The sequence below is a fragment of the Crossiella sp. S99.2 genome, assembly GCF_023094165.1.
In the GTDB taxonomy this organism is placed as follows: domain Bacteria; phylum Actinomycetota; class Actinomycetes; order Mycobacteriales; family Pseudonocardiaceae; genus Crossiella.
This window is the reverse complement of the sequence record NZ_JALMDK010000014.1, coordinates 57,672-115,342: the sequence shown is the minus strand read 5'-3', so window position 1 is coordinate 115,342 and position 57,671 is coordinate 57,672. Positions and strand designations below refer to the sequence as shown.

The window sequence follows — 57,671 nt, the reverse complement described above, 5'->3', positions numbered from 1 at the left end:
CTGGAGTTGAAGGGTGACAAGCGGGCACGCAGGGCGACAAGTCACCTCCCACTGTCCGATGCGGACGATCTGGGTACCGGCAAGCGCGTGGACTGGTGGCAGTCCTGGCTTCGCACCGGCAGCGAGGGTGACCCGTACTGGGGGCCGGAACGTGAGCACCGCGCCAGGGCCGGTGAGATCACCGCACCGACGCATCTGTTCGGCGGCTGGCACGACGTGCTGCTTCCCGGCCAGCTCGCCGACTACGCGGCGATGCGCGCGGCCGGACGCTCGCCGTTCCTGACCATCGGGCCGTGGCTGCATGTGTCGACCGAGTTGTTCGGCGCCGCGATGCGCGAGGCGCTGGAGTGGTTCCCCGCGTACCTCACCGGGAAGAATCCGCGCACGCGGCCGGTGCGGTTGTTCGTGCAGGGCGCCGAAGAATGGCGGGACTACACCGAGTGGCCACCTGCCGGTGGCACCGAGCGGAACTGGCACCTGCGGCCGGGCGGCGGCCTGACCCGCGAGCCCACCGCGGACGCCGGACCGGACCGATTCCGCTACGACCCGGCCGATCCGACGCCGACCGTCGGCGGTCCGCTGCTGGACCCGCGCACCGGCGGCAGCAAGGACAACACCGCACTGGAAGCGCGGCCGGACGTGCTGACCTACACCGGCAACCCACTGGCCGGCCCGGTCGAGGCGATCGGCCCGGTGTCGGCCACGATCAAGGTGCGCACCAGTGGCCCGCACGCCGACCTGTTCGTCCGGCTGTGCGATGTCGACCGTGACGGCCGATCAGTCAATGTGTGCGAGGGGATCCAGCGGCTCTGCCCGGACAAGCACCCCGCCGACGTCGGAGGAGTACGCACAGTCGAGGTCGCACTGTGGCCGACCGCGTACCGATTCAAGCCCGGCCACCGGCTACGCGTGCAGGTCTCCGGCGGAAGCTTCCCCCGCTACGCCCGCAACACCGGCACCGGCCAGCCACTTGCCACCGCCGTCGAACTGCGTGCCGTCGACTACGAGATCCTGCCCGGTTCCACGATCACGATGCACACGATGGGAGTCGAATAGCGTTGTCGGTGGGCGAGCCGAGGAGCACGCGGGTACAGACGGTGTGGAGCGGCAGGGCGGAAGCGGGATCGCCGCGCAGGTGCGGGGTTCGGGCGGCGTCGTTGGCGACCGACAGCGCGGCGTGCACCCGAATCCGGGCCGTGGTGGGGTCGAGGTCCGGTTGCGCGGAGGTCAGCAGATGGACCCATTCGCTGACGTAGTCGTGCTGGATGTGCCGGGTGTCGTGTCGCTCGCTCTCGGGCAGGTTGCCGACTTCGGTGATCATCAAGTCCACGAGGTCGTGATGCCGGTGAGTGAAGCGCAGGTAGGAACGGACCAGGCGGTTGAGCGCTTCGGCCGGATCGCCGGTGGTGCTGTAGATGTGGGTGAGGTCGGTGAACAGGACGGCCGTGCCGCGCCGCAATGCGGCGACGAGCAGGTCGCTCTTGTTGGAGAAGTGGTTGTAGACGCTGGCTCCGGTGATACCGACCGCCGCACCGATGTCCTCGATGCCGACCCCGGTATAGCCCTGTCGGGCGAACATCCGGATGGCTTGGGCCAGCAGCGCTTCGCGGCGGGATCGTGGCACGAGGCCCGGTCCTCCGGCGACCTCCGTGGACCGCGGGGCGCTGTCCTCGGCCGGCGGGGTGTCCGGTGCCGGGGTGGTCACGACGAGTTCGACGAGGTGCGCCAAGAGGTGGTCGTAGTCCGGCCGGGGTAGTTCGAGACGGTGGAAGGACGTGCTGGTGAGCACCGCGATGGTCGACCAGGCCAGAAGATCGGCGGTGGCGGCCGACAGTTCGGGGCGGGCGGCGCGGAGCCGTTCGGCCAGAATGTGGCCGAAGTCGCGCAGTTCGGTCCGCAGGGCCGCGTGGTCGTCCGGGTTCATGTGGCGGGCTTCGCGTTGCCACAGCACGCCGAGCTCGCGGTGATCCAGGGCGAGCGCGGCCAGTCGCGGCAGGGCGGTGGGACGGTGCCTCAGGTCCAGGCCGGTGATCAGGTCGCGGATCGGCGTGATGCCCTCGGCGATGACCGCGCGCAGCATGTCCTGTTTGCCGGTGAAGTGCCGGTACAGGGCTGAGGGGCCGATCGCGACGGCGTCGGCGAGGTCGCCCATGCCGATCCGGTCGTATCCGACGCGGAAGAGCAGATCCGTCGCGGCCGCGATGAGCTGGGCGCGACGGTTACGGGGACGGGTGCCCCGTCGCGCGGCCTGGGGTGCGGCGCGGTCGAGGGTCATGGTCGGTCGGTCTCCTCTGTGCGGTGTCCGCTGCCGGGTCCGATCAGCCTAGATCGAAGAACCAAGAACGCGTTTCAGCCGTGCCTCGGATCGTCGGCGGGGGCGCGGTCGGCGGCGAAGTCCGGCTGCCGACGATCAAGGAACGCGGCGACGCCTTCGGCGCAGTCGGGCCGCGCGGCGAGGATCGTGATGGCCCTGCTCTCCGCGTCCGAGGCACTGATCAGGTCCGACGCCGGGGTACGCAGCAGCTGCCTGGTCACCGCGACCGCCTGTGGAGAGCAGCGGGCCGCCAGTGCGGTGGCGTAGTCCGTGGCGGTGGTGAGCACCTGGTCGGCAGGCAGGACCCTGGACACCAGGCCCGCCGCCCCTGCTTCGGCGGCATCGAAGGTCCGCCCGGACAGCAGCCAATCCGCCGCTCGCGAGGGCCCGACCAATCTCGGCAGCAGATGGGTCGACCCACCTTCCGGGCACACCCCGAGCCTGGTGAACGGAAACCCGAACCGGGCCGACTCCGCGGCGAACCGCACATCGGCGGCCAGGATGATGGTCGTGCCGCCGCCGACCGCGTCGCCGTTGACCGCCGCCACGATCGGCACCCGCATGGCGTTCATCGCCAGAGTGATCCGGCCGGCCGGCTCGCGGTAGTTCGGATCGGTGTAGCCGCCGTCTCGGACCATCAGGTCGTGAATGGCGCTGGGGCCGTCGGTCAGATCGGCGCCGACGGAGAACGACCGGCCGGGCGCCGGTGAGGATGACCGCGCGGACGCCGGGGTCGGCGTCGCAGGCTCGCAGTGCGCTCACGAGGTCGTCGGCGAAGGTGCGATCCAGCGCGTTGTACCTGCCGCGGTCCAGGGTCAGCGTGGCGACGCCTGCTTTGTCGACGCGGTGCACGATCCCGGCCTCAGTCATGGCGGTTCCTCTTCAGCATGGTGTTCCTCAGATCATGAATCCGCCGCCGCAGACCAGAGTCTGCGCGCTGACGTAGTCGGATTCGGGGATGCACAACAGATAGACGGCTCCGGCGGCTTCTTCGGGGGTGCCGCCGCGGCCGAGCGGGATCAGCTGTTCCATCGCGGCGAGCAGCTGCGGGTTCACCCCGACCTTGATCTCCTGGCCTGCGACGTCGATGGTGCCGTCCCCGTCGGCGGGGGCTTCGGTGAGCCGGGTTTTGATCATGCCAAACGCGACGGTGTTGACGGTGACGTTGTAGCGGCCCCACTCCTTGGCCAAGGTCTTGGTCAGGCCGGTGATGCCGGCTTTCGCGGCCGCGTAGTTGACCTGGCCCGCGTTACCGCCCAGGCCCGCGATCGAGGAGATGTTGACGACCTTGCGGCACGGCACCGGCTCCCCGGCTCGCGTGGCCTTCTTGACGGCGGCGGAGATGACCGGCTGGGCGGCGCGCAGAACCCGGAAAGGCGCTTTCAGATGGACGTCGAGGATGGCGTCCCACTGCTGGTCGGTCATCTTCTGGATGACGGTGTCCCAGGTGTAGCCTGCGTTGTTGACGACGATGTCCAACCCGCCGAAGGCGTCCACGGCGGTGGCGACGAACCGTTCGGCGAATCCGTCTTCCGTGACGCTGCCGGTGCACGCCACGGCGTGACCGCCGGCCGCCTCGATCGCGGCGACAGTGTCCTTCGCGGGAGTGTCATCGAGGTCGTTGACCACGATCGAGGCGCCGTCGGCGGCGAGTTTGCGGGCGATCTCCCGGCCGATTCCCCGGCCCGAACCGGACACGATCGCGACCTTGCCGTTCAGTTTTCCCATGTTTGTCAAGCCTTTCCGGTTGATGGATCGAGGGCGACGACGGCGTCGCCGGTCAGGGTGGTGGTGCCGTCGGCGAGGGTCACGGCCAGCTCGATGGTGGCCAGGCCGTCGTCGACGGCGGTGACGGTGCCGGTACAGCTCGGCCGGCCGTGGACCGGGGTGATCGCCGCGAACCGCACCCGGTAGGAGCGGATCTGGCGTTGCGGCACCCAGTTCGTCAGCAGCCGGCCGAGGTAGGCCATGGACAGCATCCCGTGGGCGAACACGTCGTCCAGCCCGGCGGAGCGGGCGACGTCGAGGTCGATGTGGATCGGATTGTGGTCGCCGGAGGCGCCCGCGAACAGGGCCAGTGTGGTTCGCGAGATCGGCGCGAGCCGCAGTGGCGGGAGTGCGGTGCCGACCGCGATATCGGGGGTGAAGGTCATGGCCGGGCCTCCGGGTCACGGACGATGATCACGGTGCTCGCCTCGGCGAGCAGGTCGCCGTCGCGGGTGATGTCGGTCTGTTTGATCAGAAACTGCAGGGCGCCGCCCTTCTTGCTGTACACGTCGACGATCCGCGGTCGCAGGGTCAGCGTGTCGCCGGCGCACGCCACGGCGTGATAAGTGAAGGACTGTTCGCCGTGCAGCACCTGCCGCAGGTCGACCCCGAGTTCGCTCAGGTAGCGCAGTGGCTCGGGCGTCTCGAGTTCCAGGCTGAACAGGAACGTCGGCGGAATCGGCAGGTCGGGGTAGCCCGCCCGGCGGGCGGAGTCCACAGCGGAGTAGATCGGGTCGTTCTCGCCGATGGCCTGTGCGAACAACCGAAGCCTGCCGCGTTCGACCGTCGTGGTGATCGGCGGGAATGCCCACGCCTTGGCCTTGTCCGGGTCGATCGGCATGCTCAGCCCACCTTTGCGTAGAGGGTCACGACCGCGGCGCCACCGAGGCCGATGTTGTGTTGCAAGGCGACGGTCACGTCGTCGACCTGGCGGGCTTGCGCCTGGCCACGCAACTGCCACACCAGTTCCGCGCACTGTGCGAGCCCGGTCGCCCCGAGTGGGTGTCCCTTGGACAGCAGCCCGCCGGAGGGATTGGTCACGACCCGTCCGCCGTAGGTGTTGTCGCCGTCGCGGATGAACTTCTCCGCCGTGCCCTCGGGGGTGAGCCCGAGCGCCTCGTAGGTCAGCAGTTCGTTGGTGGTGAAACAGTCGTGCAGCTCGACCACCCGGATGTCCTCCGGGCCGACCCCGGAGGATTCGTAGACCTGCGCGGCGGCGGCCTTGGACATGTCGTAGCCCACGACGGTGCGCATGTCGGCCTTGTCGAAGGTCGAGGGGAAGTCGGTGGTCATCGCCTGCGCGGTGATCGCGACATCGGTCCGCGCGCCGTGCCGTCGGGCGAAGTCCTCGCTGCACAGCACCGTCGCGGCCGCGCCGCAGGTCGGCGGACAGCATTGCAGCCGGGTCAGCGGACCGTAGATCGGCGGGGAAGCCAGCACCTCCTCCACGGTGACCGGGTCGCGGAACACCGCGTACGGGTTGTTGGCCGCGTGCCGTCGGGCCTTGACCGCGATCTGGGCGAAGGTGTCCTCGGCCAGGCCGTATTCCTGTGCGTACGCGGTGCCCGCGCCCCCGAAGTACTGCGCCGCGAACGGCGCGTCGGACACACCCTGGATGCCGTGCGCGACCGTGGTGAACCGGTCGAACGGGCTGGGCCGGTCTTGCCACCGCATCGTCAGCGCGCCGCGCTGCATCTGCTCGAAACCCAGTGCGAGGACGCAGTCGGCCGCGCCGCTCTCGATGGCCTGCCGCGCGAGGAACAGCGCCGTCGACCCGGTGGAGCAGTTGTTGTTGACGTTGATGATCGGGATACCCGACCGGCCCAGCCCGTAGAGGGTGGCCTGGCCGCAGGTGGAGTCGCCGTAGACGTAACCCGCGTACGCCTGCTGCACCCGGCCGTAGTCGATACCGGCGTCGGCCAGTGCCGCTCGTGCCGCTTTTTCGCCCATCACGTCGTAGGACTCGCTGTTGCGTGGCGTCGCGAACGGGACCATGCCCACGCCAGCCACGAGCACTCGTCGACTCATCATCGCCCCAGTGTGCACTATCGAGTATTCACTTAGAAGACTCTGACGCTTGACATCAGGGACTTTCAAGCCCATTGTGGCCCGCAACACGCTTCTGAAAGTTCACAACTGGCGATCGTTCGGTCCGTGGAGGAGCGGCAGAAGGGATGGAGTGACGTGTACCTGACCCAGAGCCTGCACAGGGCCGTGCAGCAGACACCGGACGCCGTGATGACGGTCTACGGCGACCGCCGGCGCACTACCACCGAGGTCGCCGAGCGGGTGGCCAGGTTGGCCGGAGCGCTGCGCGGCCTGGGCGTCGGTGACGGCGATCGGGTCGCGATGCTGTCGCTGAACTCCGACCGCTACCACGAGTACCTGCTCGCGGTGCCCTGGGCCAACGCCGTGGTCAACCCGGTGAACGTTCGGTGGAGCCCGGCCGAGATCGTCTACTCGCTACGGGATTCCCAGACGACGGTGCTGTTGGTCGACGACACGTTCGCGGCGATGCTGCCCGCGCTGCAGCAGGCTTACCCCGAGTTGACGACGGTGATCCACACCGGGGAGGGGCCCACCCCGGCGGGCCTGCTCGCCTACGAGGACCTCATCGCCGAAGCCGCGCCGATCGCGGATGCCCGCCGCGGCGGCGCGGAGCTGGCCGGAGTGTTCTACACCGGCGGCACGACCGGGTCACCCAAGGGCGTGATGCTCAGCCACACCAACCTGCTGACCTCCGCCCTCGGCGCGATCGCCAGTGGCCACATCTTCGCGGCCGGCGCCCGCTACCTGCACGCGGCTCCCATGTTCCACCTCGCCGACCTCGCCGGTTGGGCGGCCGCCTCCGCGGTGGGCGGCACCCACGTGATCATCCCGAATTTCTCCCCGATCGGAGTCATGCACGCCATCCAGCGGTACCAGGTCACCGACACCCTGCTGGTTCCGGTGATGATCCAGATGGTGATCGATCATCCCGAGCTCGCCGACTACGACCTGTCCAGCCTGCGTGCCGTGGCCTACGGCGCGTCACCGATCCCGCAGGCGGTGCTGGAGCGGGCGATGAAGGCGTTCCCGAACGCGTCGCTGACCCAGCTCTACGGCATGACCGAGCTGTCTCCGATCGCGACCGTGCTCAGCCCGGCGGAGCACCAGCAGACGCACCTGCTGCGCTCGGCCGGACGCGCCGCGCCGCACAGCGAGATCCGGATCGTCGACCCGGACGACAACGACGTCCCCTGCGGCGAAGTCGGGGAGATCGTCGTCCGCGGCGCGCACGTGATGCTTGGTTACTGGAACAAACCCGCCGAGACCGCGGCCGCCGTCCGCGATGGCTGGATGCACACCGGTGATGGCGGCTACCTGGACAAGGAGGGCTACCTGTTCGTGGTCGACCGGATCAAGGACATGATCGTCACCGGCGGGGAGAACGTCTACTCCGCCGAGGTCGAGAACGCCCTCGCGCATCACCCCACCGTCGCCGCCTGCGCCGTCATCGGTGTCCCGGACGAAGAATGGGGCGAACGGGTACACGCCGTCATCGTGCTCAAGCCTGGAGAGCAGGCCACGGCCGAAGAGATCCGCACCCATGTCAAGACGGTGATCGCCGGCTACAAAGCGCCCCGCAGCATCGAGTTCGTCACCGAACTCCCCGTCTCCGGCGCCGGCAAGATCCTCAAACGCGAGCTGCGCAAAACCTATTGGGGTACTCAGGATCGCCACGTGCACTGACCCCTGACCGCCGTCTGAATCCTTGATCACCCTCGTGATGGGAGTCGCCGCATGCCACCCCGGCAAGCCCAGGTGCTGACGGATCCCTCGCGGACTCGGTCCAGGAAGGTCCCCGCGCCACGACGCCGCTGGCCCGGGCCGCGCACGGCCGTGATCGCGACGCTGGCCTTGGCGGCCCTCGCGCCCGGCGCGGCGTCCGCCGCCGGACTGGTGCCACCCCCGCCCGCGCAAGATCCCTTCTACGCGGTGCCGGCGAACATCGGCGGCCTTGCCAACGGCACCGTGCTGGACTCTCGGCCGATCGTGGCCACCGCGCTCAGCGTGCCCATCGCGGCGCACGCCTGGCAGGTCAAGTACAAGACGATCGACCAGCGCGACCAGCCCAGCGCGTTCGTCACCACGATCCTGGTCCCGTATGCACCCTGGCACGGCGGCGGGGCGCGTCCGGTGCTGTCGTACCAGACCGCGGAGGACGCCGTCGGCTCGCAATGTGCCCCGTCCTACGCCCTGCGTGCCGGGCTCGCGGCCGGGGTCGCCAACGGCGCGGAGACCCCGATCATCGCCGAGGCCGTCGCGCGAGGCTTCACCGTGGCCGTGCCCGACTACGAAGGCCCGCGGTCGGACTTCCTGGGCGCGCACGGCGCGGCGCACGGCGTACTCGACGGCATCCGGGCGGCCCGGAACTTCGCGCCGGCCGGCATCAGCGCCGGCGCGCCGATCGGGCTGATGGGCTACTCCGGCGGGTCGATGGCCACCGACTGGGCCATCCAGGCGCAACCCACCTACGCACCCGACCTGACCTTGGCCGGCGCGGCCTCCGGCGGCACGGTCGCCGACACCAAAACCACGATGCTGCACTTCAGCGGCAAGGTCTACGGCGGCGCGCTGGCGGTCATCTTCGCCGGCCTGGACCGTTCCTACCCGCGGAACGATGTCCTGCGATACCTCAACGCGACCGGCCAACGTGCGGTCGCCGCCAGCCAGTCGGCCTGCCTGCTCGACGCCGTCGCGCGGTACCCGTTCGTCAGTGTCCAACGCTGGGGCGCGCACCCGGACATCCTGGCGGACCCCGGTCTGACCGCGGCGTTCGCCGAGGCCAGCCTGCTCGATTCTCCCGGCACACCCACGACCCCGGTGCTGTTCTACCACTCGCTTCTCGACGAACTCGCACCCATCGGGGCGATGCGTCAACTCGCGGCCCGCTACTGCGCCAAGGGAGTCACCGTGCACACCGTCGAATCCTTCGCGGGCGAGCACGCCGGCTACGCCGTCACCGGAGCACCCACCGCACTCGACTACTTGGCCGACCGCTTCGCCGGTAAACCCGCCCCCAACGACTGCTGAGGACACCCACGTCAGCACAAGGCAGAGTCTTCGACCGGATCTCGAACCGCCGGTGATCAGCAGGAAGTACCACTGCGGATACTCGCGCGAGAGCAGGGACCGAGTCGGCTGGCGATCGCGACGCAGGCGGCCCTGAATCAACACCTGAGGTGGGCCAGAACCCCCGAATATGCCGATGGCCTGGCGTCTTGTCTAACGCCAGGCCAACGACTCACAACTACGTAGCGTAAAAACCGCAGATAGAAAGCGACTAAAACTCCTATGTGGAGCTGAGAGGATTCGAACCCCTGCCCCCACACTGCCAGGTTGGCGGTCAGGACTCGGTCCCCTCAAACCACGCTGGAACGCATGGGGCACAAGGGGACACCGATGACGACTGCCCACACATCATCGACTCGGTGATCGAGCAGACACTGGGGAAGCCGTAGCACTGGAAACAAGGCGACGACTGGATCTGATGCAGTAGACCGTGCTCCCCAACCGCTCCCCGAAACGACAGATGGCCTACCGATGAAGATCATCGGTAGGCCATCTAGCCAGGTGTAACCCGTGGTGGGCGATACTGGGATCGAACCAGTGACCCCTTCGGTGTGAACCAAGGACGACATAGTGTGCCGACCTGCGGAAATGCAACTTCCGCAGGTCGGCGCAGGTCCGTTCAGGGTCGGTGGATGCAGTTCAGGACCGTTCAGCGCTTGTGTTTGCTCCCAATCTGCTCCCCATCGTGCTCCCCGACAGCACAAGACTCTGACCTGCGGCAACGTTCACCCTGACCCCCGCACTGCCAGCGTAGGTGGATCACGCCTCTGAACAGCCAAAACAGAGCGTCTGCTGGTGTAGCAGTTCCGGCAAGTGCCGTTGCATACCATTCGACGGCGTTTGACTCGTTCCCTGCGGAGCCACTGCTCCAGGTTTGCTCCAGGTTGGGCCGTAGCTCCAAGGGCCAGGCCAGCTGAACACCAAGTCCCGTTCACAGCACGTAGTTCGACCACTCGGTTTCGAGGACGCCGACCTCAGTTTCTCGCTCCTGGTAGAAGCCGTGCTTGTGCCCTGCCCGGTCCCAGTGGCGCGGAAGCCTGCGAACATCCGGTTGCTCGTACATGTCCGCGAACCCCCATGATCGGCGACCACGCAGGAGTTCCAGGCTCCGGTACGGGGTCGACGTGCTGTTGGGCATGGGCAGGAAGACGAGGTGCCGCACGTCCGGTCGACGGGAGTGGCGCGTGGGGTGCGTGACGACGATGCTCTCGAACGGGTGCTCCAGGACGAGAACCCAGTCACCATTCGGGATCAGGTGTGTCAATGAAAAACTGACGGAGATGCTTGACACCGGGGTCTCAAGATCACTAGGGAGACCCGGGTGAGTCAGCCCTCTCTGGACCGCCAGGTGCGTCGGCGCCTGGCGGTCCTGCGCCACGTCGAGGAAGTCACCGGCAATGTGGCCATGACCTGCCGCTACTTCGGGATCAGCCGCCCGACTTACTACACCTGGCTACGCCGCTACGAAGCCGAAGGCGTCGACGGGCTACGCGAGCGTTCCAAACGCCCCAGGACCAGCCCGAACGCCACCCAGGCCGGGGTTGTCGAGAAGATCGTCCACCTGCGGCAGAACTACCACTTCGGGCCCGGCAAGATCCAGATGTATCTCAAGCGCTACCACAACATCCAGCTCAGCAGGTCCGGTGTGTGGCGCATCCTCAACCGGCTCGACATGGGGCGCCTGCCAGCCTCCCAGCGCTATAAGCGGCGTGACCTGCGCTGGAAGCGCTACGAGAAGCAGCGCCCCGGCCACCGGGTCCAGATCGACGTCAAGTTCGTCGAACCCCTCACCTCGGCCGGCGCCCCCAAACCCGTTGGCAAGCGCGGCAAGTTCTACCAATACACCGCAATCGATGACTGCACCCGCCTGCGGGTGCTCAAGATCTATCCCCGCAACAACCAGAAGACCGCGGTGCAGTTCCTCGACCATGTCCTGGCCCAGTTGCCGTTCGCCGTCGAGGTCATCCAGACCGACAACGGTGCGGAGTTCCAGTCCGCCTTCCACTGGCACGTGCAGGACAAGGGCATCCAGCACGTCTACATCAAGCCCCGCACGCCGCGACTGAATGGGAAAGTCGAGCGGTCCCACCGCATTGACGCCGAGGAATTCTACCGCTTGCTCGATGGCGTGGTCATCGACGACACCAACATCTTCAACGCCCGTCTCCAGGAGTGGCAGGACTACTACAACTATCACCGACCGCATGGCGGCCTCGACGGCCAGACCCCTTATGAGAGACTTCTCCAGAAGACTCAGGCCCAGACCCCGGCGTAGTCGATCATCGTCAGCGGCACACCCTCACCGGCCAACCCGGAAACCGATCAGGCTAAACACATCACACGAGCTAGGTGACAGCCCTTAGACCCGCCGTTCGGGGTAGCGGCTCTGGCAACTAGCCTACTTGCGTGGACGAACCGCTGGCGATTTCGGCTGACCGGTACAAGTACTGGCAGATCGACTTTCAGACGGGAACGATCAAGATCGTTAGCCAGGACGACCAAGCCCTGGAAGAGGAACTGAATCCCAATTTCCGAGTACGACCCTCACAAGTCGCCGCTTCCATCTTCGACTGGGAGAAGTGGTGGATACTGTCGACTACCACTAGGGGCGACCTGATCATCACAGAAGGGTTCAATCCGAACTCTTCGCCGTCCCTGAACGGTCGACCATCCGTCTATCTGGATCAGAATCGATGGCGGACTGTCTCTGACGCGCTGCACGAACCGGATCGCGTGGATAACCCCAGCGAGCGCCGCGCTGCGCAAGATCTGATCCGACTGGCTACCGACGGTGGCATCATCCTGCCGTTGTCAATGGGGCACATGCTGGAGACAGCAGGCCTACACAGCGAGCGACGCTACGAAGTAGGCGTAGCCATGGCACGTCTAGCGGCTGGCTGGCAGATTCGGAACCCACTCGACATCTGGAAACACGAGGTCGAACTGGCAATTCGAGGTCACCTCGGACTCATGGAGGGTGCGCCCGTACTTCACCCCATCGTGACGGAGCCTGGCGCTCTCTTCGGCTCTGGTACGACCTTGGCCATCACTACCGAGACGTCTGACTTCGACAAATTCATGGCCATGCTGATCATGCCGAGTGTCGTGCTAGACACGCTTGTTGATCCCGAGCGTACTCCGAAGCACCCTCTTACGAAATGGGTCGACCATCATGCGCGCATCACGTCTCAGATTCGCGTTGAGAACGTCCCGAAGAATCAGCGTCGTCGGCTGGCTAGGCGCCGCTACTGGAACGAGAACATCGACTTCTACACGGCTGCTTACCAGCGACTGACGCGCTCAGCGGACTTCCCGTCGTTTAGCGATGGCCAGTTGGTCAGGTTGCTCTCGACTTCGCCTATGGTTGGACTGACATCCGAACTGTTTATTCGCCGATTCATAGACCACCAGGTCAAATGGCGTCGCAACGACCTTATCGACATGTTCCACCTCTCCAGCGCTGCCGCGTACGCCGACTACGTGTGCGCGGAGGCACACACCGGACGACAACTTCGCGATATCCAGCGAGCCCTAGGCCGGCGCGAAACTGTCTTCACGACACTCGACGACCTGGTTACGAAACTTCGCAGGGATGGCGCCAGGTCTCAGTCAGAGCGGTCCACGCACCCGCCGAGCCCTTGAAGGTCGAGGACACCCCCATCTCCGCATATGAGGACGTCGACTGAAGCCCGTCAAGGTATCTTCGCTCATTGCCGAGGGAATGTGGAGGATGGAGTCTCAGACGCAGAGCGTTCGGGAAACAACTCAACGAGCAGGAACGGACCACCCGAACTACTGGCTACGACCAAAAATTGATCTGGAGCCTACAAAGCAGAATTCAACTTGCTTACACTTTCAACAGACCAGTCCACAGGGGGCAGCTCAATTTCAGTTGACACCCCCGCAGCCACAAGTTCGTCAACACCATAAAGATTCAATCCGCAGACCACGCAAGCGAATTCGCCGACATAGAGGATATCCGGGTATCCGAGGTCGTCACTCTCGTCAAGCTCTCCGTACGAGTTAATCTCCTCAAAGCCGCTCATCCAGCCCCGACCATCGCATGCGACACAGGCGGCCGGCCATCCTCGGGAGCTTCCATACTTGCTTACAGCACTCAGACGCTCGATCAGAATCTCCCGCTCGAGTGCCGCCAAGCCCTTGATTCGCTGGGAATAGCTAGCCTTCGCCCGCGCCACCTTAACAACAACACGCACCTTGATCTCATTTACTCGCTCTTCATCAAGCTCATCTCGAAGACCAAGGTAATCCCCCCAGTATTCCCCCGGCTTGATATTCAGCTCAACAAGAATGGGGTCGACCACTTTAATGCAGGTCTTAAGAACGGCTCGCACTTCACTGAGGTCATGGTGAGCAGCATGCGCTACGCCGTTTCGTGCCGCAAGAACAAACTCGAACTCAGCCTCGGTGACCGCAACCTTTCCAGCTAGAGCCCTTTTTGCTCGCCCGAATGCCGCAGCTAGCCCTATGGTCTTAGCCCGAGTACTCGGCTTTTTGGCAAGGCTACCATATCCGGTTGCATGCAGCAGCGAATCCCAGTCGCTTCCCTCGGCAATAAGTGCCGGATGTAGGGAAGCAAGGTATGCTTTCAATAGATGCTCCACGGAAACGCCCACGTGGTGCACGGCAAAGTCGAGCGAATCATCACCACTGGTGAACGCAGCGAGCCCAGTCTTCATCCATCGTTGCGACGATTTCTTCAACGACTCCGAGTCCATGGGCATGGACCTTACCTGCCGACGCGCGGTGAGCGGCCGCAGATGGCCTGTAGATGATCTTCATCGACAGGCCATCTGCCGGTTCAGGGAGCAGTCGGGGAGCACGGCCTGATGACCACCCTTGAGAATCCGAAGTGGTCACGCCCCATCCCGCTCATCTCCGGGGCTGCGTCGCCATGTCCAGCCGCCGTCGTGTTCCCATCGCTGCTGCAGCTTCGCCAGCATCTGTTCGATCATCGGGTCGGTGACGTGTGAGTAGTCGTCGTCGACGTCCTCGCGCTTGTGTCCCATGCGTTCCAGTCGGCGGTTGCCAGCTCTCTTTTTGTTGTCGGCCAGGGCGGGACGCCAGGCTCGGCGGCGGAAGCTGGACCACCGGCGCAGCCCGCCGTGTGCCTGGGTGAGACGAACCGTGGCTCGGGGTTGCGTTCCCGGTGCTGGGCAAGCAGCGTGGCCAGAAACGGCGGCATGTGCACGGTCCTCGCGTTGGCCGGGGTCTTCGGAGGGCCGAGCACCAGCTTGCCGTTCAGCTCGTGCAGGGCTCCAAATTGCGGGTCGACCACGATGCGCGGGTTCTCATCGAGGTAGGTGCGGATCCACTGCAGCCCGGCCAGCTCACCCCGCCGGAGCCCGGTGTAGGCGTCGGTCACAGTCATCTATCCGGCGTCCGGTTCCATCGCCCGGCCAAGGGGTCGACCTCACCGGAGGCGGCGTGGGACTGCTCGGGCGGTCCTTGAGATGACCGTTATATGGACGCTCTCCTGCGTTGGCGGGGGCAGGCGTTGCGGATGAGAACCATGGCACAGGTGACGCCCGGTCATCAGGACGGGGCGCTTGAAGTAGCGCGCTCAATCGACAGCCCTGACGTGAAAGCCTCGGTGCTTCTGGCGCTGGCGAAGGCGCCTGCTGCCGAAGGGCGGTCCGAGGAAGCGATCAGGCTGGCCTCCGCTGCCCTGGAAGCTGGTCACCCGCGCACTCCTCCCGCTGATCTGTGCGTGCTGGCCAGGGAAACGGTGGCGGCGATTCGATCGGAAACGAGCCTGTCGCTGGCTTCTCGTTCGTAGCGGCATCAGCTGGCAGCGTCACGCGATAGTCTCGACCGGGTGATCACGGCTGAGATGAAGCACAAGATCGACCAGGTGTGGAACGCTTTCTGGGCGGCGGGTATCTCGAACCCGCAGGAGATCCTCGAACAGATCACCTGCTTGATCTACCTTCGACAGCTGGAGGAGCTGCACTCAGGTGTGGCCGGTGCCGACGGCCCGTCGCAGCCGTCGACCTACTCGGAAGAGATCAAGCACCTGCGGTGGTCGAGGCTCACCGAACAGGCGCCTCAGAACGTACTCGCAAGCATCCGCGACGAGGCCTTCCCGAGACTTCGGGATCTCAGCGCTAGGTTTCAGGGCCACTTCGGTCAGTTCAGAAGCGTGCGGTTCACCATCACGACACCGAGCTTGTTGATGAAGGTCGTCGACCTCGTCAACGACTTCGACATAAGTGGGGCCAGCACCGCTGGAGCGCTCTACGATTACTTGCTCGGCAAGATCGACGGGAGATTCGGACACCTCCGCACGCCACCTGACGTCGTCGAGCTGTTGGTGCAGATGATGAAGCCGAACAGCTCGGATGAGATTTGCGACCCCTTCTGCGGCACCGGAGAGCTTTTGGTGGCTGCTGGGGAGTTCGTCAAACGGTTGGATGCCGGAGGTCCGTCCGAAGGCGTCCGCCGAGGGTTCAGCGCGAATCCCTGGCTTCTGCCCATCGCGCAGATGAACCTGGCTCTGCACGGCGCGGAGCAGTCAGATCTCCTGTCCGTCGATCCTTTGGGCCGGGCTGCTGATGCCTTGGGTGAGTACTCGTTGATCCTGGCCAACCCGCCTTTCGGCGGCTACTACGAATACGATCAGCTCTCTGACGAACTGAGAACGTCCGTCGGGACCAGAAAGACCGAACTGCTCTATCTCGTAGCGATGCTGCGGTGGTTGAAGCCAGGCGGCCGCGCCGGAGTCGTGGTGCCGGACGGAGTGCTCTTCGGGAGCACCCCGGCTCATCAGGAGATTCGACGCGCACTCGTGGAGGAACACAGCCTCGACGGCGTGGTGAGCTTGCCCAGGGGGGTGTTCCCGCCGCACTCAGGAGTGTCGGCGTCGCTCCTGTTCTTCACTAAGACGAACTGCGGTGGCACGGACTTCGTGTGGTTCTACGACATGACGGCGGAGGAATGGGGGCGTGACGGTGCTCACTCCTCGACGTTGGCTGACGTCGTGTCGAGGTGGAACAAGCGAGACACTGCGGAGCGCAAGCGAACTACAGCCGACCAGAGCTTTTGCGTACCGGTGGCGGACATCGTTGCCAACGGGTACGAGCTCACGCCTCGCCGCTACCGGCATGAGCACGAGATGAAAAAGCTTGCGCGAGACGGCGTGTGGCGCCTCGGCGACATTGCCCAAGTGATCGCAGGAAAGGTGCGGCCTTCGCCCGCGGATAACAACGTCGATGTCGCCGGGGCAGGCAAGGAACAGCGGGTGCTCCGCCCCTCCTTGCTCGATGCGTCGCTGCCTGGCATCGAAGATCTCCCGGTCACCGCACGGGCAGCCGACTCCAGTAGTACGTTGCGGGAAGGCGACGTGGTGGGTCGTGATCTGGCTGCGGCCCGCCACTGGACGGTCCTGCCACGCCACTACGAGGGAGTGCAGGCGGGGCAGGGGTTGCTGGTTGTGAGGCCGGTCCAGGGCGAGGTTCCCGCCGAGTACTTGGCGGCCTACCTGTCTAGCCCGCAGGCTGAACGCAGCTTCCCTCGCTACAACATCATTCCGAGGATCCGTCCCAAGGAACTGGCCGATCTCCTGGTGCCGGCGTGTGACGGCACCTTCACCGAGATTCGTGCCGCGATGACTAGGCTGACCGAAGGCGTCGACGAGGCAGCGAGAATCCACGACAACCTACGGCGTTCGAAGATCGCGATCTTCGAACGGATCGGCAGCGGTGAGCGTCGCGCCAGACTCGAGCAGGCGGGCGAATTGAGCTCGCTGGTCGCGGAGAACCTGCGCAGGCAGGGCGAGCCCTACCGGCTGTTCCAGGATTCTTATCCATACCCGATCGCTCGTGCCGTGCGCAGGTTCAAGCACAGTTCGTCGCCGGCGGAGAAGCACGAGGCCGCCCTCCTGTGCGTCGAAGCCCTGATCCTCTCTTTGGGCATCGTCTCCCTTTCTCTTTCCGCACAACGAGGGTGGGGTGACCTGGCGGAGGTCCAGGCCTGGGTAACGGGCATGCAGCAGGGCGGTGTCTCGCTGGGGCACTGGGTGGGCGTAATCAGGGCGACGGGAACGTTCGCCCGGGGAAGCGGTGACGAGGCGGCAGGCCTGGCCAAGGCGACAGCGCCGAAGAAGGGAGGGAAGGGCTTGATGGCCGACCTAGGCTCCCTTGTGGAGATGAGGAACAAGATCAGACACGGAGCCGGTCCCCGTACTCGCGCGGAGGTCGAGCGCAGCTTGGAGAACTTAGAGAAGCCGACGTTCAGGGCCCTCGCCGCGAGCTCGTTCCTCGCTAGAATGTCACTGGTGCACACGAGCAAGCTGCGCTGGCTTCCGAACATCGGAAAGTACGAGGTTACGGGCCTCGAGTTGATGGGCGATCACCCGGACTTCGAACCCGCTGTGTTCGAGACCGACCGGCCGCTTGCCGATGATCGTCTGTACATGGTTACTCGTCAGGGAGAAGTGCTTCCGTTGTGGCCCTTCTGCGTACTGGATGACTGTCCAACCTGCCTGACTCCGGAGGTCTACTACCCGGATCGGCTCAAGGGGACAACTGCTCTGCTGAAGAGCCTGGACCGCGGGCACGAACTCGAGCGCGAAGAGGTGTTCGAGGATCTGAAGCGGTGGACTGCAGCGGTCTCGGCCAACTGACAAACCTGGTGGGGCAACATGTGTGGAGGCCGTCCGTCTCACCCAGCGGGAGTTGCACACGACACCGTTGTCGAGTCAGGCCGCTGCTGGCCGGTCATCTCTCGGTCGCTGAGACGGCACCGATGGCCACCGCCACGTCGCCAGGCAGCAGCAGCGTGCCGTCCGCCAGGTCGACGCCGGTGACCTTCAGGGCCGTCAGCGTGTCCTTCAGAACGTGAAGGTTTGGCTGGCCTGCGGCGATTACTATGGCTCGCACAAAGGAAGTCTCTCCGTGGCTGTTGCCGCAGCGCGTCGATGCAGCGGCCCCGTCACCGTCTCGTGAGGCAGGCTCATGGCTCAGCGCACCATCGTCCAGCTCATCGACGACTTGGACGGCACCACCAGCGAGGACATCTCCCGCGTTGAGTTTGCACTCGACGGTGTGGTGTACGAGATCGACCTGAACGACAGCAACGCTGAGAAGCTCCGTGGTGGCCTGGCGCCGTTCGTAGAAGCCGCTCGTCAAGTGGGCGGCAAAGCGAAGCGAGGGCCAGCGCCGCAACTGGGTAGCCGCCGGCCGGGTGGTGACGGCCGGAGCAAGGAGCAGACCAAGGCCATCCGAGACTGGGCGAAGACCAACGGCCACCAGCTGGCGGAGCGGGGACGGATCCCGGCGAACATCATCGAGGCATTCGAGGCGGCACATTAGTCAGCTGGTATGAGATGGTTCAGGATCAGCGATCGATCCTGAACCTTTGCTTGTCTGCTTCTCAGAGGTAGACGTGGCAGGTTCGACAAACTGCCCTTCGACCCTGCGCAGCGTTTGCATTGGCAGGTCCTGCCGGGCTTGGGCAGGTCCGATATGAGCTCCGAACACGTCTGCACTACATGGTCGAGGACCTCGGCCAGCACGCCAAGGTCCTGTTCTTGCCCGCGGCTCTGGGTGTGACAATCCTGGATACCAGGCCCGAGCCTGCCTGAGAGAGGTAGTCCGCGGCGATTGTGGCCGCCTAGTCTGATGGCTGCTCCAAGCGGGGTGACTAGGCCAGGGCGACCTGCTTGACGTGCGGTTTCCCGCTGATTAAGAGTCAGCGGACTGGCGTGTCGGGCGGTGTCATTCGCGGCCGTGTCGTGTCGTTTTCACAGTTCGGTTCAAGATCGACGTGTCGTCACGTGTCGTGCGTTGATGGCCTGTCCGCCGCAGCGGAGCGACCATGGAGCAACCACGCCGGGCTTTGATTGGTTGCCGGAGCAGCGCGCAGATTGGTGACTTGGGCGGGACGCATCGGCCAGCTTGGTGTCCACGGCGGACTGTGTTGCTTTCGCGTTAGAACTTCACCATGGGCGTGAGGCGGACGCCAGCGCCATCACCGAAACTGGCTCTGGGCACGGACATCCCACGGGCGTGGGACGGACTCCAGCACCGCGAAGATGCCGCCCGCTCCAGCGGAATATCCCCACGGGGGTGGGGCGGACGTCGCTGGCTCGGCTATGGAGTTGTCAACGTGCGGAACACTCCCGCGGGCATAGGACGGACGAGCACCGCGCCCCGTGCGTCGACAGCTACGGCGGAGTATCCCCACGGACGTGGGGTGGACTCAAGCGCCAGCTGAGCCAACGATCGTTGGCCCGGAACATCCCCACGAACGTGGGGATGTTCCGCTCGGCCAACTCGCCGGACAGCTGCTGCCGGGGTGCGCCCCATGCCCGTGGGGATATTCCGATGACCAAGCGCGGCGACGCGACCTTCGTGATGTGCGCCCCACGCCCGTGGGGGTGTTCCAGCTGAGCCTCTCAGCGCTGCTTCGCGGGTCCTGCTTCCGGTCTGAGTTGGCGTAGCGCTGGCTGGGCGTGGTTGTGGTCGATGGAGCCTTGGCCGCGGGTGTTGTCTTGGTGGCTGCGCAGGCGGTGGCGGATCGTGGCTGTGGTGGTGTGGTCTCCGGTTTGGTCGAGCCAGTGGGCCAGGTTTTCGCTGGTGTCAGGGTGTCAGGGTGCGTGGTGCCGAGCACGGCTTCCATGGTGGCTACCAGCGTCTGGAGTCGTTGGGCGGCACCGGCGGGGTCGTCGGCGGTGCCTTGGCAGTGGGCGAGGTTGTTGGTGGTGGTGAAGGCGCTGGGATGCGTTGTGCCGCAGGCGTGTTCGACATCGACGAGTACCTCGTGGAGGTGGAGGGCCGCCGCGGCGGGGTTGCCGGCGTGACCGAGGGCGGTGGCCAGGTTGCAGCGGGCGGTCAGCACGTTGGGATGTTCAGCGCCCAGCACGTGGTGCATGCGGTGGATGAGCTGGGCGAAGGCTTCGGCGGCTCCGGCGGGGTCTCCGGTGGCGGCTAGACAGTGGGCGAAGTTGTTGCCGGTGGTGAGTGTGTCCGGGTGGTCCGGGCCGAGGGCTTGGTGTTGCTGGGTGAGCAACTCGGTGAACACCAGCGCCGCCCCGCTGGGGTTGTCGGCCCGGCACAGCCACTGGGCCAGTGCGTGCCGGGCGGTGAGGGTGTCGAGGTGGCCGGGGCCCAGGGCGTGTTCGGTGCGGGCGAGCAGGTCGGTGTGCACGCGTACGGCGCCGTGCGGGTCGCCGGCTTCGCCGAGCCAGTGCCCCAGTCCGGCCAGAGAGCTCAGCGTGCTGGGGTGTTCGGGGCCGAGCACGCGGGCGCGGGCGGATAAGACTTTGGCGAAGGCTGCGGCCCGGCGGCGGGATCACCGGCTTCGCCTGTGTGGGTGGTTGGCGAGCAGAGTGCGTGTACTGCAACGGCGCTCAGGTGAGTAGGTAGCCGCATCGGTTGTAGCGCCTGAGCTCAGCTTGATGCTGGCGTCGTTGATGCCGATACCGCCAGGCCCGAACATTCCCGGCTGTTGATTGGATCAATCTCTGCGATCGCTACAACTCTGCCAATACGTCGCGACCAGCAGCACCCGATCCGGCAGCTGCAAACTCCATGGTCAGTCCCGGCACCCGTCCGCGATCACCGGACCACCGCGTTCGGCCACGGTCGCGACCAGTCTGCGGAACTGAACCGGTCGCAGACCGGTGACCGGGACAATCCGCTCCGAGCGCGACGCCGTGATCACCTGCATGCCGTACATGATCAACTAAATGCTCGACCAGTCGATCAGTACCCATCCCGACTTACGAGACATCCCTTAGTCAGCCAGTCCTTGGATTGAAGTGGTCGGACGTGAATTTGGACGCTCACGTACTTGGTTGCCGTACTAGCTAGCTGTCACCGCCAAGTAGCGATTACCGCAAATAGGTCTGTTGCCATTCTGTAGACGACATGTGGAGCGCGGCTTGTGCAAGCTGTTGGGCGGAGGTGGTTTTGAGACTAGTCAGGCTGGCTTTTATCCAGCCCTCCACATTCTGGTGTCCCTGCTGGCTATACTCAATAGCCTGAATGAGGCACTCAAGCTTGTCGGCATCGTGGGCGATAAGGACCTCTACACTGTCGCCGCTCTCGTATTCCTCCACGATCTGCTGAATGCCTGAGCGCACCGCAGGGTGGGCAGCCGCAAGCTGGTCAGCTGTGACCTTTTCGTTGGAGACTGCTGTGAGATAACGGCGGCCAACATGTGGGATATCGCCAATCCTGGTCTCCTGAGTGTCATGGAATACGCCCATAAGTGCGACTTTGGCGGGATCGGCACCCTCCATCATTGCCAACACCGCTCCGATCAAGGCGGTGCGAAAGCTATGTTCGGCTATGGTTTCTGGCTGCTTGATTCCAGCGACCCACCAGCCTGACCGGACCGCCCGCTTCAGCATGCCCATTTCCAGCAGGTAGCCAGCGGTGCCAGTTGCATCTTGTTCGCTAGTCGGCTCATCAACCATAGACACTCCCGGGATCAAGTCTGCTGTCGTAGAACGAAGTGAACGACTGAGAGTTCATGCCTGGCTCGAGAGCAAGTTTGTCCTTCATCCAGGATCAGTGCGCTAAGATCGGCGACTTCGGCCGCAAGTGTCGGGGCGGCCTGAGGTAACCACCTGTGCGCCTCCACTAAGGACCAGAGGCTATGGGCGTACAAGTCGACAAAGCCCGATGATTGGCGGTCGCTGCGGACCATGTGGCGTAGGAGCGTCACAGGATCCCAGCTAGTCAGCGTGTAGTCGTTCATGAACGTGTCGTCAGCCTGCGGCTGGGTGACCGCTCCGAGCCAGTAGGCCCAGTAGTTCAAATTCGCAGCCTCGGCCCTGTCGTCGTTGATCATCGTCCGGTCGATGAATGCCAGTAGGGGCTCGGGGTCACCTTGGCGCGCGAGGGCAGTGGCGATGGTGCGGGCTTCAGGCCAGGTAGGTGACCATCCTCGCGTCATAAGAGCTCCGCGGTGCGTAGTGGGCACCTGCGCGGTCCAGGAACGAGCCTCGGGGCTGCTGTCATACGAAGAGAAGTAGAGGGCCTGACGGCGCAGCAGTACGTCTTCTTCACCTCTCGTGCTCGCGGCTTCGACGATGCCGCGCAGGTGATGAAAGAACTGGGCTCGTTGCGATGCAGCTAGCAACGGCGCTGATGCCGCCGGGCCACGTCGAGGAGAGGTAGACAGTCCTTGAAGTGCAGGTGGTGTGACGCCGTTGACGGCCCAGGAGATCATGTGAGCGGTGGCCCTCGTGTGTACCCAACTGGCCAAGGGGTGCAGGCTAGTGGTGCTTGGGGGATCAAGTGCTGCCTCGATGAGCCGGTCAGCGTCCATGGCAGGCTCGAGCAGAGCCAAGACCGCTCGGTCGGCGCCAAGGGCAAGTAGCCGACGGCGCAAAGCAAGTAGACCGCCGGCCTTCATCGCAGCTAGGGGGCGACGGCCAGACTCTCGACCCTGAATCGTACCTAGATCGACATCGAGTACTTCGGCAGCCTGTACTTGAGTGAGCGGGATGGACTCTCGAGCCAGGCGTAGCACGAAGCCAGCGATGGTGCCGGTGACCGCACGTTGTCTTCGAGTCGCTGGGTGGGCAGCCATGACGTCCCTATATTCCGCCTGAAACACATACCTCCAGTCAGTCGTAGCCTACCCGACTGCGGCCTATCTTCGTGGTGTCGATATCCGTAGGCATAGATGATCTCTGGAGTTGTCGATGGTCATCTCGGGACCGCAACGTGACGCATGCATTGGTGAGTCCGATCAGCACAGTGCTTGGTTCTACGTTTGGTTGCTGAAGCACGAACTGTCAATGCGCTAGCCGGATCAGTATGACCGTAATGCCAGCGCCGGTCAGGTCTCATCTCCAGTGAGAATAGCGCATGGTTGGAATAAGTACCTGCCACCAGTAATCAAGGACCTGCAGCGCGAATGCGTGCGTGCTCACCGCGACGCCGAAGGCCGCATCTGCCGGTGGACGATGACCAGCCGGGTCTTCAAGGGCGAGCGCAACCCAATCGGAGCGCAGGCGGAGTGGGTGGCTGGCGCGGCGGCCGCCCGCGCCGTGCAGGTGCTGGAGGAGGTGCAGCTGCCCGAGGCCGAGTACCTCTTCGGCTGTCTGAGCCGCAAATGCACCCGGCCCGGCCCCGACGCGCTGAAAGTCGCGACCACTAACCGGCTGCTCAACGACCTGCTCGCACGGGCGGGGCTGCCTGGCCCCGGCGTGCCTCGGCATCCAGACCGCTGACGTCAGCACCAGAGGTGAGAGATCCCATGGACCCACCACGGTTCCACCCACCGTCAGTCGAGGACGGGCCGCCACACCGGGCCTGTCTGGCCGCTACCAACCTCTTCCTCTGCCTGCTCAGGAAGGGGGGTGGGCGACCGTGATCGAGTTCATCCCGATCAAGCAGCAGCTGAGCTTCAGCTCTCCTAATTCCGAGGGCTAACACGACCGAGGGGCTTCTCCATGTGGCGTCCGCGCATCAAGTTCGAGCACCGGCCCGTGCGGCACGGCCTTGATCGGATCCGCTTCGGCGGCGACATCCCGGGCCTGGGCACCGAGGTCTGGGACCCGGACGGCTGGGTGTGGGCGCTGGCGGGACTCCTCGACGGGACACGCACGGTGGACCAGGTGGTCGCTGCCCTCCTGGTCCACCGCTTCCCTGGCAAGACCCGCGCCGATGTGCTGGAGGATCTCCACGGCCTCCTGTGGGCCGGGTACCTGGAAGGCGCCGCCGAGGTCGCGCCCGAGGAGCTGACCGCGGCCGAGCGGGAACGTTACGACCGCGGCCGCGCGTTCTATCGGTGGCTGGACCGCACACCCCGCACGAGCAGCTGGGACATCCAAATGCAATTGCGCAAGGCCCACGTCACCCTGCTCGGCATGGGCGGGGCAGGCAGCGTGGCCGGACAGTCCCTGGCTCTCTCCGGAGTCGGGCACTTGCACATCGTCGATCCGGATGTGGTGGAGCGGTCTAACCTCAACCGCCACGTCCTGGCCACCGAAGCCGACCTGGGCCGCCCCAAAGTCGACGTGGCGGTGGACAAGCTACGCGCCTGCAACCCCACCATCGAGATCACCGGCGAACGCAGCATCGTCGACGGAGTAGCCGCCGCATGCCGGCTGGCCATGCGCTGCCAAATCCTGCTGTGCACCGCGGACACCCCTCGGGTGATCCGATCCTGGGTCAACCAAGCGTGCGTGCAGACCGGTACCGCGTGGGTGCACGGCGGCTACCACGGACCGCAGGTCAACATCGGTGTGTACCAGCCGGGCACCGGTCCCTGCTATGACTGCGCCGTGGCCGCGCACGCCCAACGGCTGGCCGAAGGCCCGCCGCTGACTATGTGGCCGGCGGCGGAGGAGTCCATCGCCGTGCACGCGGCGAACTCCTCCTCCGCGGCCACGGCCGGGGTGATGGCCGCGCACGCGGTCATGAGCGTGATCACCGGAGCCCCGGGTTTGCGTGTCAACTGCGAGTACGGCATCAACCTGGCCACTCTGCAGAGCGCAGTCCTGGGCCCGGACCTGCATCACCCCGACTGCCAGACCTGTTACCGGGCCAGCATCTGAGCACTTCCGTCACGGGCCGTCGGGCAGCCTGCTCTCCAGAACGGCGGCCCGCACGGTTAGAACCTCGGCCTGGGCTTTGTCGAAGCCTTCGAGCAGGGCCGCGGCCTCCCGGAGAAGCCGGTGCGCCCGATGCAGGTGACCGAGGTGCTCGGCGGAGGTCGCCGCCATTGCCAGGGTGGTCGCACGGTACTTCTCAGTCCCGATCAACTGGCTGAACAGCTCGACGGCTTCCTCGGCCAGGGCGATCGCCTTCCCGTGCCCACCGAGCCCTTGCGTGGCCACGGCGGCCCCGTAGAGCGCATACGCTTCCCCGACTTGGTCCCCTGCTTGCTGCCGGAGCCAGAGTTCGCGTTCGGCGTGGGCCAAGGCATGGTGGAACTGGCCCAGCTGCACGCTGACCGCGCTGAGGTTGCACTCGACCACTGCCTCCGGGCGCGGGTCGCCGACCTGGCGAGCGAACGGCAAGGCCTGCCGGAAACAGGCCAATGCTTCGGGCAGGCGCTCCTGTGACTGTCGTACCTGCCCGAGTCCGACCAGCGCGCTGTACTGGCGCCTGGGGTTGCCCAGTTCCTCCCCCAGCGCGAGTTCGCTGCGGTAGTCGGCTTCGGCCTCAGCAAGCCGGCCCAGATCGAAGTTGGCGTTGGCCCGCAAGGTGAACATGCTCGCGGCCGCGAGCCGGTTGCCCGCGTTCTGGGCAGTGGAGATGCCCTGGCTGTGCATATCCACCCGTACCGGCCACAACGCGCGGTGACGGAAGGTGAGAAACCGCGCCGCTTCGGCACAGCACAGCGCGGCCTCAGCCAACTGGAGGCGGCAGGCAGCGCGCAGAGCCGCGCCCAGGTTGGTCAGTTCGAGGTCCAACCAGGACAGCGACTGCGCCCGGTCGGCCAGCAACACCTCAACACCAACGGGCGGCAGCGCGATGTCAAGAGCGGCCAGGCCGGGGAACACGAGCCGGTCTGCAGTCTGCGCAGTGCGCGCGTACCAGGTGATCACCGCCGTCACCGCGGCCTGGCGGTCCTCGGCGGAGTCGTCAAGCTTGGCGCGGTGGGCGGCGTAGGTGTGCAGCAGGTCGTGGCAGCGGTAGCGCCTGCGCGCGACCGGCTCCACCAGGTGGATGGCGGTGAGAACCTCCAGCAGCCGGTAGGCCCGGGCAGGCGTGATGCTGGCGAGGACCGCAGCGGCTTCGACGCTGAACTCTGGGCCGGGGTGCAGACCGAGACGCCGGAACAGCAGGGCCTGCTCGGCGGGCAACTGGGTGTAGGACCAGTCGAAAACCGTGCGCACAGCGCTGCGGTCATCGCCGCCGCTGCTGAGGGCGTCCAAGCGGTCCTCCTCGCAGATGATGTCCTCTACGACGTCGGCGACGGTGATGTGCGGACGCATGGCAATGCGCGTGGCCGCGACCCTGACGGCCAGTGGCAGCCGCGCGCACACCCGGATCAGTTCGACCACCGCCGTGGCTTCGGCCTCGACCCGGTTCCCGCCGATGATCCCGCGCACCAAGTCCTCGGCCTCCGCTTTGGTGAACAGGTCCACCGACAGGGGGGTAGCGGCCTCGGCCACGGCCAACCCGGTCAGACTGGCCCGGCTGGTTACCAGCACCAGGCACCCCGGGGCACCGGGCAACAGTGGCCGGACCTGTTCGGCACTGCCCGCGTTGTCCAGCAAGACCAACACCCGTCGCGCGGCCAGCACCGACCGGTACAGCGCGGTCTGGGTGTCCATCTCGGCGGGAATCCGGTCCTCGGAGACACCAAGATCGCCGAGGAACGCGGCCAGCACCAGCGCAGAGGCAAGAGGGGCGTTGGGACCGTAGCCGCGCAGGTCGGCATACAGGGTTCCGTCGGTGAAGTGATGCTGGACGCGATGGGCCCACTGCACGGCCAGCGCTGTCTTGCCAACTCCGGCGGTTCCGTCCAGCACCGCCAGCGGCATGCCTGCCGAATCGTTGCGGACGTGGGCGTCCAACAGGGTGTCGAGGCTGGCGAGTTGCTCGGTGCGCCCGGCGAAGTCCCTCAGCGCCGGCGGTAACTGCCGCGGTATACGAGTACTGGACGGTGGGGGAGCGGATAGGACGATTTGGTGGATTGTATTGGCCTGGACCACCGGACCGGTGACGTTGCCGTTGATCTCGTTGTGAAGATCGGTCCGCTTGGCCATAGACCCCAGTCTCACCCCTAGGATGGATATGCCACGACGGGATCATGGGCTGCCACCCGGGCGGCGCAGCACCATCAACTGTGCTGAAGGCTCAGCCGGAGAGACTGGGGGAAGATCGGGGCTCGTCGTGCTGCTCGGGTTTGGCCCGCATCTCAATTGGACTGTCGGACAACGGCGGAATTCGTCCGGCGCGTCGGCTTGTTGGGAGGCCCCGGAACGGGGCGGAACCTCATTCGGTGCCGCGTGCGGCGACCAGCGGCGGGATGAACTCCGTGTGCTTGCGCTGGAGATAGGCGCGGCTGGTCTCATCCGTGGAGTCCAGTTCCAGCGCCGAGCGGATCGCCTGCACCCTGCGATCAGCCTGGTCGAGGAGTTGCCCCCAGGTCACGACCCAGATCCGGTAGCGAGGACTGATAGTCGTCAAGCCCGGCCGGGCCGGGTCGATGTAAAGGTTGCGCACCGCATCGTCGATCTCAGTACCGACCAGCCAGAAGTCCCAGTCATGCGGCGTGCCCACAACCTCCGGATGGGCGGTAATCGCGGTCGCGTAGTTGTTGATCTGGCCGAACTCGGTCATGGTGAGCCGCATCGGGCGCTTGAGCTCGACGACCAGGTGCCGGGTGCGTTGGCTCTCGGGCAGGTGCCGGGAGAACACCATGTCCACGCGACCCCGCTTGCCGGACGGCAGCATCACCGGATTCGAGGCGAACTCCACGTCGTCGCGTCCGGTGATCAGCGTACGTACGACGCGGGTCAAACCGGTCTCTGAGAGCGCCAGGCTCCACTCGTCGCCGAAGATCCACGGTTCGTTCACCAGCATTGGGTGGAGCTGGTCGACCTCGCGGAACGCAGTCTTGGTCTCGTCGGCGTACAGCAGCCCGCGCAGCCCGTGCAGGAAGTCGGAGCGGTCCGCGATCGTCTGGGCAGCCCGAACGACTGAGGCCAGCTTAGTGCGTTCCAGCAAGTCGAACAGGACTTCCTGTTCGTCGTCGCTCAGGTCGAGCACCGCGTTCAGGATGCGGTTCGTGCGCGAGGGCTCCGCTCTTGTGGCCTCTTGGAGCAGCCGCAGGGACAGCTTCTTCTGCCTGACGTCGCGACCGATCGCCGGGCTGGCCACCACCGCGACGATGTCGAAGATCGCCCTCTCCACCTCCTCGGCGGCGCTATGAGGCTCGCCTTGGTAGGGATAGACCCCCTCGGCTTTCCATTCGGCAAGGATGCTGCCTTTCTGCTCGTCCAGCCGTCGGTTGAGGTAGTCCACGAGCGCGCGTTGCGCGACCGCGAGCAACTCACCGTGCTGGATGTCAGGTACATGGAGATCCGCCGGCCCCATGAGGGCGGGATCCCGGAACCCTTCCCACTGCAGATAGGCGGTCCAGTGGATTGGCGCTGGTGGCACGCGGCCAAGCTTGTGTTCGGTGACGACGCCACCTCGCTCGTCGCACAGATACAGGGTCTTGGATCGCATGTCGGCCGACCACTCGACGACGCGGAGCCGAGGCTGGGCCTTGCCGTGCAGAATCGCCGGGTCGAGGTCCAGATCGAGGTCGACATCGTGCGTGATGTGAGCCCGCGGGTTCAGAGCTTGCCCGCGGTAGGTCACCTTGACCTCGGGAAGGGCCAGGAGTGACGCCGCCAGCCGAGCAGTCAACGGCAGGTGGATGTCGCCGTCCGCGATGCTGGCCACGCGTGATGTCTGCCGGGCTTCCATGCGAACGGTCGTGCCGGTGGGCCCGGACGTCGGCCACGGCCCGTCAAAGGCGAACTCGTTCGGCGCCCCGCGGCTGCCGTGGATCACGGTTTCGCTGTGCGATTGGCCATTGGCCGAGACCGACCGCCACTCGACGCGCTCAGCGATGCCATAGGCGAGGAAGCGGCCACAGCCGAGTTGGCCGTGCATCGGCCGGTTGATGTTCGGTGAGAACCCGGAGGTCCGCTTCCAGGACTCGCCGTGCGTCAGGAACAGATCAGGAACCTGGTCGTGAGGCATCCCGTGCCCATCGTCGCGGACAATGAACTCCTCGGGAGCCCCCAAGCCACCGATCGCGACCGTCGTCTCGACGTTCATCGCCTCCGCGTCGAGTGCGTTCCAGATCAACTCGGCGAAGATGTCGACCGGCTTCGCGCGCTCCACGTACCCGAGGATTGTGTCCCGGCCTGCGCGCACCTGCTTGGTCTCCACCGCCACAGCTTACGGATCAGCAAGTGCTCCGCCAGACTTCTGGGGCGTCGGCCTCGCCCGTCCAGTGAGGGCGCCCCACGCGGCCACCGTGCACCGTACGAGGGCAGCCCGCGGTTGCCGTTACACGGCTCCACCCGAACGTGTACTTGCACCTCCCGGCCTCATCGCAGGCAACTAGCCTGCGGTATGCGTGTTCGGCAGTTGCGTATCTCGTCGTTTCGAGGTTGGCGAGAACTGGAGTTGCGAGCAGGCCAACACGCCCTGGTCGTCGGCGAGCCCCGAGCGGGCAGAAGCGACCTCGTCGAGGCAATCCGCCGGGTGCTTGACCCGGACTCGACACGGACCCCACCCAACGAGTTCGACGTGTACCTTGCCGCGTCCGGCGACAGCTGCCCCGGCAACGAGGCCGAGGCGGATGCTACCGAAGCCGAGGAAGAGCCTGCCGACGGCGACACCGAGGTCGACATCCGCTCAGCCGAAATCGAGGTCGTGCTCTCCGACCTCGGCGAGGCACTCGAACAGCACTTCTTCCGTCGGCTTGAACTGTGGGATGCCGAAGACGACGTGCTCGTTGAATCATCCGCCGCCGAAGACCTGGATGGAGAGCGCCACGAGCTCGTGTTGCGGCTGTGCTACCGGCTGCGCTGGAACCCCGAAGAGGGGGTGGGCGAGCACTGGGTGGACTATCCGAAAACGTCGGATCCCGACGACGAGAGCTACGACCGGGCCCGTCGTCTCGAACGGAGCATGCTGCCGTTCATCGTCCTGAAGCCCGGCCAGCCCCTGACCCTGCGACCCGGCAGCGCCTTCCGCGAGTTGCTGAACTCGGGCGGGGACGACCTGGCCACCGCTTTGCAGGCACTCTCCTCGGCGGTGGACAGCGCCACCGACGGGTTCAGCGCGACCGAGGTGGTCAGCGCCGTGTTGGACGACGTCTTCGAGCCCGTCCGGGGCACACTCGGCATCGACGCTGACACCGCGATCTCGGACATCGTCGACTTCCGCGCCGAGGGCGGCTCGGTGGCAGGGCTCCTTCGAGTGCTCCAACCGACGTTGCGGCTCGGATCCCCGGAAGCGCTGCCCCTGCGTCGGCACGGGTCGACGACCGCCGCGGTGCTGGCTGCTGCGGAAGCGCTCGTGGTCGCCGCCCAGGCTGGCGTGGTTGTCGTGTGCGATGACTTCGGCGACCAACTCGACGCCGGTGCCGCCGAACATCTGGCACGCGAGCTGCGAACCGCATGCGATCAGCTGTGGCTGTCAACTCGGCGTCCGGAAGCAGCACGCGCGTTTCTCCCCGAAGAGATGGTGCGGCTGTCGCTGCGAACGGGCGAACGTACCGCTCACCAGATGGTGCCGCCGTCCGACAAGCGAGAACTCGGCGTGGTGCGGCAACTCCACCTGCAGTTGCTCCCCGCCATGAGCAGTCGGGCGATCGTCGTGTTCGAAGGCCGCCACGACGTGGCAGCCCTCACCGCTATCACCCAACGGCGCGCCAGCAAGCCTTCGCCCGCAACATATGGGGTCCGGTTCGTCGAAAGCGAAGGCCACACCGAAATCGTCAAGATCTGCAGGCTCGCTCGCCAGCTCGGCTTCCGGGTGATCGCCGGCCTCGACTTTGACAAGCCCGGCCAAGGCGCGGACACCTCCTTCGCCGAAGCGCAGCAGGTCGCCGATGACGTCATTCGATTGCCTGAACGGTTCGCCATCGAGATGGCGCTCGTGCACGGAGTCCCACGGCAGAGCCTGCTCGACGCGTTCACGGAACTGGACGAGCAGTGGCAGCTCGGCCTGGCCGACATGGATCAGCTCAACGACCGCGACCTGGAGAAGCGCCTTGCGAGGGCGCTGCACAAGTCCGGAGTGCATGCTCAGTACGTGTATCTGCTGGCCGGAACGGTGCCACCCAAGGTTGCTATCCGATTCCTTGACCAGGCGGTGGAACTCGCGAGAGGGACGGTCACCGGGCCGGTGACGTTGACCGCATGACCACGACGCGCCGATTCAGTCCCATCGGCAGGCAACGCGATGTCCGCGACAGCGAGGCGTCGACACTTCTCGTCCTCGGAGGTGCCGGTACCGGCAAGACCGTCACCGCCGCGGCGGCGGCCCGCGCACACCTGCTCCGGCGAGACGCGGGCGCTCCTGCCGGCGTCGCTCGTGATCGTGTGTTGTTCTTGACCTTCAGTCGAACCGCGGTGACGCAGATCCTCAGTCGCAGCAAAGGAATCCTCCGCGACGTCACCGACCGGGTGGACGTGCTGACGTTTCACGGGCTGGCGTGGCAATTGGTATGCGACTTCGGCCGCTACACCGGCCACAGCGAACGCCCGACGCTGCGCGGGGAAGCGGAAAGCAAGCTGTTCCAGGAAGACCCCACTGTCTTGTCCTACAACGACTTGCTTCCCGAAGCTCTCAAGATCTTGGACCTTCCTCACATCGGCCCGCTCGCGCAACGCCGGTGGTCGCTTGTGGTCTGCGACGAGTTCCAGGACACCGACAGCGAACAGTGGACCTTGCTCGAAGGCCTCACCGAGGTTGGCAACCGCCTGCTGCTCCTCGGCGATCCCAACCAGATGATCTACGACAAGATCCCCGGACGAAAGGGCGTCGGCCCGGAAAGGATTGCCGCGGCAGTCGCGCGGCCAGAGGCCGCGCAGATTCCTTTGCCGCTCGGCTCGTACCGTGACCCGACTCAGTTGTTGCCCACTGTGGCCGAGGAAGTGCGCCAGCGAAACTTCGCCCATCCTTCTCTTGCTGAAGCCGTAGCCAACGGACGACTTCGCCTCGTGACCGGGGTCGATGCCCATCCTGCGGTTGACGAGGTGTGCGCGGTGATCGACGAGAGTCGCGAGCGAGGAGCGAACACCTTCGGAATCTTTTTGCACGGCAACGAACCCACGGCCGCCATGTCCGCCGCACTCACCGAACGTGGAGTCGACCACGTCGCCGTTGGCCTCTCCGAGAGCTACGGAGAAGCGCTCAGCACCTTCATGATGATGATGCAGTTCGCCGCTAGCATGACGGCCTGGGACAACGTTCTCGTGCGGATGGCCGTCTTCTACACCTCCACCGTCCGGGGCAAGTACGCCCCAGACTTGGCGTTCATCATCGGTAGAGGCCAAGCCGAAGGTCTGCTCGCTACCAGGCTGGACGAACTCCGCGTCGCGCTATCGGACGCGCCTGATCTCGACGCCGCCGCTCACATCGCTGCCACCGGCTGGTCAACACTGGGACTCAATCGCGGCCATCGGCAGTGGCGTCGAGCCGCCGCCGAAGTGATTCGGCTGATGGCCGTGTCCGGTCACGTGCTCGATGCCGTCAGCCGCCAAGTTGAGACGATGCGGATGGAGTCCTTCACCGATGTCGATGCTGGCGACCAGGCTGCCGTCCAGGTGATGAATCTCCATCAGACCAAAGGGCGCGAGTCCGATGCCATCGTTGCCGTCTTCCGTCCCAACGACTACTACGGCAGCGAGTCCGAACCCTTCGAGAGTGCGAGCAGGCTGCTGTACGTGGTGCTGACGAGAGCCCGTCAACGAGTCAGTTTGCTGTTGCCCAACAGCCCACACCAGCTCGTCGCACCTTTCGTCGCCCTGGCGGGACGCTACGGCGTCACCTCGACCTGAGCGCCACCCGCGCCGCTGCTGACGCGCCGCCGAACTTCGGCTGGCTGCTGGAAATCCGCCATGTGGATGTCGAAGTGGTCACCGGAACCGCTCGCCAGTCCCAGATCCGGCTGACCACCAAGGGCTGTGTCCTCATACGCCAGGCCGAGCCAGCACACACCGGCGAGCCGACCCGGCTGCCTGGATGGCTGGAAGAAGCCCTGAGAGCGGTAGCCGATGCCGAAAACCAGTTGCTGCCCAAGACCAGCATCGGACGCGCGGCGGCACGGCAGCTGGACGCCCGCGGTTCAGGTCACCTTGAGGAGGCCATCGCCTGGGCGTTCCGGCTCAGCGACAGGACAGGGGAGAGCGCTATGTACGACGATGGCAACTGTTCTCATCCTCAGCTCAGCCTGGTAGCTGACCGAGTACGCCGGCGGTCGCCCGCGGGCCTGGCTCGACGAACACCTCGACGGCCCATGAATCACCGCAGCGTTCACAGGCCACCGTGAGCATCCTCGCCTCTCATGGAGACCAGGAGACGATCGCGACGCCTCTGCAGGGCGATGGTGTCTGGATGAACCGGACCATGTACGTGTCCTGTGTGCGTGATCAAGCGTTGGAGTGCTGCGACTGTGGCGGGTTTGTCGCCGGATTCCTCGAGCCAGTGGACGAGATTGGTGCTGGTGGCCAGGGTGTTGGGGTGTTGGGTTCCGAGTTCGGCTTCCATGTCGGCCAGCAGGTCGCGCAGGGTGTGGCAGGCGGCGTCTGCTTGACCGGCGTGTCCTTGCCAGTGTGCGAGGTTGTTGCGGATGGTGAAGGCGCTGCTGTCGCCAGCGTTGTGGGGGCCGAGGTCGTGCAGCAGGTCGCTCAGCATTGCTGCGGCCTGAGCTGGATGGCCTGCGTGTCCCAGGCAGTCAGCAAGGTTGAAGCGGATCGTGCGCACGTTGGGGTGTTCTGGCCCCAGCGCCTGGTTCGTGCGATCGAGGAGCTGGGCGAGGGCATCCACTGCTCCGGCGGGGTCGCCGGCCAGGGCCAGGCAGTGGGCGAGGTTGTTGCTGGTGGTGAGGGTGTCAGGGTGGTTGGCGCCCAGGACGTGGCGTTGCTGGGTGAGGAGTTGGCCGAACAGCAGGGCTGCCGCGCCGGGATCTCCGGCCTGGCACAGCCATTGCGCCAGGCTGTCACCGGCGGTGAGGGTGTCGATGTGGTCTGGGCCGTGGACGCGTTCCATCCGGGAGAGCAGGTCGGTGAAGACACCGACAGCGCCGTGGTGGTCACCGGCCTCGCCCAGGCTGTGACCGAGGCTGGTGCGAGTGCTCAAGGTGCTGGGGTGATCGGGGCCTAGGGCGTGTGAGCGGTTGGTCAGCACGCGTTTGAATGCCTCGGCTGCGCCGTGGTGGTCTCCGGCTTCTCCTTGCCAGTAGGCGGCGTTGTGGGCGGTGCTGAGGGTGTCTGGGTGGGTGTCTCCCAGGACGCGGGCGCGGTCGGCCAGGAGGCTGGTGAAGGCTTTGGCTGCTCCGGCGGCGTCACCGCTGGCCCCGCGCCGGTAGGCGAGGTTGTGGCGGGTGGTGAGGGTGTCGGGGTGATCGGGGCCGAGTGCCCGTGTCCGGGCGGCCAGGACGAGCTTCAGGGCCGCGGCCGCCGCGCTGGAGTCTCCCGCTTCGCCTTGCCAATGGGCCAGGTTGTGGCGAATGGTCAGAGTGCTGGCGTGATCGGGGCCGAGGTGTTGGTAGGCATGGGTGAGCAGCTGGCGGTAGTGGAGAACCGCCGCCTGCGGTTGGCCGGCCAGCCCCAAGCTGTCGGCGAAGGCCAGCAACACGGGGTGGCATCGGTCGACCCACAGGTTGGCGTTGGCGTTCAACGCGGTGACGCTGCCCCGCAGGACAACGGCCAGCTCGGCGTCCTCGCCGGGATCGGGCCACTGCTGCAGCAGTGCGTCGGCGGCGGTTAGTGCGGTCGCGGTGAGGGCCGCCGGGGTCAGCGTTTCCCGGGTGGTGCGCTGGATGAGGGCGTGCATGCGGACCGAGCGGTGTGTGGCCTTGCGGTCGTGGGTGATGAGGTTGAGCCGGTGCAGGCAGCTCAGCGCGTCGAGGGCGTCATCGGCGCTGACGTTGCTTCCGGTGACTGCATCGAGGTGGTGCAGGACGACCGGGGTGGTGACGGTGGTGTCGGGGATGCCGTTGGCATCCAGCAGCGAGATGATCTCCAGCAAGGGTCGGGCCAGGCCGACAGGTGCCATGTCGTTGGCGCGGGTGATCGACAGAGACCATGTGGTGGCCATGGTTTCGCTGTGCTCATCGGGAAGTTGTCCGGGTTGCGGGAGCACGTCGGTCAGTGGCGTGTGCTGGTTGGACCAGCGGCTGAGGTAGCTCGTGCAGGTCATCGCCGGCCGGTCGGCGATGTAGGCGGCGGCCTGGGCCAGGGCCAGGGGCAGATGGTTGAGGTGTTCGGCGAGTTCGCGGGCGCCTTCGACCTGTTGTGGGTGCACGCTCAGGCGAGTGGTGAGGAAGTCCAGGGACTCTTGGGGGGTGAACAGGGCGACGTCGATGAGATGACGGCTGTCGGAGGTCAGGGCGGCGTCCCGGCGGCGGGTGGTGACCACGACTTGGCCGTTGGGGCAGTGTGGTGGCCAGAGCCCGAAGATGTCGGCGGGGTCCTGGACATCGTCGAGCACGACCAGCCACCGCAGGGAGGTGGTGTTGAGCAAGCTCAGCCACCGCTGAGCGAGCAGTTCGGTGGCTTGGGGAAGCGCTGCGGAGCTCCGCGGGTGGCGCTCGGACGCGGCGTGGGCGTAAGCGGTGAGGATGGCATCGCGCGAGGTGGCGGTGATCCACATCAGCAGGTCCAGGGCGCCGTCGTTCCACAAGGTGCGGGCGTGTTCGGCGGCCAATTGGGTCTTGCCGACCCCGCCCAGCCCGCGGACCAGGTGCGAGCAGCTGCCAACGAGCACAGCGGTGCCGTGGGCGGCTGAGACCGCGCGGAGTTGTGTGGCCTCCAGCCGGTGCTGGAAGGCATGGGCGCGAGGGGGGAGGGCGCCGAAGATCTGCCGGGTGGCCGGTGGCGGTTCAAGCTGGGTGTAGACGTGTGTCTCGAAGTTGACGTGGTCGACCCAGCCGGCCTGCACCCCGCGAAGGTCATGGGCCTGGTTATGGACGCGAGCCGAATCAGCGGGATGGCCCTGCGGAGAGCCTGAACTGAGGCGATCGAAGGATCCGGGAGGTGGATCGGGGGGAGTTCCGGACACGGTAATGCGGTGCCTTTCCTTGCCACGGCCGAAGAATCGGCCGCGTCGCGGTCCACGATGATCGGATGGAGCACGGGTGGTGCCCAAGGCTCGGGAGGCGATGGGCACCACCTGCGGCTAGCCGGAGCGCCGGTTCATGTGTTCGTGCAACGAGGTCACCGTCGCGACGCGATCGCTGATACCGGCGGGTACTTCCTCGGTGCGGAGCGGATCCCCGTAGTACGGGCCTGACGCCCAATCCACCTTCAACGCCTTGCCCGTACTTACCTCGGCGTGGTGGGTCACGCCGCTGATGGTGACCTTGTGCCGCAGCCGTTTGCACAGCTGGATCAGGCACTCCGCCGGTGCGCGGCGCCCTTCGGCGCCCTTGCCCTGTGCGCCGAGGAGTTCGGTGATCTTGGCGGGTATCACTGCCGAAGCGACCATCATGTAGGGCAGCTGGCTCCACCACTCCTCGGTCTTGCCCGCTCCGATCATGCCCGCGATCGCTCCGGTGAGACTGAGGGCTTCCAGCCGTGGATGCTTGGTGGTGTCCTCGTCCTCCTCTTCGTCCGTGACCTCATCGTCGATCGAGGCTCCGTCAGGCAGCAGCAGATGCAGCTGTTGGGCAGGCATGCCCGTGGCGGAGAGGATGTTTCTGATCAGCTCGGGCAGCGCTTCGTCGCGTGCCAGGCGGCGGGGCACTGGCAGCTGTACGAAAGGCGCCTTGCTTCCGAAATCTCGGTACCACTGGCCACCGGCGAGCGCGGCTTCTTCGATGAGCCAGCGCCCCAGAGGCACGGCCATGCCCAGATCGATCGCCTCCGCCACCAAGCCGTCGGCCGGCACACTTCCGTGCTCAGGATGCTCCCAGCGCACGGTGGCTCGCACGCCGACCATCTCCTTCCGCTTGATGTCCATGACTTTTTCCCAGTCCAGGAATAGCTTTCCGGTCTCGTGGGCCTCTCCCATGCCTGGCAACAGATGTGAGTAGCGGTCGTGGTGGTGCGACTCGGCCGAGGCTGTGGTTCGGCGCGTTCTGTTTGCCCCGCGGTCTGCCAGTGAGAGCCGATTCAGCTCGGTCTCGGCTTGCTGCAACAGGTCGCGGGCGCTGACGGTGCGCGGATGTCCTTGTGCGGTGGCGATTCGCGGGTCGCAGAGCAGCTTGACCTCCTGGCCGGCAGACGTGCCCTCCTGATTGCCGCCAGGCTGGACTGTGACGGGATCCGAGGTCCAGGCTGTGATCCGCTCGATAGCCTCGTGCACACTGCCCCAGAGATCAGAGATCGGGAACAGCACGGCGAAAGTATTCTCGTCGAGCCGGGCCATCACCGCCGTGGTGATCCCGCCGATGGCCGCCACGATCCTCTGCACCGCGGAGATGACCAGGGTTTCGCCGGCGACCTGGCCGACCTTCTCGGCGATCGCGGCGTGGTTTTCCAGGCGTACCAGGCAGAGTGTGACGGTGGCGGCGTCGGTGAGCAGGCTCATCTCGTGCTGAGCGAGAGCGAGGAACCGGCTGCGGTTGGGCAGATCGGCGACTCCGTTGTGGTTGAACTTGAGCTGGAAGGCGTGCTGCCAGGTCTGCAGTTCGCTGGTGTCCTTGGCCAGCATGTACATCTCGCCGTCGAGGCCGCTGAGTGGGCTGAAGACCAGTCCCACGTTGATTCGGGCCCGTGGTTGGCCGTTGGGCCAGGCCAAGGTGATGTCGGTCCACACCGCGTCTCCAGGGGAGTGCAGTGCCTGGAGCATGGCGTTGTGGAGGGCCTCGCGGTCTGAGGTGGTGTGCCCCAGGACGCCGACGCGTTTGCCCACGGTGTTCAGTCCGAGGGTCAGGCCGGCGAAAGCGTCGTTGACTTCGGCGATCACTCCACGTCTATTCAGTACGGCCATCGGTGTCCGGCAGCCGGTCATGGCGGTCCGGAACGACTGTCCCTGCGTCAGGGTCGTGTGCAGGGCGTTGCGTTCTGCTTTACGCATGGCGGTGACCAGTGCGGCCTGTTCGGTGAACACCCGTTCACGGGCGCCTTCGAGCCCTCCGCGGGTCAGCTCACCCAGTGCTCTGCCCGCGGCGGCCGTCGGCAACAGGTGGCTGCGCTGGACCTCGGCGAGCCAGCATTCCACCAGAGCCATGACCCCGGAGACCGACTCCGGGGTCAGGAGCAGTTCAGCGGTCAGGCAGTGCCCGAATCGTCGTGCCTTGGCCGAGGGCAGCGGATTCCACAAGGCCGCGTACAGGCCTGCGGCCCCCTCGCTCATCAGCGTGCGCACCTCGGAAGGGTCACGCGAGATGTAGGTTCGCGAGGCCGCTGCGACGGTCCAGGCCCGCGCTGCCGATTCCAGCATCTGCGGGCATGGCTCCACGTGCTCGGGCAGGACCTCTTCGGTTTCGGTCTCGGGCGAACTCGCCGCGGCCACGGTGTCCAGGGTGTGGGCGGTGCTGAGCACCGCCTGCAGGGTCGCATCCATCATGTCCCGGTCCAGGGGCACATCGCGGATGATCTGCCCGAAGTGGCGCATTCCTTGCCGGAACTGCAGGCGCCGCCGCAGCGGCGCCGTGCCGGGTATCCGCCGCAACAAGCGCTGGAGCATGCCAGCCATCACAAGCCTCCGTTGTCGTCGCGTGCCGATCGTCGTCCGGTTCCGGACCGCTCCGGTCTCCCAGGCTGATCACCGGCGCCACTGCGAAAGTAGGAGGATCTGAGCGATTTTCGTGCCTTCTTGAGGTAATCGGACACAGTGCGCGCCTCGAGATCCAACATCATGGCGATTTCGGCGACCTTGAAACCGCCCTGATCGAGCACCATGACGTTGCGCTGCTGGAGAGGCAGCCTGAAGATCATGTCCCAGAGCACGAGGACGGTCTCCGGGTCGACCTCACCGGTGCACGAGGCGGTCAGCTGCACCCACTGCGCCTCGATCCGTTGACGCCTGACTTCGGTCCGGAAGTGACGCTTGAGACCGTTGAGGGCCGTGACATACAGGAAACCCGCGCGGTTCTCGTGCTCCTTCTCCCATCTTTCCACCAGCTTTAACATGGCCTCTTGGATGACATCCTTGGCGATCTCGCTGCTCTCAGCCATGCCGTACGACCGGAGCAAGTGGTTGACGAAGCGATGCAGACCCGCGTTGTGCTCGGTGAGGAAGCTCCGCCACGCCCGTTCCCGCTCCCGTGCGGCCCCGTGCTGATCGTGGTTCACGAAACAACGCCCTGGCCCCGCAACCTGACCACGGACATCCCCACCCGCGCCCGGCCGGTCTCAGCCGGGCTGCACCAGAAACCGGCCGCCAGCAGCATGCCGGCGCCTCGGACGACTACCTGTGAACGGTGAACTAAATCCTCCTCAGCGACACGAGCGGGACAGGCAATGGCGACGAGGGCCCCCCGACCAATCCACCGCACGCCGTGGTGTAGCGGCGCAGGGGCCACCACGGTCATCACCTCGATCAACGGACACGAACCTTTCAACTCGAGCGAGCCCCTGTCTCAGAGCCCACACTGGGATAAGCCCGCCGACGGCGAAATGTGGGTGCCGGGTCGCCCGATCGTGTGCAGAAGGCTCCTGGAGCGGCTAGTTCACTAGGTAGTCGCTTCGCATCACCCGGCGGAGTCTCAGGAGCGAGGCGATTCCCGCGCACGGCCGCTGATCCGTGGCTGGATGTGACGAAACCCGGTGTGGGTTGCCCCCATCCAGCCGAAGCCGATCCAGCCGCCCATCACCTATGATGATCATGGTAGGAGAGGAGCCTGTCGGTGGATGACGACTTACCCCAGTCCGACACCTCCGCGACCCATCACCTGCAGTTTCCCAGCCCTGCCCGGATCTACGACTACCTCGCAGGCGGGAGTTTCCACACCCCGTTGGACCGGCTGGAAGCCCTGCGCATAGAGAACGTGCTGCCGTGCGCACCTGCACTGACCAGAGCCCATCGGCGCTTCTTGCTCACCTCGATCCAGACCATGCTTGATGCTGGCATCGAGCAGTTCCTCGACCTCGGGGCCGGTCTGCCCACCGCAGGCTCGGCGACGGACTTCCTCGCCCGCTGCGGCCGCACCGTGCGCATCGTCGGGGTCGACAACGAAGCCGCCACCACCGCTGAAGCGCGGCGCCTGGCCCCGGCCCATCTCCAGGTGGTCCACGCCGACCTCGTCGCCGCCGACATCGTCTTGAGGGAGGCCTCAGCAGCTGGTCTGGACCTGGCCCGCCCAGTCGGCCTCCTGGCCGTCGACGTGCTGCACGCAGTCACCAAACCACAAGCGCTGGCCACGGCCTTGGGTATCTACCGGAGCGGCTGTGCAGAAGGCAGCATGCTGGCGGTGTCGGTGCTCAGCGATATCAGCGCCACTCATGACCTCCAGCCGTTCTTGGAATTTCGGCTGGCTGAAGGCCAGGCTGTCCGTCCCTACGCCGCCGACGTGCTGCGCGAGATTCTGGGCGCCTGGGCCCCCGCAGCCACGGTGACTGCACTGGAAGAGGAAGCTGACCTGCCTGCATTTGAGTCGGTCCTTGCCCGCGGAGCTGAGACCACGTAAAGCGAGCTGCGGAAACTGCCCCAGCGACGGTCAGCAGGCGCTCTGGCGCGGAGCGGGCAGGAGACCTCGACGGTGCGTTCCAGGCACAGCACGAGGTGGCGGCCATCTGGCGAGCGTGCGGCGAGCAAGACCCCGAACTGCATGGGCCGTCTTAGCGGCGTGAAGCGGCACGACTGCGCCGGAAACTCTACCGGGCAGGCTGTTACAAAGAGGCACTGAATGGTCGGGGGTGAACGAGCGGGTGCAGCGATCCTTCGTGGTGTACAAGTACGCCGCGACCATGGACGGGCGGATCGCCGCCGCGGACAGCACCAGCCAGTGGATCACCAGCCCGCACAGCCGACGCGAATTTCATCTGCTGCGCGCTGGTTGCCAGGCCACCGTGGTCGGCTCGGGAACCCAGCAGGCCGACAACCCCAACCTCGCGGTGCGCGGCAACGACGACCCGCGGTTGGACCTGTCGATGATCGAACCCGCCAACCAGCCGTTGCGGGTGATCGTGGACTCCAACGCACGCACGCCGGTGGACGCCACGGTGCTGAACAACGCAGCGCCGACCCTCATCGCGGTGGGCGAGGACGCCGACGCCACGCATCTGGAAGGTCGAGCCGAACTGCTGCGACTGCCTCGTACTGGGCGCGGTCTTGATGTTCGTGCTCTTCTGGCCGGGTTGTACGAGCACGGCGTGCAGGCCGTGTTCCTTGAGGGTGGGCCAACTTTGGCCGGTTCGTTTGTCGCCGCGGGCGTGATCGATCGGGTGATCAACTACGTGGCGCCCGCGTTGCTCGGCGCGGGGAAGCCTGGTCTCGGAGACGCGGGCATCACCACCATGGCCGACATCGTGCGCCTGGAAGTCGTGCGGGTCGACATGAGCGCACCGCACGTCCGCATCATCGCCCGCCCGCAGCGGTAGCAGCGCCGCGTTCACTCGGTCGGGCGAGGCCACCGGCTTCACCTCAAGCTCGGCGTATGCCCGACTACCCTGGATGACTGGGCCGATCCATCCCCCCGGATAGGCCCACCTGGGGAACGCTGGTCCACCTCCTCCCCCCTGGTGGACCAGCGTCCCCACCCACGACAGAACATCGTCAGGTAGGCGTCGGTTCCGGGACGCGTAGTTCCTCACGGCGTCCTGACCGTGCTGCCGACGGCAGCACGCCTGTCGGCCCCCGATGCCACCATGAGGTGAACCGAGCATCGGGGGACTCGCATGTCAGCAGAAGAGCTTGCCGTCGCGTACCTGACCATCGCGGGCGATGCGGACGCGCTGCCGCTCGCTGACCACCGGGCTGCGGTCGAGCGGGCGTTGGGCGGAATCGCCGCCGCGCTCACGAGCAGCGACCACCCCGACGTCCACGCCGCCAAGGCAGCGGCTGAGAACCTGCTCGCGGCGCTGGAAAGGGCACAGAACGCGTTCGCCGCGGCCGGCGATGACCTGCGGACCGCGGCACAAGGGGTGTGACTCGCCGTGTCCGAGGGTGCGGTCATTGAGCAACTGCGCGCCGCCGTGGCCGAGCTGCCGGAAGCCGGGATCATCGGCTGCCAGGACGAAGCGGACCGGCTGCGCGACCACCTCGCGCGCATCGGAGTGTCGTCCGCGTGCACGTTCGTCGAATCCGCCGCCGGGTGGCTCGCCGCGGGCAACGAGGCGTTGAAGGACGCGCTTGCCTTCGCCGGTCAGGTGCGCGCCCACGTCGAGAGTTGGATCAACCGGCCAGCACTCGGAACAGCGCCTCTGTCGGCTGGAGCGACGTCCGTTCAGGTGGTGACGAAGCCGACCGTGGTGCCTCCGGTCGACCCGGCGGCGAAGTGGGCGAGTGATCCGCGGCCAGCGCCGGAAGTCATGGCCGATGCTGTTCGGTCGTTGCCACCGCGGACCGACGATCAAGGGCCGACGCAGGGGGTGTGGATCGATCCCCACGAGCGGACCGCGCGCACGGAACGAAGCGGCGAGTTCGACCAGCAGGCCGCCGCCGCGGTTCTGGCCAAGCTCGGGATCGGCCCGGAGGGTGCCGCGCTCGCGGTCACCGCCCACGTCGAGATCAAGGTTGCCGCCAAGATGCACGAGAGCGCCGAGACCCGCGAGGTCCACCTGGCCATCAACAACGCCGACGGACCGTGCGGTGGCCCGTACAGCTGCGACCGCATCGCGCCCCGCGTCCTGCAACCGGGCCAGCGCCTGACCGTGTACTGGCCGGACGGCGATACGATCCGCAGTGCTACCTACCGGGGCCGGGAGCCGAAATGACTGCTGAGGCCATCGTTCACGCCCACATGGCGCCTGAGCGCGAGCCGTTTCTCATCCGCACCGCGGCTGACGTCGATCACTTCTTCGACCGCGCCATCACGCTGATACGCGACCGCGGACGAGGGCCGCAGCTCGCTCAGCTGAGCTACATGACCGGGGTTGGCGAGGACGAGTTCCCCGCTGAGGAGTTCTACGTCGGGTTCGACGTCGAGCGGAACCTGTGCGCGCTGTCCTACCTCGGCCCGCAACCACACGGCAAGTGGTTCAGCTTCCAGACATGCGATGCTCCGACCGACCGGGCCGGGACCTTTCAGTACGCCTATTGGGGGACGCCGAGCGAGTTTCCCGCCGACAGCGGCGTGCCGGTGGAGAACGCCAAGGCAGCCGTCGTCGAGTTCCTGACAACCGGTGGGGCGCGGCCGACCGCGGTCCAGTGGCAGCCAAAGCCCGACCCGGCCACAGCGGGAGCACGGTGAAGACGCCGGGTTCATCCCGATGACCGGTGCGAAGGTGCCGGTAACGAGGTGACTGGCCACAGCAGCAGGCCGCAGTCCTTGCAGGGCCAGTACTTTCTGCCGGTGGCCGGATCGTGGCGGGGAATGTCGGCCAGCTCGCACCAGTCACCGGTGACCGAACACTTCTCCTCCGCCCCGCGCGGGCGGTCCAAGGGCGTCACGTCGGCTCGATTGAGGGTGAGGTGGCGTTGCGGAGTGTCACAGGCTGGCCGTCCCTGGGTATCCGCCGGGTGAGGACGGCTGCCTACTTGAGCTGGAGGACCGGCCGGCCTCGCTGGCGATGTGGCTGCTGCCGCCGTCGGCCCACAGCTGGTTGCAGGTCTTCGCGGTGTTTGCGCGGTGCTCGCCGGTCAGCGGCGGGCTGGTGTGGGGCTTGAGCACCCGCAGGTAGCGGCCGATGGCGGATGTCTCGTGCCCGAGGATGTGGGCAACCTCGGTGGTGGTGAAATGCCGTTGGTGACGCAGATGCCAGGCCGTCAGCGCCACTCGCACCTGGTCTTCGCGGGACAGCTGGGCGGGGCGGTTCTTAGTGCTGAACACCGTGACCTCGACCAGGCGCCGCGCTCTGAGAGCGGAGGCGGTGGGCCGGTACGGGTTCGGGTCCACGGTCGGGGAACCGGGCGGGCACGTCTCGGCACGGGGAGAGGTGCCTGCTTCGCTGGCCGCCTCGTCGGCGGTCACCCCGCGCTGATGCTGGCGCAGAACCAGAGCCTGGTCGTCCGGTCTGGAGCGCCCTGAACTCGGGAACGGAAGCGCTCGGCGGGACTTGCTACGGCTCTTGGGCAGAGTGGCTTCGTGGTGGGCGACCTGCTTCCATGCTTCCCGCTCGCACGTGGTGACCGTGCCGAGGTCGAACGGGTCGGGAAACTGTTGGCGGGCCTGGGCCTTCTCCTCATCGCTCCACTGGTTGGGGTCCTCCTTCAAGCACTGCCGGAGGGTGGGCCGGGAACGCCCGGTGATGCGCGCGAGGTCACTGAGGCTCATCGTGGTGTACCGCTGGTGGAGCCACAGCACGGCCGCGATCCGCCGCGGTCCGGCCAGCCAGGTCCATGTCCGCCGTGGTGGATCGGTGCGGGTGACTCTGAGTAGGTGGTTGACCGCCTTGGGGGCCAGGCCAAGCTTCTCGCCGATCTCTCGGCCGGTGAGCCCGTTGTCCCACAAGCGTCCGATCTCCTCAGCGCGTGACTCAGCGGCCCGGAGCTGGGTGGTCCTCACCAGCCCTCCAGCGGCTTGAGCGCGGTGCGGATCTGCTCGTTGTCGGTCTCAGCGGGGAGCAAGGCCAGCGCGGCGTTACGGGAGGCGATGGCCTGCCGCCGGATGTTGCACATCCCCGACGCCAGTGCGTGGGCGGCGTGCACCGTGGCCAGCAGGATGGCGTGGTCGAGGTGGTGGAGCAGGGTGGCGGCGTGCTCCAGTAACGTGATGGCGCGGTCCAGGCGCCGCTGGCCAGCGAAGAGCGCCGCGGCCGAGAGCAGCACCAGGGCCTTGTCGACCGCGGAGTGCAGCAGCTCCTCGGCAGCGGTGAAGGCCGCCACCGCTTCCTCGTCCCGGCCGGTCGCGGCCAGGAGGGTGCCGAGCACCCAGGTGTGCTGGCCCTGGGGGCGTTGCTTACCGGCCTGGCGCGCCTGCTCCATCACCAAGCGGTGCAGGGCTTCGGCGACGTCCTGGTCGGCATGGTGAGTGCTGGCAGTCCGCATCGCCGAGTCCAGCAGCTTGCCCAGCTTCCACAGCTTGTTGCCGGGCAGGGACAGTCGGTGGGCCTCATGGAGGTGCCGTTCCGCTTCGCCGGTGAGGGTGCTGCGATCGCAGGCAGGGACGGCGCGGAGGCCGCAGAGGGTGAGGATGCTCAAGGTGACCAGCAGGTCGGCTTGGAGCAGCCGGTACCGTGCCGCCTTGCTCCGGGGCAGCTTGCCGAGGGCTTCCCGAATGCAGGTGATCGCCATCGTCAGCACGGTCATCGCCTCGGGCACACCGCCGTGGTGCAAACACAATCGGCCCAGCGCGCCCGCGGCCATCCAGACCAGCGACAGGTCGCCGCGGTCGGTGGCCGCGACCGCGACCTGGGTGATCACGATGCGTTCGGCTTCCAGCCAGTCGTAGGCGGGGAGGCGGTCGAAGCGGCGGTTCGGCTCGATCGCCACGGTCGGCCACTGCGACCGGGGTAGCCACTGGCGCAGGTTCTCGCGGTCCCCGACCGCGTGCTGGCCGGCGACCGCGGCTTCGTAGGCGGCCTGGGTGATGCCGCGGCGGATGACCGCCTCGCACTCCGCGAGCCCGAGAGTGGTGTAGGCGCGCTGGTGCATCACCACGGACAGGGCCTCCGGGATGCGGTAGTGCCCTTCGACGCCGTGGGTGAGCAACCCGCGGTCGGCCAGCTCCTCCAGCAGGCGCCCGGCGTCCTCGGCGCTGGAGCTGCCGAGGGCGGCTGCGGCGATCGACCAGGTCAGTGTGGTCAAGGGCAGGACCGAAAGCCTGTGGTAGGCCCGTACAGTCTCCTGTGGCAGCCAGGAGCAGGCCACGGTGACTGCGGCCTCGATCGCGGAAGGGTCTCCGGTCAGGGCGCTCTTCAACGCGGTGGCGGCGGTGGCCAAGGGCGTGGACGGCTGGAGGGCGAGGCCGGCCGCGAGGATCTGCAGCGCGGCGGGGTTACCCGCGCAGCCAGCCGCGATCCGTTGGGCGTCGGGGCGTTCGCCGTCCACGCGCTGCGGGCCCAGGGTGTTGGCCAGCAGCCCGGTCGCCGAGGCGGTGTCCAGCGCGTCCAGGGAGATTGCGATCTGGCCCGCGCACAGCGTGGGGACGGGTTCGCGGCTGGTGATGAGGACCATGCTGTGGGGCGAGGCGGGCAGCAGGTAGCCGAGGTCCGCGGTGTCGACCACGTCGTCCAGCACCAGCAACAGCCGCTTGCCCGCGGTGGCCCAGCAGAACAGCGCGTGTTTGGCCGAGAGCGTCCCGGCGGCGTCGATCTCGGTGACCGGCACCGCCAAGGCGCGCAGGAAGTTGTCCAGGGCGATGCTGGTGGTCACCTCCGGGGCAAGCGCGCCGTGGTTGAGCACCGCGTAGAGGCAGCCGTCAGCGAAGCGGGTGGTGTCCCGGCCGCGCAGGTAAGCCCATCGGTGGGCCAGAGCGGATTTCCCGGTGCCCGCCGGGCCGGAGATGCCGACCACCATGGGCCCGGTCACGGTGACGGTCTCCCCGGCCGCGGTCAGGCGCGCCAGTTCGTCCTCGCGGCCGACCAGGACAGAGAACGCCCCGGGCGGTGGTACGCGGGCGAGGGCGGGTGGTGTGGGAGATGCTGGGGTGGGGCGGGTCGAGGCATCGAGTCGCCGTAGGCCGGCCAGCATGGCCGCCGAGGGCAGCCGGGCGGGCAACTCCAGCACCTCCTGCACCAGGCGCGCCGACGGCGTCCCCGGCGTGACCAGGTCGAGTGCTCCGGCGCGCTCGAACTCCGCTTCGGCGCGTTGGCCGAGTTCGTGGTGAGCGATCGACTTCATCGACTTGGCCACCGCCAGGTACCGCCGATAGCCCAGGTTCTCCAACCGGCGGACCGCGGTGGCCGCGTCTGGCAGGCCCAGATCAGCACGGCCCTGGAGCAGTGCCAGGCGGCACAGCGCGGTGAACACCCGCCCCTGCCCGAGGTCGTCCCCGGCCGCGGCCAGCAGCTCCAGCGCGTCGAAGAGGTGCTTCTGGGCGATCCGGTACTCACCCCGTTGCGCGAGGATCTCGGCCAGCAGCACGGTGTGCTCTCCCTGGCGCCGCTCGTCCTTGAGCACCCGGGCGAGGGTGATCGCATCTACCACGGTGTGCTGGGCTGCCTCCAGGTCACCGGCACGCAGGCTTGTCAGGCTGGACACGCTTAGGGCGACTGCTTCGGCTGTGCGGGCGTCCGCGGTGTCCCCGGCCTGTTCGATCGTGTAGAAGGCGCGGGCGGTCTCGGCGTTGATGAGTTGCAGCGCGGCGGCGTCTGGTCCGGAGTCGAGCAACAGCATCGTCAGGCGAAGCCGCAGTCGACTTTCGCCCAGCCAGTTCCGGTCGCGGCGCGCGGCCTCGATTGCCCGCTGAAGCAGGTATGCCTCGACCGGGCCGCAGTCGAAGTGCGGCAACACCTGCTCGCCGAGCGCCTCGGCCAGCTCGACCGCCAGCTGGTGGTTGTTGTTCCCGGCCGCCACCGTCACGGCCGCGGTCAGCAGCGGACGCAATTGCCGCAGGGAGTTCAGCGCGGTGGCGCAGGTGGCTGCGCGCTCGGCCGCTGCCGATGCCGAGTGCCGCCGGGGCATGGGACGTAGGGCATTGTTGGCGGAGCGGGTGGCTTCGAGAACCGCGGCCAGGTCTCGATTCGTCCACAGTGGACTGAAGTCGAGTTCGAGTTGGCTGGTGGTGCTGTGCATGACGGTGCCCTCATGATGATGTGGTTGCGTTCCAACGGGATGCGGAGTTGCCGCGTTATGCACACCGATCCTGGTGATTGCGTGCGACTCGATCTTCAGGAACAACCGGAATGGGACCCCGGTGTTCAGGAGCGAGTACGGGCTTGGTCACCCAGCTGCCATCCGGGCGGTTCGCCGTGGCACCGACCGTTCGCACGTAGCGCAAGTGGTCGAGACGGAGGGCGGTGAACCGCCCGATGCGCTCCCTGACCAGCAAGCTCATCGTCTGGACTGCGGGGCCGGCCTGCCAGCACAGCACGTAGCATCCGAGGTGCTTGTCGAACCGTGCGATGACGGGGGTGCCTGCGCTCTCGCTCAGGCAGGTCGCCAATGCTCGGGAATGTCGTGCTCGCAAACTCATGCTGAACCTCCCGGAAGTCCACAAAGGACTCCAACGGTGGAGCCGAAGCCGGTCGCGATCATGGCCAGGACGAAAGCATCGCTCCGGGGCGAATCCCGGTACCCCCTGACAGGACAACGGCGCAGCAGCTCGAACACCGCGAGCAGCCACACTGCGCCGAGCGCTCCGAGCAGAAGGGCGCCGAGCAGGTCGCCGACCGCGGAGGATGCCAGGATGGTGGGGCCGTCGGCGGTCACGAGTGCCGCGACCAACAGCAGGTCGATCCAGTCGCCGATGCAGGCCAGCACGTAGGACAACGGCCCGCGACGATCCGGAGGCGGTAGCCGGATACCTTGGCGTCCTTGGGCTTGATGGCTTCTCATCCCCGACCCCCTGCGGCGGCTGCTTCCAGGGCGGTGGTGTCGTTCAGGTCGGCCGTGGCCGCCCACTCGACCGCAGTACCGATCGGTACCAGGAAACGGAAACGTTCTGGTCCGAGGTCGCGAGGGTGCTCGGCGTTCCAGGAGTTCGGCAGGCGCACCACGATGGACGCTCCGACGCTCGGCAACGTCAGCGAGGTGAGCCAGGGCTCGCGTATGAGCGTGAGCGAGGGCTCGACGGCGCCCGAGAGCTGAACTCCCCATCGCCATCCCTGTGTTTGCAGGATCGGGCCGTAGAAGTCGACAAGGTCAGGGTCAGTGTTTCCGGGCACCGCGACCCGGAGGCAGTCCAAGCAGGGTCGTCCGCGGAAGTTCGGCTGGATCTGGACCTCATGGAGCTGGCACGCCTGGCTGTGTGTTCCCTTGCACAGCAACGGGAACTGCCTCGGGTGCGGGTCGTGTTCCGGTGTCCTCCTGCGGCGGACCAGATGCACGTCCATCCGTGTGCCAGGATCCGAGCTGTACAACACCTGAACGAAGAACCAGGTTTCGAGGCCGAAAACGGTCTCGTCACCGCGGTCCAAGTGTCCACCGCGAACTGGAGAGGGGACTTCCGACTGAAACAGTGGGCCGTCGAGCTGGTGCTGCACGTTGGCGGGCAAGGGATTCGCGTTGGTCATCGCACACCTCCCGGCCGTGTCTGTCCACCATGGACAAGTGGTCTCTGGGCGGCGCCTGCTCGGTCAGGGAGCGACCACCTGCGAGGGCGGTCATGCCTGTTGGGCTCGTAGGTTCAGCGATCCGGTGGAGCGGGGCCTGGTTCAAGAAAACCCCAGGTTGGACCCGCGATGAACCCGACAAAACCGTGATCTTGTGGAACAATTGTTCCCGGTTGAACGGGGAGAAACTGCGGGTGTGGTGTCTGCCGCTACCGTCCGGGTTCCCGGTAGACCGAAGGGAGGCCACGATGGGCGAGCCGGTCCGCAGTGTGCGCCAGGCGCAACGCCAACTGTCCGCCGAACAGCGGGCGTTGCACAAGACCTGGGTGGAGATCGCCGAGCTGTTCCGCGAGCGGTACGAAGTCAACATGCGGGTCGCACTGCGACTCGTGCACGGCTGGAGCCAACGGCAGGCCGCCAACGAGTGGAACGACCGCTGGCCGGACGATCCCAAGTCGGACAAGAACTTCTCGTACTGGGAGCAGTGGCCCGCGCCCACAGGCCATGCGCCGTCGCTCGACGTGCTCGGCAAGCTGGCCAAGTTGTACCAGTGCCGCCTCGCGGACCTGGTGATCGACTGCGCCGACTTCCGCCAGGCCGACTCGGTCTTCCGCAGCAGCCAGGACCTGATGGTCGCCAGTCATGAGGTCGCCCAGCCCGCCGGGGTGATGGCCTTGGTGGAGAGGGTGGAGACCAGCAGCGTCCAGCAGCTCGCGGAGATGGTGACGAGCTGGGTGCACGCTGGTGACGGACCGACGATCAGCCGTCGGAACCTGTTGCTGAAGGTGAGCGCCGGCCTGAGCCTGGCTGCGTCTGGCTCGGCCCTGGCCGACACAGCGTCAGCAGAGGCGCAGCCAGCCGAGTCCGTACCGACGAACATCCAGCCGCTGACCGGCATCTGGCACAGCCGCTACATCTACCCGAGCACCGGCCGCGGTTCCGACTTCGTGGGCGAGCACTACGTGGTGTTGCGGCAGCACGGTGCGCGGCTGGTGGCGCAGAGCCTGCCGCACTCCGCCGGATCGGAGCTTCGCATCGAACTCAATGTCGACGCCGCGGTGGCGACGGGCACCTGGCGAGAGCGAACTTCGTTGACGGGGTACTACCGCGGGGTGGTCTACCACGGCACGCTCCAGATGGTGGTGGATCAGCCCCGGCGCCGGATGCGAGGTATGTGGCTGGGATTTGGCAGGGACTTCACCATCAACAGCGGCCAGTGGGAACTGGACTGGTGCCAGGACGACGTTTCCAAGGCGGCACAACGAATCTACGAGCGCAAGGCGTAGCCGTCATCCGGTAATGACCGCAACGACCCGGGTTCCGGGCGCGAACCGGCCGCGGTCGATCAGGGTGAAGACGCCGTAGAGCATCTTCGCGACATACACCCAGTCGAGCTGGATGCCGTGGCGCGCCTGGAAATCGGCGATGAAGTCAGCCAGCTCCGGCTTGCGCTTGGCGAAGCCGCCGAAGTGGAACTCGGTCTCGATCAGCCAGTTGCCGCTGGTCGAGCCGAAGGCGTCGTGTTGAAGCTGGTCCACGTCGGAGTTGAGGAAGTCACCGCCCTTGAGCGCCGCGAAGCCGAGAGCGCGCTGCCCCTGCTGCAGGCCGTGGGCGATGCCGGCCAGGGTGCCGCCGGTGCCGACCGCGCAGCAGATGACGTTGAACGGGATGGTGATCTCGGCCGGCAGTTCGGCGCAGCCCTTCAGCGCCAAGGCGTTGCTGCCGCCCTCCGGCACCAGGTAGAAGTCGCCGAGCTCCTCGTGCAGGCGTTGGAGCACTACGGGGTCGGTCTTGTTGCGGTAGGTCTGGCGGTCGAGGTAGGTCAGGGTCATACCGTGGCCGCCGGCCTGGGCGAGGGTGTCGTTGAGCGGCAGGTGTTCCTCGCCGCGGATCACACCGATGGTCTCGAAGCCGAAGTGGCTGCCCGCGGCGGCGGTCGCGGAGACGTGGTTGGAGAAGGCGCCGCCGAAGGTGAGCAGCCGTTTGAATCCCTGTTCCTTGGCTGCGGTGATGTTGTGCTGGAGCTTGCGCCACTTGTTGCCGCGGAGTTCGGGGTGGATGAGGTCGTCCCGCTTGAGGTACAGCTCAACACCGCGACGCTGGGCGCGCTCGTCGTGCAGTTCGACGAGTGGAGACGGCAGGCGCAGGTCTGGCAGCGACATATGGACAACCTAGATGTCAGGCTGATCGGTCATCTCGCCGCCGGTTCCAGGACGCGGAGTTCCTCCTCGGTGAACGGCGGGGAGTTCAGGCCGGGCTTGTGCGGCGTCCGCAGCGCGTGGAGCAGGATGCTCGGTCGCAGCATGTGGGTCGCCGGCGCGGCCAGGGTGAACACGTCGATCTGTGCCTCGGCGATCGTGGCGTTGTTCATCGCTTTCCGGCCCAGCCAGTCCTGGAACGCGTACTGCATCCGGGCTGCGCGGCCGGGACGTGGGCAGTCGGTCTGGGGGTAGCGGACATCCTGGGTGGTGGCCATGGTCCAGGCGTCGTCGGCCGCGGCGGCGATCGACCGCTGGATCTGCTGGGTGCCGCCCGCACCGTGCTGGGCGAGTCCGTCCCGGAGTGCGATGGCGGCGCGGGCGGCCACGGTCAGCCCGTGGCCGTACACCGGGTTGAAGGTCGCGTAGGCGTCGCCCATGACCGCCAGGTTGCGCGGCCACTGAGGCAGCCGCTCGAAGTAGAAGCGCCGGTTGGCGTGGGCGCGGAACCCGAAGGCAGGACCGAGTGGTTCGGCCGCGGCGATCAGCTTGGCGAGGGTGGGGTCCGGCAGGCCGGCGGCGAAGGCGTGCTGGCCCTCCTCGTCCAGGGTGGGCTGGGAGCCGGTGGCGCCGGACAGGGTGACGGTCCACTGTCCGTCCTCGATCGGGACGAGGACGCCGGAGCGGCGGGATCTGGTGGTGATCACCGGGTTGGCCTGGATGTTCACCGCGGGGAAGTCGTGCTCGGCGCCGGCGGGGGCGCGGAAGAGCCTGGTGGTGTAGAAGATGCCGGGGTCCACGATCACCTGGCGCACTGCGGGCAGGCCGAGTTCGGTCAGCCAGTCCACGGCCTGAGAGCTGCGGCCGGTGGTGTCGACCACGAAGTCCGCGGACAGCTCGATGACCTCGCCGGTGGCCCGGTCTTTGCACCGGGCGCCGGTGACCGCGGTCGCGTTCCCGGTCAGGCCGAGGACGTCGGTAGCTTCGACGAAGCGGAGCTGGTCGCCGCGGGGCAGGCGGGACCGGATGGTCCATTCGAGCAGGCGCCTGCTGCTGCCGATGATGAACTGGGTGCCGGGGCGGCGGTGAAACCAGCCGTAGGGGGTCAGGGCCAGGAATCGGTCGGGCAGGCCGATTCTCTGTGCGCCGGCGGCCAGCAGCTCCTCGATCACTCCGGGCATGAGGTCGTCCAGGGCGCGGGCGCCGCCGGAGACCAAGGTGTGGGTGTGGCGTGCGTGCGGGGTGCCCTTGCGGTGGGTGGGCTCGTCGGTGAAGCGGTCGCGGTCGACGACCGTGACGGTGTCGGCGACCTGGGTGAGCACGTACGCCGCGAGGGTTCCGGCGAAGCCGCCGCCGAGCACAAGGGCGTGTCGGGTCCGAGGTGTCGGCATGGTGGTTCCTTCGCTAGATCAAGGCGATGTGACCACGCTGGCGGGTACCGGCTCAGTGAGGCCCGGGATGGCCGCGAGTGCGTCGTGGACACGGCGGTCGTGGAACACCGAGGCGATGCTCAGCAGATAGGCGCGTTCGGAGGCGAACGCGTGGTGGGCGGGTTCGGTGGCTCCGTGTACTGGCCGGGCTGACGCGTCGACACTGGGGTTGCCTCGCCGGTAGGTGGCCAGGGCGGCCTGGATCTCCGCGGCCTCCTGCAACGACAGCACCCGGGTCCTGGTGAGCCCAGTGGTGTCGAGTCGCTCGCTGATCGCGGCGGCGACCGGTGCGGCGCGGTAGGGCTGGAGCACCTGGAGCCAGTCGTTGATCTCGATCATCCGCCAGAGCAACCGCAAGTCGAACTGGAACCGGTCGGCGACCGATCGGTACGGGTGGACCATCGCGGTGTCGATCGGCAGGAGCGCCTGCCACAGGGGGCGCAACCGGCGGTAGGCCCGGTAGGCGGCGGGATAGCCGGCGAGCCGCTGCAGGCTGCCGGGCAGCTTGGGGCCCCACACCGGGATGGACATGCCCACGATCACCAGCGGGGCAGACAGGATGTTCAACGTCGGCCCGACCTTGGTGCTCAGCAGACTCCAGTCGAGATCGAACCAGGTGGCGATGATCGACACGAAAGTCACCGCGCCGAACCCGACCGCGACGAGGAAGCCTGCCGCAGTGAAGCGCAGCCCGCGGCGCAACCACACCCGGCCGACCGTGGTCTGCTCGGTCGACCACTTCCAGCACATGTAGGCCAGGCTGACCATGCCCACGGTGTAGGAGAGGAAGTGCAGCGCCATCTGCTCGCCGAAGAACGGTGCGGCCGGATAGACGACCAGGAACTCCAGGTGCAGGTCGGCCGGCGGGCCGCCGAGGATGAACAGCGTCACCTGGGCCACGGCGATCACACCGTAGATCGCGATGATCCAGCGCGCGATCCGCCAGGCCCGATCCGGGGAATGCCGCCAGTACAACAACATCGTCTGACCGGAGGCAACCCACGCCATCGTGGTCACGCCCAGGACGATGACCGACAGGCTGGGAATCCCGGTGAGCCAGTTGAGGTTCACCCCCACGATGGGCACGGCGACCAGGAACCCGGCGGCGACGAAAATTCCGGAGGTGCACACCGGAAGGATCGCGGGACGCTGTTCGGGCGGCGCCGCGATCCAGGAGCGGAACTTGTGCACCACGAGCACCACAGTGCCTGCGGCGCAAAGGAAGTAGAAGATTCCGGAGATCATGTCAGCCTCGTTCCCCCGCGAAGCCCAGCGAGTACCAGACCCGGGTCGCACCGTCGCTGCCGGTTGGTTCGAACGGTTCGATCGGTTGCTGGCCGGCCCAGTCCAGGACGTCCCGCATGAGGACTCCGGCGACCGCTTCGGCCTCCTCCTCGTTCCCGGGCGTCAACGCGGTCCGCCTGGCGACGATGTTGAACAGGCCCGGCGGGAGGTTGGTGCCGACCAGCTGCCTGCCTTCCTCCGCAGTGAGGTGAACGGGCTCGTGCTCACAGATCATGTGGGCCAGTTCGTGCAGCAGGATGAACAACCGGTGCGTCCAGCTGCGGGCCGTGGTGACCATGATGATGTTGACGCCGCTGGGCAGTTGCGCCCAGTACCCGCTGAGCCCACGAGCTTCGAGGTTGTCGAACTTGAGCTGGATCGATTGGCGCAGCCGCTTGCCCACGACGTCGCACAGCTTGAGGCAGATTTCGGCCGTGTTGGCGGAGCGGTCCAGGTCCATCTCCTGGACCAGCCCTCTGCGTAGCTCCTTGAGCTGCTGGCGGTTCACCGTTCCTCCTCGGCCGGCTCCTGCACGGTGCGCGAGGGCCGGGCCAGGATCTCCTCGATCGCGTCCTCAGCTTCCGGCCTAAGTGCCTTGACCAAGGTCCGCATGATCTCGTTGCGCACGTCCTCGGTGAGTTCGGAAGCGCGCGTGGCGAGCGCACTCACCCCGAGTTCGGTCATCGTGCGGTGGAACCGCAGTTCACTGTTGATCCGCTGGGCCAGTTCCGCGTCGAGGAAGTACGTCGGTTCGAGGTAGAAGACCTCGGCCAGCATGACCACGTGCCGCAACCGGGGGTTGGTGTTCTTGCCGTTGCGGAGATCGATGATCGTGCTCGGCGAGATCGTCCAGTTCGTGTCGCCGCGGTCCTTACCCCGATCGCGAACCGCGGCGACCACCGCGTCCAGCGTCATCTCGCCTTTGCCGGGGGGACGTGCCAAGTCGAACAGGGTGTTCAGCCTGTCGCGGAAGGAGACCTGGGGCAGGCTCTCGGGGGCGCGGTCACGTCGACCGCCCACGAAGTAGGCCGGGTGGACCTCGAAGAACGTTGCCAGCGACTCGACCGTGCCAAGCGTTGGCTCGCGCTGGCCTTTGCGTAGCTGCGCGATGTAGCTGTGGCTCACGTCGATCGCCGCGGCCAGGCTGACGTTGGACAGCTGCCGACCGTTGGCGGACTCGGTCTCGGCGCACAGCTGATTCAGGACAGCCGGAAACTGTGGCTGACCACGCTCGGTCACGACGTCACCTCCCAGGCCGACGGTCGCTCACCTGGCCTCCTATCAAACGCTTGTACTCGGTCGGTGGCGATACCCCATTCGGGTCCACTTGAGTACAAGGTCTCCAGACTGTGCTTATGCTGCCAATCTCGACAATCCCGCCGAAATGAAGATCATTTACTCAGAACAGTTTCAGGGAGGGGCAGCGGTGCGTACGACGCGAACAGCGGCCACGCTCGGAGACCGAGCTGCGGCCGAAGACCGCGACAGGCACGCCGAGTTACCGGCACCGCGTCCACGGCGTAGCGACGATCAGTCGGCTGCCGCGGTGGATGAGGAACAGGCTGTCGGAGCGTGTTGCCGGACCTGCGGTCAGGCGGTTGGGAGCGCGGGCGTCGACTTCGTGACGAGGTTGCCGGATCGGTGGGGCTGGGACACCGCGGCTTCGCGGCTTGTCGCCGAAGCCGCAGCGCAGGGGGAAGCGCTCGTGCTACTGATGTTGGACATCGACGACTTCAAGGCGGTGAACGACCACCATGGCCACCCGGCGGGGGACGTGGTGCTCGGCGCCGTCGCCGACGTGCTTCGAGGCGCCATCGGACCGCGGGACGTGCTCGCCCGGTACGGCGGTGATGAGTTCCTCGCGTTGTGCCTGGTGGCGGACGCGCACGAGGCGATCCGGGTCGCCCACCGCCTCGGGCAGCTGGTGCGCGACCTGAGCGTCGTCACCAGGGGCGCGCCGCCGGAGGACTCTGCGGTGCGAATTTCCGTGAAAGTTGCGGTTGGGGCCGCCGCGTTCCGACCAACGCGGGACGGGCGCGTTATCTCTCTTCTTGCAGCGGCGGTCCGGCACGCGGACGGCGCGCTGCTGGAGGCGAAGGGAGCTGACGAGGACCGTGAGTGCCTGGTGTTCCTCGGTCCCATGGCGGGAGGTGAGTTCGCGATCGTGTGAACTCAGGCCCGGCAGGGAGGGGCCGAGCTTGTTTTCGGGGAAGCGGGATCCGGTATCGCCAGCGCAGCGGTGGTATCGGGTCTCAGGACGGGGAGAATGATGGCCGGCGACGAGATCAACTGGGGCGAAGCGCAGGAGGCGCTTCGAGTTACCCGCATGGACTGGGCAGTACCAGTGCTTGTGGCCTTGGCCAAAGGTCCACAAACCTGGACAGGCTTGCGTGCGCGGGTCCAACAGGGCGGTATGAAGACCGGCCGGGCTCTGTACGACAAGGCGTACAACCGAACCTTGGACGCCATGGTGAAAGGAGGACTCATCACCCGACAGGAGACGGGCGGATTTCCGCGCACGGTGACTTACCGGGCGACCAGCAAAGCAGCTGGCGTGCTGGTCGCCTTGAGATCGTACGATGACTGGTCGCAAAATCACAAAGCGTAGTGATGGGATCGGTTCGATCAGCACGAACTGACGTCGTCGATCGTCACTTTGGTCACCTTCCACTCGCCATCAGTATTCCGCACGACCGCAGAGGTATGCCGCCGCCCAGCGGGCCGGTTCTCGGCAACGCCGCCTCTCGCCTTGTACTTGCGCCACGTGGTCGTGTCTACGCAATCGACGATGTCGGCCTCGATGGGCACTTCCGGAATCCGGACCGCGGCCACCTTCGGTGATAACGTCGGCTGTCCCAGGGTGACCAGGCCGGCGATCGAGTCGTTGTACAGCATGCCGCGCAGCGTGGTCAGCGCCTGACCGGTCGCATGGCTAGCCAGGCCGTTGACCTGGTGGTTGCTGCTCGCGGCGGCGATGGTGAGCTGGTGCCACATGCCGCGGTACGCATCCAGTGCGGCGCGAACCGCATCTGAATCTTTGACGGGCGAAGTCGAGGTCGGCGCTGCAGCGGATGTCTGCGAGCTGGGCGAGAAGCTCCGGTTCAGGATCGCGGTGTCTTCGGCCGGTTGTTTGATCGCGCCGCACCCGGACACCGCGACCATGACGCCTGCGACGATTACTGCCAGAAGAATGGGCGAGTTGGGTCGAGTTGACGGCATGATCTCTCCTCCTTGTTTTGTTCTCTACCTCTGATATCAGTGCGGGGGTACCGGACCGCAAGGTGCGTAGCGCCGGACACTTCTGTCCGTACGAGGTGTTTTGTTCGACCGGCGTCCCCCGATCGGGTATTTGGCCGGTACGGACACAAGTGTCCGGTCGTACGTACCTTGCGGTCCGTAGGGGGTGATCCGATAGACAGGGATGCGAAGCGGAAGCAAAAACTGATCTTGAAAGTTGCGACACCAGGAGGCGAGTGCGGAATGAACACCGTTGCATCAGAGTCACACGCGACCGGAAAACATGCCGAGAAACCGCAGCCGGACTGGCCGCATGGAGGAGAAGACCATGTCGGTGGTCATCGCCTATCAGCTCGCCGGAGCGGGCACGGGGCTCCTGTGGGCCGCCTGTCAGGTCCGAATGGACCGAGCGCGGGATCGGCGCGAACTGTGGCTTCGGGGTGCCTGGCTGTCCG

Annotated in this window: 48 protein-coding genes and 3 pseudogenes (2 of these 51 cut by a window edge); 21 read left to right on the top strand and 30 right to left on the bottom strand. The window is 66.4% G+C overall.

From position 1 onward, the window contains the following. A protein-coding gene (locus MZC64_RS38465; protein ID WP_247764608.1) for a CocE/NonD family hydrolase crosses the window boundary here: on the top strand, nt 1-1,056 show its 3' portion. It extends 582 nt beyond the left edge of the window; only the last 1,056 of its 1,638 coding nucleotides appear in the window; its start codon lies off the left edge, out of view; the stop codon is at nt 1,054-1,056. On the opposite strand, the gene MZC64_RS38460 is transcribed toward MZC64_RS38465, so the two are convergent. The 7 genes and pseudogenes from MZC64_RS38460 to MZC64_RS38435 form a co-directional block, all read right to left on the bottom strand. Next, the gene (locus tag MZC64_RS38460) at nt 1,028-2,275 is read right to left on the bottom strand and encodes a TetR/AcrR family transcriptional regulator (RefSeq protein WP_247764607.1); all 1,248 of its coding nucleotides are present in this window, start codon (nt 2,273-2,275) and stop codon (nt 1,028-1,030) included. The genes MZC64_RS38465 and MZC64_RS38460 overlap by 29 nt on opposite strands. Before the next feature lie 74 nt (nt 2,276-2,349). Further along, nucleotides 2,350-3,000, bottom strand: a pseudogene (locus MZC64_RS38455) (enoyl-CoA hydratase-related protein); the annotation flags it as partial. Between the two features lie 19 nt (nt 3,001-3,019). After that, nucleotides 3,020-3,184, bottom strand: a pseudogene (locus tag MZC64_RS49210) (enoyl-CoA hydratase-related protein); the annotation flags it as partial. 27 nt (nt 3,185-3,211) lie between these two features. Further along, nucleotides 3,212-4,042 carry an SDR family NAD(P)-dependent oxidoreductase gene (locus MZC64_RS38450; RefSeq protein ID WP_247764606.1) on the bottom strand — a complete coding sequence of 277 codons (831 nt, stop codon included), beginning with the start codon at nt 4,040-4,042 and terminating at the stop codon, nt 3,212-3,214. Nucleotides 4,043-4,047: 5 nt separating this feature from the next. Further along, nucleotides 4,048-4,467, bottom strand: a complete 420-nt coding sequence (locus tag MZC64_RS38445; protein ID WP_247764605.1) for a MaoC/PaaZ C-terminal domain-containing protein — start codon at nt 4,465-4,467, stop codon at nt 4,048-4,050. Then, on the bottom strand, nt 4,464-4,922 hold the full coding sequence (locus MZC64_RS38440) for a MaoC family dehydratase N-terminal domain-containing protein (RefSeq protein WP_247764604.1): 459 nt from the start codon (nt 4,920-4,922) through the stop codon (nt 4,464-4,466). The genes MZC64_RS38445 and MZC64_RS38440 overlap by 4 nt, the downstream gene beginning before the upstream one ends. A 2-nt stretch (nt 4,923-4,924) precedes the next feature. Next, entirely contained in the window at nt 4,925-6,112 is a 1,188-nt protein-coding gene (locus MZC64_RS38435; protein WP_247764603.1) for a lipid-transfer protein, read from the bottom strand. 123 nt (nt 6,113-6,235) lie between these two features. On the opposite strand from MZC64_RS38435, the gene MZC64_RS38430 reads away from it, so the two are divergent. Together MZC64_RS38430 and MZC64_RS38425 are read left to right on the top strand one after the other, a co-directional pair. Continuing rightward, nucleotides 6,236-7,813 (top strand): long-chain fatty acid--CoA ligase, encoded by a 1,578-nt coding sequence (locus MZC64_RS38430; RefSeq protein WP_247764602.1) that lies wholly within the window; start codon nt 6,236-6,238, stop codon nt 7,811-7,813. 150 nt (nt 7,814-7,963) lie between these two features. After that, on the top strand, nt 7,964-9,157 hold the full coding sequence (locus tag MZC64_RS38425; protein WP_247764601.1) for a lipase family protein: 1,194 nt from the start codon (nt 7,964-7,966) through the stop codon (nt 9,155-9,157). 970 nt (nt 9,158-10,127) lie between these two features. Here MZC64_RS38425 and MZC64_RS38420 read toward each other — a convergent pair. Further along, nucleotides 10,128-10,487, bottom strand: a complete 360-nt coding sequence (locus MZC64_RS38420) for a hypothetical protein (RefSeq protein ID WP_247764600.1) — start codon at nt 10,485-10,487, stop codon at nt 10,128-10,130. Between the two features lie 45 nt (nt 10,488-10,532). Here MZC64_RS38420 and MZC64_RS38415 point away from each other — a divergent pair, with 45 nt between their 5' ends. Together MZC64_RS38415 and MZC64_RS38410 are read left to right on the top strand one after the other, a co-directional pair. Further along, a complete protein-coding gene (locus MZC64_RS38415) occupies nt 10,533-11,471 on the top strand; it encodes an IS481 family transposase (RefSeq protein ID WP_247764714.1) in 939 nt (312 codons plus the stop codon). 131 nt (nt 11,472-11,602) lie between these two features. Next, nucleotides 11,603-12,838 (top strand): hypothetical protein, encoded by a 1,236-nt coding sequence (locus tag MZC64_RS38410; RefSeq protein WP_247764599.1) that lies wholly within the window; start codon nt 11,603-11,605, stop codon nt 12,836-12,838. A gap of 182 nt (nt 12,839-13,020) precedes the next feature. Here MZC64_RS38410 and MZC64_RS38405 read toward each other — a convergent pair whose 3' ends face one another. Together MZC64_RS38405 and MZC64_RS38400 are read right to left on the bottom strand one after the other, a co-directional pair. After that, on the bottom strand, nt 13,021-13,935 hold the full coding sequence (locus MZC64_RS38405) for a hypothetical protein (protein ID WP_247764598.1): 915 nt from the start codon (nt 13,933-13,935) through the stop codon (nt 13,021-13,023). 233 nt (nt 13,936-14,168) lie between these two features. After that, nucleotides 14,169-14,588: a hypothetical protein gene (locus MZC64_RS38400; protein ID WP_247764597.1), complete on the bottom strand. Its 420-nt coding sequence runs from the start codon at nt 14,586-14,588 to the stop codon at nt 14,169-14,171. Between the two features lie 141 nt (nt 14,589-14,729). Here MZC64_RS38400 and MZC64_RS38395 point away from each other — a divergent pair, with 141 nt between their 5' ends. Next, nucleotides 14,730-14,996, top strand: a complete 267-nt coding sequence (locus MZC64_RS38395; RefSeq protein WP_247764596.1) for a hypothetical protein — start codon at nt 14,730-14,732, stop codon at nt 14,994-14,996. A gap of 39 nt (nt 14,997-15,035) precedes the next feature. Continuing rightward, nucleotides 15,036-17,840 (top strand): N-6 DNA methylase, encoded by a 2,805-nt coding sequence (locus MZC64_RS38390; protein WP_247764595.1) that lies wholly within the window; start codon nt 15,036-15,038, stop codon nt 17,838-17,840. A 94-nt stretch (nt 17,841-17,934) separates the two neighbouring features. Here the strand turns inward: MZC64_RS38390 and MZC64_RS38385 are convergent, their stop codons facing one another. Continuing rightward, nucleotides 17,935-18,096: a hypothetical protein gene (locus MZC64_RS38385; protein WP_247764594.1), complete on the bottom strand. Its 162-nt coding sequence runs from the start codon at nt 18,094-18,096 to the stop codon at nt 17,935-17,937. A 75-nt stretch (nt 18,097-18,171) separates the two neighbouring features. Between MZC64_RS38385 and MZC64_RS38380 the strand changes: the two genes are divergently transcribed. Further along, nucleotides 18,172-18,528 carry an Lsr2 family protein gene (locus MZC64_RS38380; protein ID WP_247764593.1) on the top strand — a complete coding sequence of 119 codons (357 nt, stop codon included), beginning with the start codon at nt 18,172-18,174 and terminating at the stop codon, nt 18,526-18,528. Between the two features lie 889 nt (nt 18,529-19,417). Here MZC64_RS38380 and MZC64_RS49205 read toward each other — a convergent pair. From MZC64_RS49205 to MZC64_RS38355, 4 genes and pseudogenes are all read right to left on the bottom strand, one after another. Continuing rightward, nucleotides 19,418-20,458, bottom strand: coding sequence for a tetratricopeptide repeat protein (locus MZC64_RS49205; protein WP_374205843.1), 1,041 nt, complete (start codon nt 20,456-20,458; stop codon nt 19,418-19,420). Nucleotides 20,459-20,755: 297 nt separating this feature from the next. After that, nucleotides 20,756-20,887, bottom strand: a pseudogene (locus MZC64_RS38365) (IS5/IS1182 family transposase); the annotation flags it as partial. Nucleotides 20,888-21,050: 163 nt separating this feature from the next. Next, complete coding sequence (locus MZC64_RS38360) at nt 21,051-21,638, bottom strand: HD family hydrolase (protein WP_247764590.1); 588 nt, start codon at nt 21,636-21,638, stop codon at nt 21,051-21,053. 14 nt (nt 21,639-21,652) lie between these two features. Next, entirely contained in the window at nt 21,653-22,396 is a 744-nt protein-coding gene (locus MZC64_RS38355) for a hypothetical protein (RefSeq protein WP_247764589.1), read from the bottom strand. A gap of 697 nt (nt 22,397-23,093) precedes the next feature. On the opposite strand from MZC64_RS38355, the gene MZC64_RS38350 reads away from it, so the two are divergent. Together MZC64_RS38350 and MZC64_RS38345 are read left to right on the top strand one after the other, a co-directional pair. Continuing rightward, complete coding sequence (locus tag MZC64_RS38350) at nt 23,094-23,405, top strand: hypothetical protein (RefSeq protein WP_247764588.1); 312 nt, start codon at nt 23,094-23,096, stop codon at nt 23,403-23,405. A 222-nt stretch (nt 23,406-23,627) separates the two neighbouring features. Next, the gene (locus MZC64_RS38345) at nt 23,628-24,734 is read left to right on the top strand and encodes a ThiF family adenylyltransferase (protein ID WP_247764587.1); all 1,107 of its coding nucleotides are present in this window, start codon (nt 23,628-23,630) and stop codon (nt 24,732-24,734) included. 9 nt (nt 24,735-24,743) lie between these two features. On the opposite strand, the gene MZC64_RS38340 is transcribed toward MZC64_RS38345, so the two are convergent. Then, complete coding sequence (locus MZC64_RS38340) at nt 24,744-26,897, bottom strand: tetratricopeptide repeat protein (RefSeq protein ID WP_247764586.1); 2,154 nt, start codon at nt 26,895-26,897, stop codon at nt 24,744-24,746. 229 nt (nt 26,898-27,126) lie between these two features. Next, entirely contained in the window at nt 27,127-29,079 is a 1,953-nt protein-coding gene (locus MZC64_RS38335; protein ID WP_247764585.1) for an ATP-binding protein, read from the bottom strand. A gap of 186 nt (nt 29,080-29,265) precedes the next feature. Here MZC64_RS38335 and MZC64_RS38330 point away from each other — a divergent pair, with 186 nt between their 5' ends. Together MZC64_RS38330 and MZC64_RS38325 are read left to right on the top strand one after the other, a co-directional pair. Further along, a complete protein-coding gene (locus MZC64_RS38330) occupies nt 29,266-31,065 on the top strand; it encodes a TOPRIM nucleotidyl transferase/hydrolase domain-containing protein (RefSeq protein ID WP_247764584.1) in 1,800 nt (599 codons plus the stop codon). Continuing rightward, nucleotides 31,062-32,705: a UvrD-helicase domain-containing protein gene (locus MZC64_RS38325; RefSeq protein ID WP_247764583.1), complete on the top strand. Its 1,644-nt coding sequence runs from the start codon at nt 31,062-31,064 to the stop codon at nt 32,703-32,705. Before MZC64_RS38330 ends, MZC64_RS38325 begins: the two co-directional genes overlap by 4 nt. Before the next feature lie 475 nt (nt 32,706-33,180). Here the strand turns inward: MZC64_RS38325 and fxsT are convergent, their stop codons facing one another. From fxsT to MZC64_RS38310, 3 genes are all read right to left on the bottom strand, one after another. Beyond that, nucleotides 33,181-35,808 carry an FxSxx-COOH system tetratricopeptide repeat protein gene (gene fxsT / locus MZC64_RS38320; RefSeq protein ID WP_247764582.1) on the bottom strand — a complete coding sequence of 876 codons (2,628 nt, stop codon included), beginning with the start codon at nt 35,806-35,808 and terminating at the stop codon, nt 33,181-33,183. A gap of 237 nt (nt 35,809-36,045) precedes the next feature. After that, entirely contained in the window at nt 36,046-38,508 is a 2,463-nt protein-coding gene (locus tag MZC64_RS38315; RefSeq protein WP_247764581.1) for an EAL domain-containing protein, read from the bottom strand. Further along, complete coding sequence (locus MZC64_RS38310; RefSeq protein WP_247764580.1) at nt 38,508-39,107, bottom strand: sigma-70 family RNA polymerase sigma factor; 600 nt, start codon at nt 39,105-39,107, stop codon at nt 38,508-38,510. Before MZC64_RS38310 ends, MZC64_RS38315 begins: the two co-directional genes overlap by 1 nt. 554 nt (nt 39,108-39,661) lie before the next feature. On the opposite strand from MZC64_RS38310, the gene MZC64_RS38305 reads away from it, so the two are divergent. From MZC64_RS38305 to MZC64_RS38285, 5 genes are all read left to right on the top strand, one after another. Further along, on the top strand, nt 39,662-40,441 hold the full coding sequence (locus MZC64_RS38305) for an SAM-dependent methyltransferase (protein ID WP_247764579.1): 780 nt from the start codon (nt 39,662-39,664) through the stop codon (nt 40,439-40,441). A gap of 229 nt (nt 40,442-40,670) precedes the next feature. Next, entirely contained in the window at nt 40,671-41,354 is a 684-nt protein-coding gene (locus MZC64_RS38300) for a dihydrofolate reductase family protein (RefSeq protein ID WP_247764578.1), read from the top strand. A 297-nt stretch (nt 41,355-41,651) separates the two neighbouring features. After that, nucleotides 41,652-41,903, top strand: coding sequence for a hypothetical protein (locus MZC64_RS38295; protein WP_247764577.1), 252 nt, complete (start codon nt 41,652-41,654; stop codon nt 41,901-41,903). A gap of 6 nt (nt 41,904-41,909) precedes the next feature. Beyond that, on the top strand, nt 41,910-42,689 hold the full coding sequence (locus MZC64_RS38290; protein ID WP_247764576.1) for a DddA-like double-stranded DNA deaminase toxin: 780 nt from the start codon (nt 41,910-41,912) through the stop codon (nt 42,687-42,689). Next, the gene (locus tag MZC64_RS38285) at nt 42,686-43,165 is read left to right on the top strand and encodes an Imm1 family immunity protein (protein ID WP_247764575.1); all 480 of its coding nucleotides are present in this window, start codon (nt 42,686-42,688) and stop codon (nt 43,163-43,165) included. Before MZC64_RS38290 ends, MZC64_RS38285 begins: the two co-directional genes overlap by 4 nt. A gap of 237 nt (nt 43,166-43,402) precedes the next feature. Here MZC64_RS38285 and MZC64_RS38280 read toward each other — a convergent pair whose 3' ends face one another. From MZC64_RS38280 to MZC64_RS38265, 4 genes are all read right to left on the bottom strand, one after another. Further along, the gene (locus MZC64_RS38280; RefSeq protein ID WP_247764574.1) at nt 43,403-44,419 is read right to left on the bottom strand and encodes a hypothetical protein; all 1,017 of its coding nucleotides are present in this window, start codon (nt 44,417-44,419) and stop codon (nt 43,403-43,405) included. Beyond that, entirely contained in the window at nt 44,416-47,589 is a 3,174-nt protein-coding gene (locus MZC64_RS38275) for an NB-ARC domain-containing protein (protein WP_247764573.1), read from the bottom strand. The genes MZC64_RS38280 and MZC64_RS38275 overlap by 4 nt, the downstream gene beginning before the upstream one ends. 396 nt (nt 47,590-47,985) lie before the next feature. Continuing rightward, entirely contained in the window at nt 47,986-48,285 is a 300-nt protein-coding gene (locus tag MZC64_RS38270) for a hypothetical protein (RefSeq protein WP_247764572.1), read from the bottom strand. A gap of 62 nt (nt 48,286-48,347) precedes the next feature. Next, complete coding sequence (locus MZC64_RS38265; RefSeq protein WP_247764571.1) at nt 48,348-49,028, bottom strand: hypothetical protein; 681 nt, start codon at nt 49,026-49,028, stop codon at nt 48,348-48,350. Nucleotides 49,029-49,393: 365 nt separating this feature from the next. On the opposite strand from MZC64_RS38265, the gene MZC64_RS38260 reads away from it, so the two are divergent. Beyond that, entirely contained in the window at nt 49,394-50,353 is a 960-nt protein-coding gene (locus tag MZC64_RS38260; protein WP_247764570.1) for a hypothetical protein, read from the top strand. 3 nt (nt 50,354-50,356) lie between these two features. Here the strand turns inward: MZC64_RS38260 and MZC64_RS38255 are convergent, their stop codons facing one another. From MZC64_RS38255 to MZC64_RS38235, 5 genes are read right to left on the bottom strand one after another with little or no spacing between them, the layout of a single operon-like run. After that, the gene (locus MZC64_RS38255) at nt 50,357-51,229 is read right to left on the bottom strand and encodes a 1-aminocyclopropane-1-carboxylate deaminase/D-cysteine desulfhydrase (RefSeq protein WP_247764569.1); all 873 of its coding nucleotides are present in this window, start codon (nt 51,227-51,229) and stop codon (nt 50,357-50,359) included. A gap of 29 nt (nt 51,230-51,258) precedes the next feature. Then, a complete protein-coding gene (locus tag MZC64_RS38250) occupies nt 51,259-52,656 on the bottom strand; it encodes an NAD(P)/FAD-dependent oxidoreductase (protein WP_247764568.1) in 1,398 nt (465 codons plus the stop codon). Nucleotides 52,657-52,674: 18 nt separating this feature from the next. Then, nucleotides 52,675-53,940, bottom strand: a complete 1,266-nt coding sequence (locus MZC64_RS38245; protein WP_247764567.1) for an MAB_1171c family putative transporter — start codon at nt 53,938-53,940, stop codon at nt 52,675-52,677. 1 nt (nt 53,941) lies between these two features. Then, nucleotides 53,942-54,487 carry a hypothetical protein gene (locus tag MZC64_RS38240; RefSeq protein WP_247764566.1) on the bottom strand — a complete coding sequence of 182 codons (546 nt, stop codon included), beginning with the start codon at nt 54,485-54,487 and terminating at the stop codon, nt 53,942-53,944. Beyond that, a complete protein-coding gene (locus MZC64_RS38235; RefSeq protein ID WP_247764565.1) occupies nt 54,484-55,218 on the bottom strand; it encodes a helix-turn-helix transcriptional regulator in 735 nt (244 codons plus the stop codon). Before MZC64_RS38235 ends, MZC64_RS38240 begins: the two co-directional genes overlap by 4 nt. A 307-nt stretch (nt 55,219-55,525) precedes the next feature. On the opposite strand from MZC64_RS38235, the gene MZC64_RS38230 reads away from it, so the two are divergent. After that, nucleotides 55,526-56,149, top strand: coding sequence for a GGDEF domain-containing protein (locus tag MZC64_RS38230; protein WP_247764564.1), 624 nt, complete (start codon nt 55,526-55,528; stop codon nt 56,147-56,149). A gap of 99 nt (nt 56,150-56,248) precedes the next feature. Then, entirely contained in the window at nt 56,249-56,587 is a 339-nt protein-coding gene (locus MZC64_RS38225) for a helix-turn-helix domain-containing protein (protein ID WP_247764563.1), read from the top strand. Nucleotides 56,588-56,604: 17 nt separating this feature from the next. Here the strand turns inward: MZC64_RS38225 and MZC64_RS38220 are convergent, their stop codons facing one another. Beyond that, on the bottom strand, nt 56,605-57,198 hold the full coding sequence (locus MZC64_RS38220; protein ID WP_247764562.1) for a hypothetical protein: 594 nt from the start codon (nt 57,196-57,198) through the stop codon (nt 56,605-56,607). A 331-nt stretch (nt 57,199-57,529) separates the two neighbouring features. Here MZC64_RS38220 and MZC64_RS38215 point away from each other — a divergent pair, with 331 nt between their 5' ends. After that, nucleotides 57,530-57,671: the 5' portion of a prepilin peptidase gene (locus tag MZC64_RS38215; protein ID WP_247764561.1), read on the top strand. Its footprint extends 509 nt past the window's final position; only the first 142 of its 651 coding nucleotides appear in the window; the start codon lies at nt 57,530-57,532; its stop codon lies off the right edge, out of view.

Coding starts and splice junctions, on each gene's coding strand:
- MZC64_RS38380 (WP_247764593.1), top strand. CDS start 18,172: ATGGCTCAGCGCACCATCGTCCAGCTCATCGACGACTTGGACGGCACC.
- MZC64_RS38355 (WP_247764589.1), bottom strand. CDS start 22,396: ATGATCTCCTGGGCCGTCAACGGCGTCACACCACCTGCACTTCAAGGA.
- MZC64_RS38395 (WP_247764596.1), top strand. CDS start 14,730: ATGGCACAGGTGACGCCCGGTCATCAGGACGGGGCGCTTGAAGTAGCG.
- MZC64_RS38405 (WP_247764598.1), bottom strand. CDS start 13,935: ATGGACTCGGAGTCGTTGAAGAAATCGTCGCAACGATGGATGAAGACT.
- MZC64_RS38255 (WP_247764569.1), bottom strand. CDS start 51,229: ATGTCGCTGCCAGACCTGCGCCTGCCGTCTCCACTCGTCGAACTGCAC.
- MZC64_RS38400 (WP_247764597.1), bottom strand. CDS start 14,588: ATGACTGTGACCGACGCCTACACCGGGCTCCGGCGGGGTGAGCTGGCC.
- MZC64_RS38250 (WP_247764568.1), bottom strand. CDS start 52,656: ATGCCGACACCTCGGACCCGACACGCCCTTGTGCTCGGCGGCGGCTTC.
- MZC64_RS38315 (WP_247764581.1), bottom strand. CDS start 38,508: ATGGCTGGCATGCTCCAGCGCTTGTTGCGGCGGATACCCGGCACGGCG.
- MZC64_RS38360 (WP_247764590.1), bottom strand. CDS start 21,638: ATGGTTGATGAGCCGACTAGCGAACAAGATGCAACTGGCACCGCTGGC.
- MZC64_RS38445 (WP_247764605.1), bottom strand. CDS start 4,467: ATGACCTTCACCCCCGATATCGCGGTCGGCACCGCACTCCCGCCACTG.
- MZC64_RS38245 (WP_247764567.1), bottom strand. CDS start 53,940: ATGATCTCCGGAATCTTCTACTTCCTTTGCGCCGCAGGCACTGTGGTG.
- MZC64_RS38295 (WP_247764577.1), top strand. CDS start 41,652: ATGTCAGCAGAAGAGCTTGCCGTCGCGTACCTGACCATCGCGGGCGAT.
- MZC64_RS38285 (WP_247764575.1), top strand. CDS start 42,686: ATGACTGCTGAGGCCATCGTTCACGCCCACATGGCGCCTGAGCGCGAG.
- MZC64_RS38345 (WP_247764587.1), top strand. CDS start 23,628: ATGTGGCGTCCGCGCATCAAGTTCGAGCACCGGCCCGTGCGGCACGGC.
- MZC64_RS38440 (WP_247764604.1), bottom strand. CDS start 4,922: ATGCCGATCGACCCGGACAAGGCCAAGGCGTGGGCATTCCCGCCGATC.
- MZC64_RS38275 (WP_247764573.1), bottom strand. CDS start 47,589: ATGCACAGCACCACCAGCCAACTCGAACTCGACTTCAGTCCACTGTGG.
- MZC64_RS38450 (WP_247764606.1), bottom strand. CDS start 4,042: ATGGGAAAACTGAACGGCAAGGTCGCGATCGTGTCCGGTTCGGGCCGG.
- MZC64_RS38435 (WP_247764603.1), bottom strand. CDS start 6,112: ATGATGAGTCGACGAGTGCTCGTGGCTGGCGTGGGCATGGTCCCGTTC.
- MZC64_RS38460 (WP_247764607.1), bottom strand. CDS start 2,275: ATGACCCTCGACCGCGCCGCACCCCAGGCCGCGCGACGGGGCACCCGT.
- MZC64_RS38330 (WP_247764584.1), top strand. CDS start 29,266: ATGCGTGTTCGGCAGTTGCGTATCTCGTCGTTTCGAGGTTGGCGAGAA.
- MZC64_RS38340 (WP_247764586.1), bottom strand. CDS start 26,897: ATGGCCAAGCGGACCGATCTTCACAACGAGATCAACGGCAACGTCACC.
- MZC64_RS38220 (WP_247764562.1), bottom strand. CDS start 57,198: ATGCCGTCAACTCGACCCAACTCGCCCATTCTTCTGGCAGTAATCGTC.
- MZC64_RS38265 (WP_247764571.1), bottom strand. CDS start 49,028: ATGACCAACGCGAATCCCTTGCCCGCCAACGTGCAGCACCAGCTCGAC.
- MZC64_RS38325 (WP_247764583.1), top strand. CDS start 31,062: ATGACCACGACGCGCCGATTCAGTCCCATCGGCAGGCAACGCGATGTC.
- MZC64_RS38225 (WP_247764563.1), top strand. CDS start 56,249: ATGGCCGGCGACGAGATCAACTGGGGCGAAGCGCAGGAGGCGCTTCGA.